The sequence below is a fragment of the Shinella sp. 20P9.1.1 genome (genome assembly GCF_057798995.1).
This window is the reverse complement of record NZ_JBYOLC010000022.1, coordinates 1-52111: the sequence shown is the minus strand read 5'-3', so window position 1 is coordinate 52111 and position 52111 is coordinate 1. Positions and strand designations below refer to the sequence as shown.

54 protein-coding genes are annotated in these 52111 nt (G+C 63.6%); 31 read left to right on the top strand and 23 right to left on the bottom strand.

The annotated features are described in order from the left end of the window. Positions 1-84 precede the first annotated feature (84 nt). The 4 genes from AC27VQ_RS24810 to AC27VQ_RS24795 form a co-directional block, all read right to left on the bottom strand. Positions 85-1044, bottom strand: a complete 960-nt coding sequence (locus AC27VQ_RS24810) for a hypothetical protein (protein ID WP_421591762.1) — start codon at positions 1042-1044, stop codon at positions 85-87. Between the two features lie 93 nt (positions 1045-1137). Then, positions 1138-2238 (bottom strand): 3,4-dihydroxy-2-butanone-4-phosphate synthase, encoded by a 1101-nt coding sequence (ribB, locus tag AC27VQ_RS24805; protein WP_488718430.1) that lies wholly within the window; start codon positions 2236-2238, stop codon positions 1138-1140. Between the two features lie 10 nt (positions 2239-2248). Beyond that, positions 2249-3346 carry a chorismate synthase gene (gene aroC, locus AC27VQ_RS24800; protein ID WP_488718429.1) on the bottom strand — a complete coding sequence of 366 codons (1098 nt, stop codon included), beginning with the start codon at positions 3344-3346 and terminating at the stop codon, positions 2249-2251. Between the two features lie 83 nt (positions 3347-3429). After that, positions 3430-6984, bottom strand: coding sequence for a bifunctional diguanylate cyclase/phosphodiesterase (locus tag AC27VQ_RS24795; protein ID WP_488718428.1), 3555 nt, complete (start codon positions 6982-6984; stop codon positions 3430-3432). Positions 6985-7282: 298 nt separating this feature from the next. Here AC27VQ_RS24795 and AC27VQ_RS24790 point away from each other — a divergent pair, with 298 nt between their 5' ends. Further along, positions 7283-7543 carry a DUF1344 domain-containing protein gene (locus AC27VQ_RS24790; RefSeq protein WP_298097000.1) on the top strand — a complete coding sequence of 87 codons (261 nt, stop codon included), beginning with the start codon at positions 7283-7285 and terminating at the stop codon, positions 7541-7543. Positions 7544-7561: 18 nt separating this feature from the next. Here AC27VQ_RS24790 and AC27VQ_RS24785 read toward each other — a convergent pair whose 3' ends face one another. The 4 genes from AC27VQ_RS24785 to AC27VQ_RS24770 all read right to left on the bottom strand — a co-directional run bounded on the left by AC27VQ_RS24785 (position 7562) and on the right by AC27VQ_RS24770 (position 10787). Next, a complete protein-coding gene (locus AC27VQ_RS24785) occupies positions 7562-8143 on the bottom strand; it encodes a histidine phosphatase family protein (protein ID WP_488718427.1) in 582 nt (193 codons plus the stop codon). Positions 8144-8159: 16 nt separating this feature from the next. Next, entirely contained in the window at positions 8160-8978 is an 819-nt protein-coding gene (gene fabI / locus AC27VQ_RS24780) for an enoyl-ACP reductase FabI (RefSeq protein WP_257947866.1), read from the bottom strand. A gap of 188 nt (positions 8979-9166) precedes the next feature. After that, positions 9167-10237, bottom strand: coding sequence for a DnaJ C-terminal domain-containing protein (locus AC27VQ_RS24775; RefSeq protein WP_488718426.1), 1071 nt, complete (start codon positions 10235-10237; stop codon positions 9167-9169). A 103-nt stretch (positions 10238-10340) separates the two neighbouring features. After that, positions 10341-10787, bottom strand: coding sequence for an RT0821/Lpp0805 family surface protein (locus AC27VQ_RS24770; RefSeq protein ID WP_488718425.1), 447 nt, complete (start codon positions 10785-10787; stop codon positions 10341-10343). Between the two features lie 67 nt (positions 10788-10854). On the opposite strand from AC27VQ_RS24770, the gene pdxH reads away from it, so the two are divergent. Then, complete coding sequence (pdxH, locus tag AC27VQ_RS24765; protein WP_488718424.1) at positions 10855-11475, top strand: pyridoxamine 5'-phosphate oxidase; 621 nt, start codon at positions 10855-10857, stop codon at positions 11473-11475. 10 nt (positions 11476-11485) lie between these two features. Here pdxH and AC27VQ_RS24760 read toward each other — a convergent pair whose 3' ends face one another. Then, positions 11486-12541, bottom strand: a complete 1056-nt coding sequence (locus AC27VQ_RS24760; RefSeq protein ID WP_313524831.1) for a polysaccharide deacetylase family protein — start codon at positions 12539-12541, stop codon at positions 11486-11488. 115 nt (positions 12542-12656) lie between these two features. After that, positions 12657-12890 (bottom strand): hypothetical protein, encoded by a 234-nt coding sequence (locus tag AC27VQ_RS24755; protein ID WP_488718423.1) that lies wholly within the window; start codon positions 12888-12890, stop codon positions 12657-12659. Between the two features lie 103 nt (positions 12891-12993). Between AC27VQ_RS24755 and AC27VQ_RS24750 the strand changes: the two genes are divergently transcribed. Beyond that, positions 12994-13899, top strand: a complete 906-nt coding sequence (locus AC27VQ_RS24750; RefSeq protein ID WP_488718422.1) for a LysR substrate-binding domain-containing protein — start codon at positions 12994-12996, stop codon at positions 13897-13899. On the opposite strand, the gene tldD is transcribed toward AC27VQ_RS24750, so the two are convergent. Beyond that, the gene (tldD, locus tag AC27VQ_RS24745) at positions 13896-15311 is read right to left on the bottom strand and encodes a metalloprotease TldD (protein ID WP_488718421.1); all 1416 of its coding nucleotides are present in this window, start codon (positions 15309-15311) and stop codon (positions 13896-13898) included. The genes AC27VQ_RS24750 and tldD overlap by 4 nt on opposite strands. A gap of 79 nt (positions 15312-15390) precedes the next feature. Then, positions 15391-15921, bottom strand: a complete 531-nt coding sequence (locus AC27VQ_RS24740) for an invasion associated locus B family protein (RefSeq protein WP_257947858.1) — start codon at positions 15919-15921, stop codon at positions 15391-15393. 539 nt (positions 15922-16460) lie between these two features. Here AC27VQ_RS24740 and coxB point away from each other — a divergent pair. From coxB to rnhA, 12 genes are all read left to right on the top strand, one after another. Beyond that, entirely contained in the window at positions 16461-17345 is an 885-nt protein-coding gene (gene coxB, locus AC27VQ_RS24735) for a cytochrome c oxidase subunit II (protein ID WP_313524814.1), read from the top strand. 19 nt (positions 17346-17364) lie between these two features. Continuing rightward, positions 17365-19032 carry a cytochrome c oxidase subunit I gene (gene ctaD / locus AC27VQ_RS24730; protein ID WP_313524811.1) on the top strand — a complete coding sequence of 556 codons (1668 nt, stop codon included), beginning with the start codon at positions 17365-17367 and terminating at the stop codon, positions 19030-19032. 84 nt (positions 19033-19116) lie between these two features. Next, on the top strand, positions 19117-20061 hold the full coding sequence (locus tag AC27VQ_RS24725) for a heme o synthase (RefSeq protein WP_488718420.1): 945 nt from the start codon (positions 19117-19119) through the stop codon (positions 20059-20061). Beyond that, positions 20061-20201: a hypothetical protein gene (locus AC27VQ_RS24720; protein WP_313524807.1), complete on the top strand. Its 141-nt coding sequence runs from the start codon at positions 20061-20063 to the stop codon at positions 20199-20201. The genes AC27VQ_RS24725 and AC27VQ_RS24720 overlap by 1 nt, the downstream gene beginning before the upstream one ends. 2 nt (positions 20202-20203) lie before the next feature. Then, positions 20204-20809, top strand: a complete 606-nt coding sequence (locus AC27VQ_RS24715) for a cytochrome c oxidase assembly protein (RefSeq protein ID WP_313524804.1) — start codon at positions 20204-20206, stop codon at positions 20807-20809. 58 nt (positions 20810-20867) lie between these two features. After that, positions 20868-21746 carry a cytochrome c oxidase subunit 3 gene (locus AC27VQ_RS24710; RefSeq protein WP_313524801.1) on the top strand — a complete coding sequence of 293 codons (879 nt, stop codon included), beginning with the start codon at positions 20868-20870 and terminating at the stop codon, positions 21744-21746. A gap of 165 nt (positions 21747-21911) precedes the next feature. Further along, a complete protein-coding gene (locus AC27VQ_RS24705) occupies positions 21912-22295 on the top strand; it encodes a DUF983 domain-containing protein (RefSeq protein ID WP_488718419.1) in 384 nt (127 codons plus the stop codon). Continuing rightward, complete coding sequence (locus AC27VQ_RS24700) at positions 22288-23058, top strand: SURF1 family protein (RefSeq protein ID WP_488718418.1); 771 nt, start codon at positions 22288-22290, stop codon at positions 23056-23058. Before AC27VQ_RS24705 ends, AC27VQ_RS24700 begins: the two co-directional genes overlap by 8 nt. A gap of 38 nt (positions 23059-23096) precedes the next feature. Further along, complete coding sequence (locus AC27VQ_RS24695; RefSeq protein ID WP_488718417.1) at positions 23097-23462, top strand: DUF1304 domain-containing protein; 366 nt, start codon at positions 23097-23099, stop codon at positions 23460-23462. Between the two features lie 9 nt (positions 23463-23471). After that, positions 23472-24473 carry a 4-hydroxy-3-methylbut-2-enyl diphosphate reductase gene (ispH, locus tag AC27VQ_RS24690; RefSeq protein ID WP_488718416.1) on the top strand — a complete coding sequence of 334 codons (1002 nt, stop codon included), beginning with the start codon at positions 23472-23474 and terminating at the stop codon, positions 24471-24473. A 51-nt stretch (positions 24474-24524) separates the two neighbouring features. Then, complete coding sequence (locus AC27VQ_RS24685) at positions 24525-25490, top strand: homoserine kinase (RefSeq protein ID WP_488718415.1); 966 nt, start codon at positions 24525-24527, stop codon at positions 25488-25490. Beyond that, on the top strand, positions 25487-25933 hold the full coding sequence (rnhA, locus tag AC27VQ_RS24680) for a ribonuclease HI (RefSeq protein ID WP_488718414.1): 447 nt from the start codon (positions 25487-25489) through the stop codon (positions 25931-25933). Before AC27VQ_RS24685 ends, rnhA begins: the two co-directional genes overlap by 4 nt. 57 nt (positions 25934-25990) lie before the next feature. Here rnhA and AC27VQ_RS24675 read toward each other — a convergent pair whose 3' ends face one another. Beyond that, the gene (locus AC27VQ_RS24675; protein ID WP_488718413.1) at positions 25991-26476 is read right to left on the bottom strand and encodes a peroxiredoxin; all 486 of its coding nucleotides are present in this window, start codon (positions 26474-26476) and stop codon (positions 25991-25993) included. Positions 26477-26551: 75 nt separating this feature from the next. Then, the gene (locus AC27VQ_RS24670) at positions 26552-27343 is read right to left on the bottom strand and encodes a protein-disulfide reductase DsbD domain-containing protein (protein ID WP_488718412.1); all 792 of its coding nucleotides are present in this window, start codon (positions 27341-27343) and stop codon (positions 26552-26554) included. A 175-nt stretch (positions 27344-27518) separates the two neighbouring features. Between AC27VQ_RS24670 and AC27VQ_RS24665 the strand changes: the two genes are divergently transcribed. From AC27VQ_RS24665 to AC27VQ_RS24645, 5 genes are all read left to right on the top strand, one after another. Next, entirely contained in the window at positions 27519-28124 is a 606-nt protein-coding gene (locus AC27VQ_RS24665) for a YqgE/AlgH family protein (protein ID WP_313524781.1), read from the top strand. Positions 28125-28220: 96 nt separating this feature from the next. Then, a complete protein-coding gene (locus tag AC27VQ_RS24660; protein ID WP_069059549.1) occupies positions 28221-28412 on the top strand; it encodes a CsbD family protein in 192 nt (63 codons plus the stop codon). A gap of 119 nt (positions 28413-28531) precedes the next feature. After that, positions 28532-29593, top strand: a complete 1062-nt coding sequence (locus AC27VQ_RS24655; RefSeq protein WP_488718411.1) for a zinc-binding metallopeptidase family protein — start codon at positions 28532-28534, stop codon at positions 29591-29593. Positions 29594-29630: 37 nt separating this feature from the next. Continuing rightward, the gene (locus AC27VQ_RS24650; RefSeq protein WP_488718410.1) at positions 29631-29966 is read left to right on the top strand and encodes a type II toxin-antitoxin system RelE/ParE family toxin; all 336 of its coding nucleotides are present in this window, start codon (positions 29631-29633) and stop codon (positions 29964-29966) included. 1 nt (position 29967) lies between these two features. Then, positions 29968-30276 carry a helix-turn-helix domain-containing protein gene (locus tag AC27VQ_RS24645; RefSeq protein ID WP_488718409.1) on the top strand — a complete coding sequence of 103 codons (309 nt, stop codon included), beginning with the start codon at positions 29968-29970 and terminating at the stop codon, positions 30274-30276. A gap of 6 nt (positions 30277-30282) precedes the next feature. Here the strand turns inward: AC27VQ_RS24645 and AC27VQ_RS24640 are convergent, their stop codons facing one another. Continuing rightward, complete coding sequence (locus AC27VQ_RS24640) at positions 30283-33126, bottom strand: EAL domain-containing protein (RefSeq protein WP_313524945.1); 2844 nt, start codon at positions 33124-33126, stop codon at positions 30283-30285. Positions 33127-33249: 123 nt separating this feature from the next. Beyond that, complete coding sequence (locus AC27VQ_RS24635) at positions 33250-33843, bottom strand: GNAT family N-acetyltransferase (RefSeq protein ID WP_313524774.1); 594 nt, start codon at positions 33841-33843, stop codon at positions 33250-33252. A 150-nt stretch (positions 33844-33993) separates the two neighbouring features. On the opposite strand from AC27VQ_RS24635, the gene AC27VQ_RS24630 reads away from it, so the two are divergent. From AC27VQ_RS24630 to AC27VQ_RS24620, 3 genes are all read left to right on the top strand, one after another. Then, entirely contained in the window at positions 33994-34347 is a 354-nt protein-coding gene (locus AC27VQ_RS24630) for a cupin domain-containing protein (RefSeq protein WP_488718408.1), read from the top strand. A gap of 161 nt (positions 34348-34508) precedes the next feature. After that, positions 34509-34658, top strand: coding sequence for a DUF1127 domain-containing protein (locus AC27VQ_RS24625; protein WP_313524768.1), 150 nt, complete (start codon positions 34509-34511; stop codon positions 34656-34658). 225 nt (positions 34659-34883) lie between these two features. Further along, entirely contained in the window at positions 34884-35204 is a 321-nt protein-coding gene (locus AC27VQ_RS24620; protein ID WP_313524765.1) for a low molecular weight protein tyrosine phosphatase family protein, read from the top strand. 41 nt (positions 35205-35245) lie between these two features. Here the strand turns inward: AC27VQ_RS24620 and AC27VQ_RS24615 are convergent, their stop codons facing one another. Next, the gene (locus AC27VQ_RS24615) at positions 35246-36541 is read right to left on the bottom strand and encodes a M16 family metallopeptidase (protein WP_313524762.1); all 1296 of its coding nucleotides are present in this window, start codon (positions 36539-36541) and stop codon (positions 35246-35248) included. Between the two features lie 102 nt (positions 36542-36643). Then, positions 36644-38041: a threonine synthase gene (gene thrC / locus AC27VQ_RS24610; protein WP_488718407.1), complete on the bottom strand. Its 1398-nt coding sequence runs from the start codon at positions 38039-38041 to the stop codon at positions 36644-36646. A gap of 336 nt (positions 38042-38377) precedes the next feature. On the opposite strand from thrC, the gene AC27VQ_RS24605 reads away from it, so the two are divergent. Next, the gene (locus AC27VQ_RS24605; RefSeq protein WP_421591735.1) at positions 38378-38950 is read left to right on the top strand and encodes a hypothetical protein; all 573 of its coding nucleotides are present in this window, start codon (positions 38378-38380) and stop codon (positions 38948-38950) included. A 76-nt stretch (positions 38951-39026) separates the two neighbouring features. On the opposite strand, the gene AC27VQ_RS24600 is transcribed toward AC27VQ_RS24605, so the two are convergent. After that, a complete protein-coding gene (locus AC27VQ_RS24600; RefSeq protein WP_488718406.1) occupies positions 39027-39716 on the bottom strand; it encodes an HAD family hydrolase in 690 nt (229 codons plus the stop codon). Between the two features lie 235 nt (positions 39717-39951). On the opposite strand from AC27VQ_RS24600, the gene AC27VQ_RS24595 reads away from it, so the two are divergent. Continuing rightward, positions 39952-41415 (top strand): calcium-binding protein, encoded by a 1464-nt coding sequence (locus AC27VQ_RS24595; RefSeq protein ID WP_488718405.1) that lies wholly within the window; start codon positions 39952-39954, stop codon positions 41413-41415. Between the two features lie 57 nt (positions 41416-41472). On the opposite strand, the gene AC27VQ_RS24590 is transcribed toward AC27VQ_RS24595, so the two are convergent. Then, positions 41473-42150: an ArsR/SmtB family transcription factor gene (locus tag AC27VQ_RS24590; RefSeq protein WP_488718404.1), complete on the bottom strand. Its 678-nt coding sequence runs from the start codon at positions 42148-42150 to the stop codon at positions 41473-41475. 74 nt (positions 42151-42224) lie between these two features. Here AC27VQ_RS24590 and AC27VQ_RS24585 point away from each other — a divergent pair, with 74 nt between their 5' ends. Both AC27VQ_RS24585 and AC27VQ_RS24580 read left to right on the top strand, forming a co-directional pair. Then, positions 42225-42554, top strand: coding sequence for an NIPSNAP family protein (locus AC27VQ_RS24585; RefSeq protein ID WP_488718403.1), 330 nt, complete (start codon positions 42225-42227; stop codon positions 42552-42554). After that, positions 42551-42898: an antibiotic biosynthesis monooxygenase family protein gene (locus AC27VQ_RS24580; protein ID WP_488718402.1), complete on the top strand. Its 348-nt coding sequence runs from the start codon at positions 42551-42553 to the stop codon at positions 42896-42898. Before AC27VQ_RS24585 ends, AC27VQ_RS24580 begins: the two co-directional genes overlap by 4 nt. A gap of 251 nt (positions 42899-43149) precedes the next feature. Here the strand turns inward: AC27VQ_RS24580 and AC27VQ_RS24575 are convergent, their stop codons facing one another. After that, positions 43150-44823: a vWA domain-containing protein gene (locus AC27VQ_RS24575; protein ID WP_488718401.1), complete on the bottom strand. Its 1674-nt coding sequence runs from the start codon at positions 44821-44823 to the stop codon at positions 43150-43152. Between the two features lie 239 nt (positions 44824-45062). Here AC27VQ_RS24575 and AC27VQ_RS24570 point away from each other — a divergent pair, with 239 nt between their 5' ends. After that, on the top strand, positions 45063-46193 hold the full coding sequence (locus tag AC27VQ_RS24570; RefSeq protein ID WP_488718400.1) for a site-specific DNA-methyltransferase: 1131 nt from the start codon (positions 45063-45065) through the stop codon (positions 46191-46193). 347 nt (positions 46194-46540) lie between these two features. On the opposite strand, the gene AC27VQ_RS24565 is transcribed toward AC27VQ_RS24570, so the two are convergent. Together AC27VQ_RS24565 and mutY are read right to left on the bottom strand one after the other, a co-directional pair. Beyond that, positions 46541-47158, bottom strand: a complete 618-nt coding sequence (locus tag AC27VQ_RS24565) for an HAD family hydrolase (RefSeq protein WP_313524740.1) — start codon at positions 47156-47158, stop codon at positions 46541-46543. 40 nt (positions 47159-47198) lie between these two features. Beyond that, positions 47199-48284, bottom strand: coding sequence for an A/G-specific adenine glycosylase (gene mutY / locus AC27VQ_RS24560; RefSeq protein WP_488718399.1), 1086 nt, complete (start codon positions 48282-48284; stop codon positions 47199-47201). A 157-nt stretch (positions 48285-48441) separates the two neighbouring features. Between mutY and AC27VQ_RS24555 the strand changes: the two genes are divergently transcribed. The 3 genes from AC27VQ_RS24555 to AC27VQ_RS24545 all read left to right on the top strand — a co-directional run. After that, the gene (locus tag AC27VQ_RS24555; protein WP_488718398.1) at positions 48442-48957 is read left to right on the top strand and encodes a DUF721 domain-containing protein; all 516 of its coding nucleotides are present in this window, start codon (positions 48442-48444) and stop codon (positions 48955-48957) included. 190 nt (positions 48958-49147) lie between these two features. Then, positions 49148-50044 (top strand): DsbA family protein, encoded by an 897-nt coding sequence (locus tag AC27VQ_RS24550; protein ID WP_488718397.1) that lies wholly within the window; start codon positions 49148-49150, stop codon positions 50042-50044. A 75-nt stretch (positions 50045-50119) separates the two neighbouring features. Beyond that, the coding region (locus AC27VQ_RS24545) for an AAA family ATPase (protein WP_488718396.1) at positions 50120-52111 on the top strand (1992 nt) is incomplete at its 3' end.

The following is a 52111-nucleotide window of genomic DNA, read 5'->3' as shown; positions in this document are numbered from 1 at the left end:
CTCGATGAATGCGAGAGAACATAAAGGTGAATTGCACAACTTCCGGTAACGGGTTCGATAAAATTTTCTGTGTCTCGCTTGGTTTCAGGCCGTCACCGGCCTCCCGCCGAACGTGCCCTTGGCCTGCTCCGTCAGCGCGCGGAACTTCTCCGAGGCACCCGTCAGCTTGGCGTCCCAGTCCGGGTCCGGCACCTGGCCGCGGATCGTGTCGAAATAGACGGCCATCAGGGCGGCGATCGCGAAGGGTTCGAGCACGGCAGCCTTAAAGGCCCAGGCGAAGACGATGGCGACGATGAAGGTGAGGGCGGTGAGATCGCCGGGGAAGAGGTACACCACTGCGGCGGCCGGTGCCAGCGCCAGGAGGAAGACGACGATGGAGAGGATCCACAGGAAAACAGAGAGCCAGACGGCGTTCTTCACCATCTTCAGGCCGTTCTGTGCATAGAGCACGAGGCCGCGGCGCGAGCTTTCCCAGGCATTGTCGCTGCCGGTGCGGATGTTGTAGCCGAGGATGATCTCATCGACATAGGTCAAGGACAGGCGAATGACGGTGTTGGCGAAGCGCACGATGCCGTCGAGGCCGGGAATGGGCAGAAAGGCCGCGATGCCGCCGAGAAGGCCGGTGATGGCGGCGATCACGCCCTTGATGAGCTGGTCGAGCGCGAAGAGCACGTTCGCCTCGCCGAAGCGGGCGGTGACGACCTCGCGGCCATAGGCGACCTGGCCCTTGCCGTCCGGCAGCGGCTCACCGTCGATCAGCTTGACCATGACGGCGATATGGGCGGCCTTGACCATGTAGAGCAGCCATTCGCGCGCCCAATAGACGGCGGTGCCGACCAGCCCCATGCCGAAGATGCCGCCCCAGACGGCGAAGGATTCCGGGCTGTCGGAGAGCGAGCCGACGCCGTAGCCGATGCCGGCCCCCGTGCCCGTCGCCAGGATGAAGGCGAGCGTGATGACGAAATAGATCACCATCCGCGTGATGATGAAGGGCATGGTCTTCAGCAGAATGCCGATGGTCTTGCCGATGCTGAAGTCCCACATGCCCCGATGTCCCCACAGAAAATCCCGCGATCCGAACCGCCGCGCCAAAGGCAAACGTTTCGGAGCCGCGGGATATTCGAAGCCTTGGCAGACTTAGCAGAGATCCGTCGAGCTGATCTGGATGCCGAAGCCTTCGAGGCCGACATAGTGGCGCTCGCGCGAGGCCATCAGGCGGATCGAGGTGATGCCGAGATCCTTCAGGATCTGTGCGCCGAGGCCGATTTCCAGCCATTCGCTCTCGCGCGCCTGCGCTTCGTCATGGCCTTCGCGGTCATGTTTGCCCTTGCGGGCGGTCGAAGACTGGCCGACGCCGACGGAGCCTTCGCGCAAATAGACGATGACGCCGCGGCCCTCATCGGCGATGCGTTTCATGATGCCGTCGATCTGGCGTCCCGCGCCAAAAACGTCGTCGCCGACATTTTCGAGATGCAGGCGCACCGGAATGTCGACGCCGTCCCTGATGTCGCCGAAGACCACGGCGAGGTGCTGCATCGGATCCCAGGGCAGGGTGTAGGTCGAGGCCTTCGCCTTGCCGTAGGGCGTCTCGATATCGAAGCTGCCGACCTGCTCGATCAGGGTTTCCTTGCGCTGGCGGTAGGCGATAAGATCGGCGACGGAGACCTGCTTCAAACCGTTCTTTTCCGCGAAGGCCGCGACCTGCGGGCCGCGCATCACCGTGCCGTCGTCGTTGACGAGCTCGCTGATCACGCCGATCGGCGGGAGGCTGGCGAGCTTGCAGAGATCGACGGCGGCTTCGGTATGGCCCGAGCGCATCAGGACGCCGCCTTCGCGCGACACGAGCGGGAAGATATGGCCGGGACGCACGAAATCCGTAGCACCTACATTCGGATTGGCGAGATTGCGCACCGTCAGCGTGCGGTCGTCGGCGGAAATGCCCGTCGTCGTGCCGTGCTTGAAATCGACGGAGACGGTGAAGGCGGTGGTGTGGGCCGAATCGTTCTCCGCCACCATCGCGTTAAGGTTCAGCCGCTTGGCCTCCTCGCGCGGCATGGGCGTGCAGACGATGCCGGAGGTGTGGCGCACGATGAAGGCCATCTTTTCCGGCGTGCAATGCACGGCGGCGACGATGAGGTCGCCCTCGTTCTCGCGGCCATCGTCATCCATCACGACGACGATTTCGCCGGCCTCGAAGGCGCGGATGGCATCGACGACACGCTTCTGGTCGTAGCTCATGGCAAAAATCCTATTTCAGGCGGCCGGTCTGGCCGCGATCGCGGAGATAGTGGTCGGCAACGGCGCAGGCGACCATGGCCTCGCCGATCGGCACGGCGCGGATGCCGACGCAGGGGTCATGGCGGCCCTTGGTGCGCACATCGACATTGTTGCCGTCGGCATCGATCGAGCGGCGCTCGGTCAGGATGGACGAGGTCGGCTTGATGGCAAAGCGCGCGACGACCGGCTGGCCGGTGGAAATGCCGCCGAGAATACCGCCGGCATGGTTGGACAGGAATATCGGATTGCCGTCATTGCCCATGCGCATTTCGTCGGCATTGTCCTCGCCGGTGAGCTCGGCCGAGGCAAAGCCTTCGCCGATCTCCACGCCCTTCACGGCGTTGATCGACATAAGCAGCGAGGCGATGTCCTGGTCGAGCTTGCCGTAGATCGGTGCGCCGATGCCGGCCGGAACGCCCTCGGCGACCACTTCCACGACGGCGCCGATCGAGGAGCCGGCCTTGCGGATGCCGTCGAGATACGCTTCCCAGACGGGCACGATGGCGGGATCGGGGGCGAAGAACGGGTTGTTGTTGACCTCTGCCCAATCCCAGTTGCGGCGGTCGATCTTGTGCTTGCCGATCTGCACGAGAGCGGCGCGCACGGAAAGCCCCGGCACGACCTTGCGGGCCAAGCCGCCGGCGGCGACGCGCGCCGCGGTCTCGCGGGCCGACGAGCGGCCGCCGCCGCGATAGTCGCGGATGCCGTATTTCACGTCATAGGTATAGTCGGCGTGTCCCGGGCGGTAGCGCTTGGCGATCTCGCCGTAATCCTTCGAGCGCTGGTCGGTGTTCTCGATCATCATCGAAACGGGTGTGCCCGTCGTGATCATCGTCTCGCCGTCCTCGTCCAGCATCACGCCGGAGAGCACTTTCACCAGATCGTCCTCGCGGCGCTGCGTCACGAAACGCGACTGGCCGGGTTTGCGCTTGTCGAGCCAGGCCTGGATTTCGGCAAGCGTGAAGCGGATGCCGGGCGGGCAGCCATCCACCACACAGCCGAGCGCGACCCCATGGCTTTCGCCCCAGGTGGTGACACGGAAAAGATGACCGAAACTGTTATGCGACATGAGCGGACCCGGACCCGATAAACCTTTGCCCCCTCCTTAGTGGAAAAGGCGGGGGCGGGACAAGGGTTTCGCGTCAAGTCGGGTCAGGAAGCGAGCTTCCAGCGCATCTCGCTGCCGAAGGCCAGGAAGTCGTCGCGGGAAAGCGGCTTGGCAAAGGCGTAGCCTTGCAAGAGGTCGCAGCCGAGCAGGCCGAGCATTTCGGCGTGGTCCATGGTCTCGACGCCTTCGGCGACGATCTCGATATTGAGCGAGCGGCCGATCTCGATGATCGAGCGCACAAGCGCCTGCTCGTTGTGCGAATTGAGGATGGGGGCGACGAGCTGGCGGTCGATCTTCAGGCGCTTGGGCTTCAGCTTGAGCAGGCTGACGATCGAGGTGTGGCCGGTGCCGAAATCGTCGATCTCGATATCGATGCCGAGCGCCTTGATGCGTTCGAGATTGGAGAGAACGATGTCGTCGCTCTCGTCGAGGAAAATCGATTCCACCAGTTCGAAGGAAATCTGGCCGGGCTGGATTGCAAGGCCGGTCAGGCTGTCGATCAGGCTCTCGTCGCGCAGGCGGCGCGCCGAGACGTTGACCGAGATCTTCGGCATGATCAGGCCGCGGGCGGCCCAGCGGGCGCAGTCGATGAGCGCCTTTTCGAGCACGATCCGATCGAGCGTCGCCATGACGTTGAGGTCTTCGGCGATCTTGAGGAAGCGGTCGGGCGTCAGGAGCCCGTCGCGCGGATGGTTCCAGCGGATCAGTGCCTCGGCGCCGGCGAGCTTTAGCGTGCCGGCCTCGATCTGCGGCTGGTAATAGGGCACGAACTCGTTGTTTTCGATGCCGGCCAGGATGTCGTCGGCGATGCGCTTGTTCGAGATGATCTCGGCCTGCAGCACCTCGGTGAAGAATTCGTGGCGGTTGCGGCCCATGGCTTTCGCCCGGTAGAGCGCGATATCGGCGTTGACGAGCAGCTTTGCCGTATTGATCGCGTGCCCTTCGGCAAGTGCCACGCCGATGCTGACGCCGAAGCGGCACAGATGCCCCTCATAGTCCACCGGCTGCTGCATCAGCGTGATGATGCGGCGCGCCAGCGTGCTGAGATAGGCCTGGTCGGTGGTGTTGGTGACGACCACGACGAATTCGTCGCCGCCGATGCGCGCGACGAGATCGCCCTTGCGGGTGGAAGCGCGCAGCACTTCCGAGGCATGCACGAGCAGCGCATCGCCGGCTGCATGGCCGAGCGTGTCGTTGATCTGCTTGAAGCGGTCGAGGTCGATATGGAGGATGGCGACGCGCACGTCCATCGTCTCGCTGAGCTCGGCGATGCCGGTCAGTTCGTCGTCGAGCATGCGCCGGTTGCCGAGCCCCGTCAGCGGGTCGTGCAGGGCATTGTGCTCGATGCGGTCCTTCGCCTGTTCCAGCTCGACGTTCTTGGCGTCGGCCTGTTCCTTGGCGGCCTTGAGGTTCTGCTTGAGGATGACGTCCTCGGTCACGTCGAAGGCAAGGCCGACGAGCTTTCGCGTGCCGCCGTGGCCGTAGTGGATCTTGCCGACGGAGCGGACATAGCGGATGGCCCCGCCCTGCAGGGCGACACGCGCCTCGTGCACATAGGGCAAGTCCTGTTCGATGCAGCGGGCAACATTTTCGACGATCGCATCGCGGTCGTCGGCATGCATGGCGGCTAGCCATGCCTCGTGGGTGACGATGCCGTCGGTGAATGTCAGCCCGTAAAGCTGGTGCATGCGCGGATCCCAGAAGGTCCGGCCGAGATCGAGATCAGCCTCCCAGAGGCCGCACTGGTAGGAATCGAGCGCGAGGTCAAGACGGCGGGTCGTCTGTTCCAGTTCGCTGTTCTGGAGTTCGGAGCGTTCCTTCGCCTCCTTGAGGCGCGCGGTGATAAGCACGTCCTCGGTAACGTCGAAGGCGAGGCCCACCAGCTTGCGCCGTCCGTCCTGCTCGACATGCAGCTTGCCGACGGACTGGACGTGGCGGATCGTACCGTCAGGGTGCACGACGCGAGAGGTGCGCATATAGGGCACGCCTTCCTCGATGGTCGTATCGGCCTTGCGCTGGGCTTCCTCGCGGTCGTCGGGGTGGATCGCATTGACCCAGGTCTCGTTGGTGATGCGCTTGCCGGTGTTCGTCACGCCATAGAGCTGGTGCATGCGGTCGTCCCACAGCGTCAGCCCGTCTTCGAGATCGGCCTCCCAGAGACCGCACTGATAGGCGTCGAGCGCGAGGTCGAGACGCCGGGTCAGCTTGGCAAGCTCGGCATTCTGGACTTCGGCATGCTCCTTGGCGGTCTTCAGCGCCTCGTTGAGCAGCACGTCCTCGGTCACGTCCCAGCTGATGCCGGTCAGCTTCTCCTCACCGTTCGGGCCGATCAGGCGCGAGCCGACATTGCGGATATGGTGCCAGCTGCCATCGGGCATGCGGACGCGGTATTGCGACTTGTAGTCGTTGCCGCCGGCGCGGATGAGGTCCATCTCGGCCTTGGCGGTGGCAATGTCATCGGGGTGAAGCGCCTCGCGCCAGAGGTCGTCGTTCGGCGTCTCGTCTTCCGGGAAACCGTGCAGCCGGTGCATCTGGGCATCCCAGTTGCGCCCGCCGGTCGAAAGCTCGACTTCCCAGATGCCGATCTTGGAGGCGTCGAGCGCGATATCGAGGCGTTGCGAGAGGGACTGCACCTGCCGCTCGCGCGCCCGCAGCCGCGCAATGTTGCGCTGGCGCTCGCTGACGAGGCCGCCGGTCAGCAGAATCGGAACGATGATCACGAGTGCGGCGGCGAGGATGAACATCCTAACCTGTGTCAGGTTCGCCGGCGGGTGATGCCAGCCCTTCTTGGGAACGGCGGCGAGCTCCCAGCGGCCGCCCGGAAAATCGAGCACCTGCACGACGGGATCGTTCTCGAAGATCTCGGCCGCACCGAAGAATGGATCGATAACGTTGTCCGCCACGCTGACATCGCGGATGGCAAGCTCGATATCGGTCTCGTGCTGGCGCATGTCGCGCAGGGCATGGATATCGGGGCCGATCAGCCCGGCATCGCTAAGCAGCCTGCGCTCGTCGACCAGCCCGTCGATATAGCCCCAGAAATAGTGCCGCGCATCGACGGTTCCAAACACCGGCATGAAGAGGTGGAAGCCGCGCCCGCCCTTGGCGAATTCGACCGGGCCGAGCATGAGCGGGCGCCCGCGCGAGCGGTCTGCCTGGGCGGCATGGCGGAAGGAGGGGAAGCGGTTGAAATCGGTGCCGAGATAATGCTGGTTGCCGTCGAGCGGGAAGGCCTGGGTGACCTTGGCACCCGGTGCCACGCCGACGCGGCGGAAGTGGCTGTTCTGCAAAAGCAGCTTGCGGGCGAAGACGTTGAACTGCAGCGATGCCTGTTGTGGCGCGACGGCGAACATGTTGGCGACGCTGCGCAAGGCCGCGACATCGCTGTTGACCTCGCTTTGCAGTCGTGCGCCGACGAGTGCGAGATCGCCGGATACATGGGCCTGAAGCTCGTTGCGATAGATCCGCTCGTTCTGCTGTTCGTAGAACACGCCTGCCGTCAGGATCACGACGCCGGCGATCGCGGCCGGCAGGAGCGAGGGGCGCGCCCATTCTGCGATGGACGCCATATGGCGGCGGATGGCGGCAGGCAAAGACAAGACGGCGGTCCCCGATGACGGCAAAACGGTAAGGGGGGCTTCCTTAAGATTGCATTTATAAGCGACTGAAATACTTGTATTTCCGCCTCGAAAGCGGTCGGCATTTCCCGTTTTGGCGCAACCCTACAACCGGATTTGTCAGACAATCCGGGGGATGACGTTGCGCCCCGCCTTGATTCGTATGATCTTTCCGGCCATCCATTTCGACATTGTGGGCGACGAGGGCGAATTTCGCCATATTTCGGGGGCATCTGACGTGACCAGCAAAAAGACTGATTCATTTCCAGGGGTTCGTACGATGCGGTTGTTGATCGCAGCTTTGATGGCCACGGCCGTCTTCCTTTCGCCACTCGTCGCCTCGGCCGAAAGCGCCGACGTGGAAGCGACGATCACCAATGTGGACACGGGCAATCTCTCGCTGTCGCTCGACGACGGCAAGAAGTACCAGGCGCCGGAGGAGTTCAACTTCGAAGGCCTGGAGCCGGGCGTGAAGGTTCTGGTGTTCTATACCGAAGTCGACGGCAAGCGCGTCATCAACGACCTCGAGATTATTCAGTAAATCAGGGGCTTCGGCCCGTCAGAGCCAGCGCATTCCCGTCCCGTCCAGCCTGAGCACACGGTCCTGGAAGATGGGGATGTTGGCCGCTTCCTCCTCCGCCATGCCGTTGAGCCGGAACGCCGCGCGAAAAACGCCGCCATGGCTAACGCAGACGGTCGGCCGGTCGATCTCGGCAAGAAACGAGCCGATGCGCCAGCAGAGGATTTCGTAGCTTTCGGCCGTCTCGCCCGGCGGAATGAAGTTCCATTTCGAGCGCCGGCGCTCATCGACACGGTCGGGCGTCGTCGCCTCCAGCTCTTCCAGCGTATGGCCTTCCCAGTCGCCGAAGGAGACTTCAACGAGGCGCTTGTCGGTGCGATAGGTGAGGGGATTAAGACCCATGGCGCGGCGCAGGATTTCCATGGTCTCGCGCGTGCGCCCGAGCGGGCTTGCCACGAAATCGAAATCCGAAACGGCCGCGCCGAGAAGCGCCTTGAGAGTGCGGCCGTTGCCGGCCGCTTGCGCGCGGCCAGTATCGTTGAGCGGAATGTCCTTCTGTCCCTGCAGCCTGCCCTCAGCATTCCACGCGGTCTGGCCGTGGCGGATCATGTAGATGAGCAAGATGCGAGGCTCCGGGTCAGTCCTTGATGACGGAGATGTCGGGCGCGTCGACCGCCTTCATGCCAACGACATGGTAGCCGCTGTCGGCGTGATGCGTCTCGCCGGTCACCGAGCGCGACAGGTCCGACAGCATGTAGAGGCCGACATCGCCCACTTCCTCGATGGTGACGGTGCGGCGCAGCGGCGCATTGTACTCGTTCCACTTGAGGATGTAGCGGAAGTCGCCGATGCCGGAGGCGGCCAGCGTCTTGATCGGGCCGGCCGAGATGGCGTTGACGCGGATGTTCTTCGGGCCGAGATCGACGGCGAGATACTTCACGCTCGCCTCAAGTGCGGCCTTGGCAACGCCCATGACGTTGTAGTTCGGCATGACCTTTTCCGCGCCGTAATAAGTCAGCGTCAGCATGGAGCCGCCATCGGTCATCAGCTTTTCCGCACGGCGCGCGACCGACGTGAAGGAATAGACCGAGATCTGCATCGTCTTGGCGAAGTTGCCCGGCGTCGTGTCGACGTAGCGGCCGGTCAGTTCGTCCTTGTCGGAGAAGCCGATGGCGTGCACGAGGAAGTCGATCTTGCCCCAGGTCTTCTCGATATTGTCGAAGACGGCATCGATCGAGGCTTCGTCCGAGACGTCGCAGTCACCGGCCAGCACGGCGCCGATTTCGGCGGCCAGCGGCTCGACGCGCTTCTTGAGCGCATCGCCCTGATAGGTGAGGGCGATCTCGCCGCCCTGTGCGTGGATGGCTTTGGCGATGCCCCAGGCGATGGAACGGTTGTTGGCGACGCCCATGATGACGCCGCGCTTGCCCTTCATCAGACCAGATGCCTGAACCATGGTTTGCCCCTTTGAAATCTAGAGCAACCCCCGCAAATACGCGAAAAGGCTTTGCGTTCTTGGAGTTGCGTGAATAAGTCGAAATTGCCTATGGCATAGGCGGCAATGCGGTTCAAGCGCGCGCCAGTTCAGGAACTGTTAGCATCCGTAACAATGGGTGCATCTTTCACTGAAAGTTCATAAATCGATTAAAGGTAAAGGCCTTCGCGCAGCGACCGCATCAGGTCGATCATCTTGGCGTCCGGTTTTTCCCAGAGCAGCAGCCTGACTTCGGCGATGAGATCGCCGCGCGCGCCGTCTTCCTTGACGAGGCCCTCGTCCGGGATGCGGATCGTCTGGTCGGATCCCGACCAGGCCGGGACGGTGACGGTCAGAGGCCCGGTTGGGCCGTCGATGGTCGTCTCGCAGCCGAGAACGGCGTTCTCGATCGTCACCGGCAGGTCGACCCTGAGGTCGAAGCCGTCGGTGCGGAAGCGGCCGGGCGCCACGCGCACGGTGATGACGGCATCGCCGCGCCTGAGGTTTTCGATGCGGTGGCCGGCCTCCTTGAGACGGATCACCTGTCCATCTGTGGTGCCGGCGCCGACGGGCACGCGGATGGTCTGCCCCTCCGGCGTCTCGATGGTCGGACGCACCCGGTTGAGGATGTCTTCCACGCTCACGGTGACGTCGGCGACGAGATCCGGCGCCTTCTCGACCGGAGCGCGCGTGCCGCGGATGCGGCGGATGATGGCGGAGATGATGGCGGCACCTGGTGCTGTACCGCGGGCGGGCATCGGCTGCTGCTCGGCGGCGGGCTCATCGGCGACCTTGCGGGCTTCCTGAGCGGGCGCGGCTGCATTTGCTTGCGCCTGGGGTTGCGGCTGGGGCTGCGGGCGCGGCTTCGCCTCGGCCTGCTGGCCACGGGAATCGACGCCGAAGATGCGGGCGATCATGTCTTCGGCGGCCTCGCCGGAGACGCGCGGACCATCCTGCTGGCGGGGGCTCTCGGCCTTCGCCTTGCGGTCGGCCTGCTGCTGGCGCATCTGCTCCATGCGGCGAAGCTCGGCCTCGCGCTGTTGGCGATCGTAACGGGAACGCTTGTCGGGATCGCGCAGCAGATCATAGGCGCGGCCGGCCTCGGTGAAGCGCACCGTCGCATTCGGGTCGTCGTGGTTCTGGTCGGGATGCACGGCTTTCGCCACCGACCGCCACGCCGCCTTGATTTCGTCCTGGCCGGCATTCCGCTTCACGCCGAGAACCGAATAGGGATCACGCATACCTAACCACCCGTTTCGTTTTACCGCTCATGGTAGCGGGCGACGTTCTAACCGCCGGTTACGCGTTAGGGTTTACAGATTGCTAAGATGCGGGTGGGTGGGTTCAACCCTGACGGTCGAAGGCCAAGAGCAGCCATTCGCCGGAATTGCCCAGGCACGTGCGGCCCGAATAGTTGGCGATGCCCTGATAGGAGTGTTTCGTCGTCACGAAATCGCGGCAGGTGCGCCCTGCGGCGTCCTGGTTTTCCGCAATCGTGCTGATGACGCCGGCACTTCCCGAAGCGGAGTTCGCCCAGGGAATGGGCTGGCCCGCGGCCTGCGCCAGATCGGCGGAGGAGACGGCATTGCGCACGGTCGTCTCGTCGGAGAGACGCTCGCCGCTCGCCACGGTGCTGGTGCGGATGGTGCTGTCGACCTTGCTGTCTTCGAAGAGATCGAGGCCGCTCATGCAGCCCGACAGGAACGCGGCCGACGTCGTGACTGCTGCGAGGACGATGCAGCGCGTCCAGTATGGCTTTGTCTCCGGTCGCGACTTTGCTATGACGTTCACCCCAGCTGCCTCATGCAGTCGAAAGAGCGGCCAAAATCGGCCCAAAAAGATCGGCTTTGAATCGAATATGAGCGAAAATGCGTTAACAAGCGGTGACTTCACCGAGGAAAACGAACCCTATGCCCTGTTCGGACGCTGGCTGGCGGACGCCGGCAAGAGCGAGCCGAACGACGCCAACGCGCTGGCGCTCGCCACCGTCGACGAGACGGGCCTGCCCAATGTGCGCATGGTTCTCCTGAAGGGTTTCGATGAGCGGGGCTTCGTGTTCTACACGAATTTCGAAAGCCGCAAGGGCCAGGAAATCCTCTCAGCAGGCAAGGCGGCGATGTGTTTCCACTGGAAATCGCTGCGCCGCCAGATCCGCATCCGCGGCGAGATCGAGGTCGTCAGCAATGCCGAGGCCGACGAATATTACGCCTCGCGCCCGCGCGGCAGCCGCATCGGCGCCTGGGCTTCGAAGCAGTCGCGTCCGCTCGAAAGCCGCTTTGCGCTGGAAAAGGCCGTCGCCGAATACACCGCCCGCTACGCGATCGGCGAAATCCCCCGCCCGCCGCACTGGTCCGGCTTCCGCCTGAAGCCCGTCTCGATCGAGTTCTGGCACGACCGCCCCTTCCGCCTGCACGACCGCGTGGAATTCCGCCGCGTGGACGACGGCAAGGGCTGGACGAAGGTCAGGATGTATCCGTGAAAATTTCGGTCTAGCGCCGCATCAGCCGGAAGGGGATGCCGGAAGCGAGCGCCCCGACATATTTCGGTTTCTGGTACAGCCCGTTCAGCGAAATGCGGGGCAGCGCCGTCGGCGTGTCGAAGGAGCGGGCCGAGAGCGTGCCGGGATCCGTGAGGACGGCCACGCGGAAGCCGAGGTCCTTGGCAAGCTGGTGCTCGCGCGGCGAGACGGCGGCGCGGTCGCCGTAGGGATAGGCGAAGGTGTCGGGACGGCGGCCGGTGATCGCGGCGATGCGTTCGGCCGACTGGTCCATTTCGCTGCGCGCTTCCGCATCCGAAAGCCGGGCCAGCGCCCGGTGGCTCAGCGTATGCGCGCCGATCGTCGCGAGCGGATTGAGCACGAGACTCTTCAATTCCGGCTCGCGCATGACCAGCCGCTCGGTGATCATCAGCGGATCGATGCCATGGGCGCGGGCGACGGCGTCGAGCGCCTCGATGGCCGCGCTTTCCTCGGCATGCGTGTGAATGAACTGGGCAAAGCGTTCGTAGGCCGCCTGTTTCTGGAAGGGTGTGGCGAGCGGCAGGGTGACGGTGCCGGAGCCGAAATCGAAGTCGAGATGCGGCGCGACACGCAGAAGCTCCGTCAGCGTTTCCCACCAGATGCCATGGGTCTTGCAGGCAAAGCCGGGGGCGACGAACACCGTGAACGGCACCTTGTGGCGCGTGAAGACGGGCTGGGCATGCACCGCATTGTTGCGATAGCCATCGTCGAGCGTGAAGGCGGCGAAGCGTTCGCCGGGCCGGGCGATTGCCAGGCGCGCCGGCATGTCGGCCAGCGCCACGAACTGGTAGCCTTCTTCTGTCAGGTGCCCAAGAGCGGCATCGAGGAATTCCGGCGTGATTTCCAGATGGGCGTTCGGATCGAAGACCTGCGGTGTCTTCGGCCGCACATGATGCAGCGTGAAGATCGCACCCATGCCGCGCGCCGAGGCCATGAGGCCGGCGCGTTCCGCCAGATGCGCGACTTCGAGCCCGCCGGTGATGACGGCACGTTTAAGCCCCTGTCGCATGACGCTGCGGATCGGCATTCCCGCCTCCAGATGGTTGAACCAGCCGCCTTTATGGGGCTTGCATGGTATCCGAGGCGTTAACGCGGTCGATCCGCAGTGCATTCTGGCGCTAAGGGAGCGGTTTCTCCGCTTGTCAGCATCTTTGAGCCTGTGGACGAAGCCGCGATCTCGCCGCCGTTTCGTTTCGCAGATCGGACCGCCGCGCCGCAGCGGGAGACAAAACCGGCGCGGTGCGTTCGACAGGCGGAAGATCGTGTTCCGCCTCGGGGCAGGGGCGCCGGAACGGGGCGTTTCCTTCGGCCCGCGGCGGCTGGAAGGTGAAGAGACGGATGACGTCTGAGAAAACGGTGATGATCGGGATGAACATGTCATCTCCTCCGGGCAAACTTGAATTGCCCTTATTGTCCACCCGCTTGCCTCCTTCACTCAAACGAGTTTATCGTCGATTTCAGATGACTTGAGGTTATGCGATGAAGCGTGGACGGTTGCCCCTGACGGCATTGCGGAGTTTCGAGGCGGCGGGCCGGCTCGGCAGTTTTACGCTCGCGGCCGATGAGCTTGCGGTCTCGCAGGCTGCCGTGAGCCGGCAGGTGAAGGAACTGGAGGCCGAGCTTGGCAAGCCGCTCTTCGAACGACGCCACCGGGCCGTGCGCCTCACGCCGTCTGGCCATGCGCTGCTTGGCGTGCTCTCGCGTAGCTTCGATGCGATGGATGCGAGCCTGTCGGAAATCCGCGGCCGGCGCGGTGGTGGTCTGCTGGAAATCAGCGCCGAACCGTCCTTCGCCGCCGGCTGGCTCGTCTCGCATCTCGACGATTTCCGCAGCGGGCATCCCGAGGTGGACGTGGCCGTCGATTCGGACATGCGGCTCATCGAATTCCGCACCCACGAGGCCGAGATTGCCATTCGCCACGGCATGGATGCCAAGGCCTGGCCGCGCACGGAGGTCGATCATCTGGTAGACGTGGACATGGTGCCGGTCATCGCGCCCGGCCTGCTCGCAAACAGCACGCCGCTCGAAACGCCCGCCGATCTTCTGACGCATACGCTGCTGCACGAGGAAACTCGCAGCGTCTGGGAACGCTGGTTCACGGCCGCCGGCCTGCCGGATACTCCGCTCGGCCGCGCGCAGATTTTTGCCGAGGGTAATCTGGTGCTGCAGGCGGTGCTGCGCGGCCACGGCGTGGCATTGGTCGATCGTTTCCTGGCCGCCGAGGACATCGCCGCCGGCCGCCTCGTCCAGCCCTTCGATCTCTCGATCCGCCACGGCGCCTATTGGCTGGTGGCGCGCAGCTTCAAGCGCCTTTCGCCGGAAGCGCAAGCGTTCCGCCAATGGCTGTTGCAGCGTCTGGATGTAGGGGCAGGGGGCGGCGATTAGGTCTTCGTGCCGCCGACCGTGATCTGGTCCATGCGCAGATGCGGCTGGCCGACCCCGACCGGCACCCATTGGCCGGCCTTGCCGCAATTGCCGATGCCGGTGTCGAGCTTGGTGTCGTTGCCGACCATCGAGACGCGGCGCATGGCGTCCGGGCCGTTGCCGATCAGCATGGCGCCCTTGACGGGGGCCGTCACCTTGCCGTTCTCGATGAGATAGGCTTCCGTGCAGCCGAAGACGAATTTGCCGGAGGTGATGTCCACCTGCCCGCCGCCGAAGGAGACGGCATAGATGCCGTTCTTGACGGAGGCGATGATCTCGTCCGGCGTCTTGTCGCCCGAGAGCATGTAGGTGTTGGTCATGCGCGGCATCGGGCGGTAGGCATAGCCCTGGCGGCGGCCGTTGCCGGTCGCCTTCATGCCCATCAGCCGGGCATTCTGCCGGTCCTGCATATAGCCGACCAGCTTGCCGTCCTCGATCAGCACATTGTAGGCCGAGGGCGTGCCCTCGTCGTCCACGGTGATCGAGCCGCGGCGGTTGTCGATCGTGCCGTCATCGACGACGGTGACGCCCTTGGCCGCCACCTGCTCGCCCAGCAGGCCGGCGAAGGCCGAGGTCTTCTTGCGGTTGAAATCGCCTTCCAGCCCGTGGCCGACGGCCTCGTGCAGCATCACGCCCGGCCAGCCGTTGGAGAGCACGACATCCATGGTCCCCGCCGGGGCCTCGATTGCTTCGAGATTGACCAGCGCCTGACGCAGCGCCTCGTTTGCGCCGGCATGCCAGCTTTCTTCGGTCAGGAAGGCATCGAAGGTCGTGCGCCCGCCGATGCCGTAGCTGCCGGTCTCCTGCCGGTCGCCCTGGCCGACGACGACGGAAATGTTGATACGGGTCATCGGCCTGATGTCGGTGACGCGGTGGCCATCCGCGCGCAGGATGTTGACGACCTGCCAGCTGGCGGCAACCGAGGCCGTGACCTGCCGCACCTTTGGATCTTTTGCGCGCAGATAGGCGTCGATCTCGGTCAGGAGCGCCACCTTCTGCTCGAAGGTCGGCGAGCCGATCGGATTGTCCGGGCTGTAGAGCTGGCGGTTGGTGCCCTGGGGCGCGGCGGAATAATCGCCGGAATAGCCGCGCGTGACGGCGCCTGCCGAATCGGCCGCGCGCTTCAGCGCCGACAGCGTAATCTCGCCGGAATGCGCATAGCCGACAGCCTCGCCCGCCACCGCACGCAGGCCAAAACCCTGGTCGGTGTTGAAGCTGCCGCCCTTGAGGCGGCCGTTGTCGAAGGACAGCGATTCCGCCTGTGCATGTTCGAGAAAGAGTTCGCCATCGTCGGCGCTCTTCAAGGTCTCCCGAAGCACCGCCTGCACGGATGCCTCGTCGGCATCGAAAAGGGAGAGGAGGTCGGTGTTCATGGCAGGCTCCGCAGCATTTAAATCACCGGGTTCATGTAAGTCCCCCGATGGCGGGCGGCAAGCCCACCGGGCGCCAAGCTTACGGCAGCGCGTCGTAACCTTCGCCGAAGCCCTTGAGATCGACGGGAATGCCGATGCCTTCTTCCGGCGACTGGAAGACGATGAAGGTGGCGGTCGCGCCGGAGCGGAAGGTCTTCAGCAGTTCGTCCTCAAGCACGACTTCGGCATAGCAGCCATCGGCAAAGCAGCGCACGAAATAGGCGCGGCCGATATCCTTGCCGTCGACATTGAGGCCGAGGCCGTTGGGCAGCAGCACGCCGAGCGGCGCGAGCACCCGGAGGATCTTGGCCTTGCGGTCGGCGGTCTTCAGCACGACGACGGACAGGCCGAGTTCCGGGCGGTCTTCGGCCAGCACGTTCTGCATCAGCGCACATTGTTCGCCCGAGGCGCCGGCCGGCTGGTCGCAGACAATGGACCAGGCGCCATGGTTCGATTTCACGGTGCCGGGCTGCTGGGCCGCTGCGAGCGACGGAAGCGCCATGGCGCCGAGCGAGAAGACGGCAAGGCCGAATGCCGCCCGGGACAGCCGGGAAAGGGAAGCAAAACCCATGAAAACCTCGGAATCTCGAATCAGTCGGGGTATCTTTGAAGGGACGGCATGGAAATGAAAAGCCCCGAGCGCTCCTTTCCGATTGATTGAAGGCGGAAATTGGACGCTCGGGGCGGCACTTTATAATAGGGGGCGGTTTGTGCGTCGCGGGCAGTCGGCACGGTGAGGCCGGAGGCAGCCTTGCCCGTTCGGACGTGCAGGCGGTTTTGGGTGGCGGTTATGGAATACGTCAGGGGAGGGCTGCCGGCAGGGTTCAGGCGGTTCGCGCCCATGCCGGCCCGCCATGCGCGAAATGAGTCGCGCCGCCGGCAGGCGGGTGCGCCGAGAGAGGGTCGCGGCGGCCAAACCTTTCATGCTATAGGGAATTGTGTGGAAACTGTGGGGATAGGCGGGAGGCTTTTGCTTTTGCGCAAAAATGCCGCACAGACGCAGCCCCATGGCTGTTGCGGCGAGCATGAAACTGTGGTTTTAAGCACTCAGTATAGCAGGGATTCTGCGCGTCTGTTTGATCCCAATCAAACGCCTTGGGGAGATACGTTGTGAAAAACAAAGCTTTTGCAGTTCTGGCCGCGATCGGCTGTCTGCTCTTTGCTTCGACCGCTTTCGCTGATCAGCCGTTTCCGTGGCAGAAGGGCCTCCAGCCCGCCGCGACCTCGATCATGGAAGAGATCAGCTGGTTCGAGCATTACACACTCTGGTTCATCGTCCCGGTCACGCTGTTCGTCCTCCTCCTGCTTATCATCGTCGTCGTGAAGTTCCGCGAAAGCGCGAACCCGGTTCCGTCGAAGACCAGCCACAACACGCTGATCGAAGTCGTCTGGACGCTCGGCCCGGTCGTTATCCTGCTGTTCCTGGCCGTTCCCTCCTTCCAGCTTCTCACCAAGCAGCTCGCGCCGACGGAAGAGCCGGAACTGACGATCAAGGCCACCGGCTACCAGTGGTACTGGGGCTACGAATACCAGGTCGGCGACAAGCCGGTTTCCTTCGACAGCCTTCTTTTGGCTGATGCCGATCGCGCCGCTGCCGGCAAGGAAGACAAGGCCGTCTATCCGCGCCTGCTCGCCGTCGACAACGAAATTGTCATCCCGGTCGGCAAGCATGTTCGCCTGCTCGTCACGGGTGCAGACGTGATCCACGCCTTCGCGATGCCCTCCTTCGGCGTGAAGATCGACGCCGTGCCGGGCCGTCTCAACGAAACCTGGTTCAAGGCAGACCGTGAAGGCCTGTTCTACGGTCAGTGTTCCGAGCTCTGCGGCAAGGACCATGCGTTCATGCCGATCGCCGTCCGCGTCGTCTCGCAAGAGAAGTACGATACCTGGCTTGCTGCCGCCGCGACTAATGTCGGCGAGGCAAACAAGGCCCTGATGGCGTCTGTCGACGGTGCGGCGAAGGCCGTAGACGTCGCCCAGAACGCCGCGCAGTAATACCTAGGGAGTCTGATCCATGGCCGGAACATCCGCTGCCCACGGCGATCACCACGATCACCACGAACACAAGCCGCTTACCTTCTTCCAGCGTTGGTTTCTTTCGACCAACCACAAGGACATCGGCACGCTTTACCTGATCTTCGCGATCTGTGCGGGCATCATCGGGGGTACGCTCTCGGTGGTGATGCGCATGGAGCTGCAGGAGCCGGGCATCCAGATCTTCCACGGCCTGGCCGCGATGGTCTACGGCTTCGAAGGTGACGCCGCCATCGACGGCGGCAAGCACATGTTCAACGTCTTCACGACGGCGCATGCGCTCATCATGATCTTCTTCATGGTCATGCCCGCCCTCATCGGCGGCTTCGCCAACTGGATGGTTCCGATCATGATCGGCGCGCCTGACATGGCGTTCCCGCGCATGAACAACATCTCGTTCTGGCTGATCATCCCGGCCTTCCTGCTCGTGCTGCTGTCGATGTTCGTCGAAGGCCCGGCAGGCGCATATGGCGCGGGTGGCGGCTGGACGATCTATCCGCCGTTCTCCACCTCGGGCCAGCCCGGTCCGGCGATGGATTTCGTGATCCTCGGCCTCCACATTGCCGGTGCATCCTCGATCCTCGGTGCGATCAACTTCATCACCACGATCCTGAACATGCGCGCTCCGGGCATGACGCTGCACAAGATGCCGCTGTTTGCCTGGTCGGTTCTGATCACCGCCTTCCTGCTTCTGCTCTCGCTGCCGGTTCTGGCGGGCGGCATCACCATGCTGCTCACCGACCGTAACTTCGGCACGGCCTTCTTCGCGCCGGAAAACGGCGGTGACCCGATCCTCTTCCAACACCTGTTCTGGTTCTTCGGTCACCCGGAAGTGTACATCCTAATCCTGCCCGGCTTCGGCATCGTCAGCCACATCGTGTCGACCTTCTCGCGCAAGCCGATCTTCGGCTATCTCGGCATGGCCTATGCCATGGTCGCCATCGGCGCCGTCGGCTTCATCGTGTGGGCCCACCACATGTACACGGTCGGCATGTCGCTCGACACGCAGCGCTACTTCGTCTTCGCCACGATGGTCATCGCGGTTCCGACGGGCGTGAAGATCTTCTCCTGGATCGCGACGATGTGGGGTGGTTCCATTCGCTTCACGACCCCGATGGTCTGGGCGATCGGCTTCATCTTCCTGTTCACCGTCGGCGGCGTTACGGGCGTGCAGCTCGCAAACGCCGGCCTCGACCGCGCCCTGCACGACACCTACTACGTGGTTGCCCACTTCCACTACGTTCTGTCGCTCGGCGCCGTTTTCGCCATCTTCGCGGCCTGGTACTACTGGTTCCCGAAGATGACCGGCTACATGTATTCCGAGTTCATCGGCAAGCTGCACTTCTGGGTCATGTTCATCGGCGTGAACCTGATCTTCTTCCCGCAGCACTTCCTCGGCCTTGCCGGCATGCCGCGCCGTTACATCGACTATCCGGATGCTTTCGCAGGCTGGAACGCGGTGTCGTCCTACGGCTCGTATATCTCGGCCTTCGCGGTCCTGATCTTCCTCTTCGGCGTCTTCGAAGCCTTCGCCAAGAAGCGCGTCGCCGGCGACAACCCGTGGGGTGAAGGTGCAAACACCCTGGAATGGCAGCTTTCTTCGCCGCCGCCGTTCCACCAGTGGGAACAGCTCCCGAAGATCAAGTAAGATCTCTGTAAACACGAGGCCGCCGGTTACGGCGGCCTCATAGATCAAAGACCGGATGAACCGGTCGAACGCGACGGAAAGAACATGGCGATCATCGAGCATCACGAAACGGTTCCGGGCGGCGGCGAGGTTTACCTCTCCGAAGCGTCGCCGCGTGATTTCTTCGAGCTCCTGAAGCCGCGCGTCATGTCGCTCGTCGTCTTCACGGCCTTTGCCGGCCTGGTGGTCGCGCCCGGCACGATCAACCCGTTCATCGGCGCCATCGCCATTCTCTGTATCGCCGTGGGCGCCGGAGCCTCCGGGGCGCTCAACATGTGGTACGACGCCGATATCGATGCGGTCATGACCCGCACGGCCAAGCGTCCGATCCCCTCGGGCCGCATCCGGCCGGAAGAAGCGCTCGCCTTCGGCCTGACGCTCTCGGCCTTCTCGGTCTGTATCCTCGGCCTTGCGGTCAACTGGCTGTCGGCTGGCCTGCTCGCCTTTACCATCTTCTTTTACGCCGTCGTCTATACGATGTGGCTCAAGCGCTCGACGCCGCAGAACATCGTCATCGGCGGTGCCGCCGGCGCCTTCCCGCCGATGATCGGCTGGGCCTGCGTAACGGGCGGCGTCTCCATCGAGAGCGTCGTGCTCTTCCTCATCACCTTCCTTTGGACCCCGGCGCATTTCTGGGCGCTGGCGCTGTTCAAGATGCGCGATTACGAGGCCGTCGGCGTGCCGATGCTGCCGAACGTTTCGGGCGAAGCCACCACGAAGGTGCAGATCGTCATCTATGCGGTCCTGACCGCCGTCATCGCCGTCGTGCCGACCTGGCTCGGCCTTGCCAGCATCGGTTATGGTCTCTTTGCCGCAGCGCTTGGCCTTGGCTTCGTGTGGTATTCCATCGGCGTGTTGCGCATGCCGGAAGGCGACCGCGCGATGGTGCCGGCCAAGAAGCTCTTTGCCTTCTCCATCGTCTATCTGTTCGCGATCTTCTCCGGCCTGATGTTCGACCGCCTGATCGCGTCTTTCGGATGGGTACTGTAATGGAAACCGTAAATCTCACTGAAAACCAGAAGAAGGCCCGCCGCGGCCGCAACATCGCGCTCGGTGCGGTGCTTCTGGGTCTCGTCGTCGTGTTCTATGTCGTGACGCTGATCAAGTTCGGCGGCGGAATGGCGGGCTGATGATGAGCGACAAGACTAAGACCGAACAGAAGAAGACGGGCAACGGCGCCGTCGTCGCCATGTGCTGTTCCTTCGTCATCGGCATGGGCGCGATGGCCTATGCCGCCGTGCCGCTCTACGAGATGTTCTGCAAGGCGACGGGCTACGGCGGCACGACGCAGCGCGTCGAGCAGGCCTCCGACGTCATTCTCGACCAGACGATCAAGGTGCGCTTCGACGCCAATACCGGCCCGGGCCTGCCCTGGACCTTCGAGCCGGTGCAGCGCGAAGTCGAGCTGAAGATCGGCGAGACCGTGCAGATCCTCTACAAGGCGCGCAACAATTCGTCCAAGGCGACGACCGGACAGGCGACGTTCAACGTCACCCCGGAACAGACCGGCGCCTATTTCAACAAGGTCCAGTGCTTCTGCTTCACCGAAACGACGCTGAAGCCCGGCGAAGAACTGGAAATGCCCGTCGTCTTCTTCGTCGATCCGGAGATCGTCAAGGCGGTCGAGACGAAGGGCATCCACACGATCACGCTGTCCTACACCTTCTATCCGCATGAGGCGTCGAAGCCGGTGGCTTCGGCTGCGGATAACAAGGCGGGCGACGTAAACAAGCTTTGAAAGACATGCGTTTCCGGCTATGCCGGAGACAGAACGCGATACATTCGGGGACAATCACATGGCCGATGCGCACCAGAAGAAACACGACTACCACATCATCGACCCCAGCCCGTGGCCGCTTCTCGCCTCCATCGGCGCGTTCGTCATGGCGCTCGGCGGCATCGGCTACATGCGTTACATCTCGGGCGGCGCGTTCCACCTGTTCGGCGTCAACCTCGCCACGCCGTGGATCTTCTTCATCGGCCTCTTGATCGTGCTCTACACGATGTATGCCTGGTGGGCAGATACGGTGAAGGAGGCCCATGAGGGCCACCACACCCGCGTCGTCTCGCTGCACCTGCGCTACGGCATGATCATGTTCATCGCTTCGGAAGTGATGTTCTTCGTCGCCTGGTTCTGGGCCTTCTTCGATGCCAGCCTGTTTGCCGCCGAACCCATCCAGGCCGCGCGCGCCGCCTATACCGGCGGTGTCTGGCCGCCGAAGGGCATCGAGGTTCTCGATCCTTGGCACCTGCCGCTCTACAACACCGTCATCCTGCTGCTTTCGGGCACCTGCGTGACCTGGGCGCACCACGCGCTGCTGCACAACGACCGCAAGGGCCTCATCAACGGCCTGACGCTGACTGTACTGCTCGGCCTGCTGTTCTCCTTCGTACAGGGGTATGAATACGCGCACGCTCCGTTCGCCTTCAAGGACTCGATCTACGGCGCGACCTTCTTCATGGCGACCGGTTTCCACGGCTTCCACGTTCTGGTCGGCACGATCTTCCTGATCGTCTGCCTGGTGCGCGCACTGCGTGGCGATTTCACCCCCAAGCAGCACTTCGGTTTCGAAGCCGCCGCTTGGTACTGGCACTTCGTCGACGTCGTCTGGCTCTTCCTCTTCTTCTCCATCTACATCTGGGGTGGCTGGGGCGCGCCGATCGCGCACATGTAAGCCGCTACGGCAAAACTGTTTCGAACGGCCGCAGCGATGCGGCCGTTTGCGTTTGAGGCGACCGGCCGCTTTGTCGCAGCTTTTGCGTTGGACGCGCGGGCAGGGCGGCGTTACCTATCGACATCGGCCCCAAGGGCCAGCGACCTCTTTGACTGGAATGGCATAATGGACGAGGACAAGGCACTCTACCCCCCGGTCGATCCCATCAGCGCGGGGCTGCGCGCCTGCTGCCCGCGCTGCGGTCAGGGCAAGCTGTTCGATGGGCTCCTGAAGGTGAAGCCGGCCTGCGCCAATTGCGGCCTCGACTATTCCTTCGCCGATTCCGGTGATGGCCCGGTCGTCTTCGTGATTCTGATCGTCGGCTTCATCGTCGTCGGCGCGGCGCTGTGGATGGAGGTGAACTACAATCCGCCGCTCTGGGTGCATTTCATGCTGTGGATACCCCTGGTCATCGTGCTCGGCCTTGCGCTGACGCGCGTCCTCAAGGGCCTGCTGATCACCCTGCAATACCGCAATAACGCCCGCCCCGGCGAGATCGACCGTGGCTGAGGTTCCGGCAAGCCATCGTCCGCGTCCAAGCGCAGGCCGGGGAAAGCTGGTCCTGACCGGGATCGCCTTCTTCATCGCGCTCGCCATCCTGCTGTCGCTCGGCACCTGGCAGGTCCAGCGTCTGCACTGGAAGGAGAAGCTGCTCGCCGACATAGCCGAGCGCCGGGTCGCCGCACCCGTGCGCCTTGCCGATATCGAGGCGATGGCCGCGAAGGACGAGGATATCGAGTATCGCCCGGTCACCGTCACGGGCGTCTTCGCCAACAACCGTGAGCGTCACTTCTTCGCCACCTGGAACGGCCAGACAGGTTATTACATCTATACGCCACTCCAGCTCGCCGATGGCCGCTTCCTCTTCATCAACCGCGGCTTCGTGCCCTTCGAGGCGAAGGAGCCGGAAATGCGCAAGCAGGGCCAGCTCACCGGTGAGCAGACCGTGACCGGCCTTGCCCGCGCCCGCCTTGCCGAGAAGCCGTCCCCCATCGTGCCGGACAACGATATCGCCAAGAACATCTTCTACTGGAAGGACCTCGACGTGATGGCTTCCAGCACCGGCATTGCCGCCGACAAGCTGGTGCCGTTCTTCGTCGATGCCGGCGATGCCCTAAACCCTAAGGGCCTGCCGATCGGCGGCGTCACGCAGTTCGACCTGCCGAACAACCACCTGCAATATGCCGTCACCTGGTATGGCCTCGCGGCCGCCCTCGTCGGCGTCGGCCTCTATGCGCTGTTCCGGGCAAAAGGCGATCGCCCGGCGCCCTGAAATGCCGTAGGAAGAACGGAGGCAAACGGGAGACGGACATGCAGGCAATCGCAACCATCCTCGTCGCGATCATCGCGCTCGAACATGTCTATATCCTCATCCTTGAAATGTTTCTCTGGACGACACCGCGCGGCCAAAAAGCTTTCGGCATGACACCGGCACAGGCGCAAGCCACGAAGGTGCTCGCCGCCAACCAGGGCCTCTATAACGGCTTCCTCGCCGCCGGCCTCTCCTGGTCGCTCGTCCATCCCGATCCGGCCTTCGCCTTCCAGATCAAATTGTTTTTCCTTGGCGCAGTCGTGCTCGCCGGCCTATATGGGGGCGCAACGGCCGCGCGGAAAATTTTCGTCATTCAGGCGCTTCCCGCGGCCATCGCCCTTGTTGCCGTCCTCATTGCCGGATAACCGAGACGCATGAACGAGAACCGACCGGATTTGACCATCAGGCTGTGCGGCCCGCGCGGCTTCTGCGCCGGCGTCGACCGCGCCATCCAGATCGTCGTGCTGGCGCTGAAGGCCTATGGCGCGCCCGTCTATGTGCGCCACGAGATCGTGCACAACCGCTATGTCGTGGAAGGACTGGAGGCCAAGGGCGCGATCTTCGTCGAGGAGCTCGACGAGATCCCCGAGGAGCACCGCAAGCAGCCCGTCGTCTTCTCCGCCCATGGCGTGCCGAAGTCGGTTCCGGCCGATGCGGAGAGCCGCAACCTCTTCTATCTCGACGCGACCTGCCCGCTGGTCTCCAAGGTGCACAAGCAGGCGATGCGCCACCAGCGCCTCGGCCGCCATGTCGTGCTGATCGGCCATGCCGGCCACCCGGAAGTCATCGGCACGATGGGCCAGCTGCCGGAGGGTTCCGTCTCGCTGATCGAGACCGTCGAGGACGCCGACAAGTATACGCCACCGGATCCGGACAATCTCGGCTTCGTGACGCAGACGACGCTCTCGGTGGACGATACGGCCGGCGTCATCAAGCGCCTGCATGAGCGTTTCCCGAACCTCACCGCACCCGCCGCCGATTCCATCTGCTATGCCACGACCAACCGCCAGGAGGCCGTCAAGCAGGCGGCACCCGGCTGCGATCTCTTCCTCATCGTCGGCGCGCCGAACTCGTCGAACTCCAAGCGCCTCGTCGAGGTGGCGCTGCGCGCCGGCGCCACCAGGTCGGTGCTCGTGCAGCGCGCCTCGGAAATCGACTGGGAGACGATCGGCGATATCAGGACCGTCGGCCTGTCGGCTGGCGCATCCGCGCCCGAGGTCATCGTCAACGAGATCATCGAGGCCTTCCGCATGCGCTACAATGCGGTCGTGGAACTGGCCGATACGGTGGAGGAAAACGAACATTTCCTCGTCAATCGCGAGCTGCGCGCCATCGAGCTCACCTCCGCCGACATGGCCTTCGTCAATGGAGAGTGAGGCCGCGAGCCACCGCTCTCCCTTATCCAACCCGCAAGCCTGAGACCCGCCGTGGCCGTCTATACCGATATCACCGAAGACGATCTTTCCCGCTTCCTGACCGCCTATGACGCGGGCACGCTGCTCTCTTATAAGGGCATCGCCGAGGGCGTGGAGAATTCCAACTTCCTGCTGCACACCACCAAGGGCGCCTTCATCCTGACGCTCTATGAAAAGCGCGTGGATCGCAACGACCTGCCGTTCTTCCTCGGCCTGATGCACCATCTGGCCGAAAACGGCCTGTCCTGCCCGCTGCCGCTGTCGCGCAACGACGGCGCGCTGCTCGGCGAACTCTCCGGCCGCCCCGCCGCCATGATCTCGTTCCTCGAAGGCATGTGGCTGCGCAAGCCGGCGGCGAAACATTGCCGCGAGGTCGGCCGTGCGCTCGCCACGATGCATGTGGCCGGCAACGGTTTTGCAATCACCCGCGAAAACGCGCTTTCCGTCGGCGGCTGGCGGCCGCTGTGGGAGAAGTCGGTGGATCGCGTCGATGAGGTCGAGAAAGGTCTTCAGGACGAAATTGCCGATGAACTTGCAAGCCTGGAAGCCAACTGGCCCAACGGTCTGCCATCGGGCGTCATCCATGCCGATCTCTTCCCCGACAACGTCTTCTTCCTGGGCGACGATCTCTCCGGCCTCATCGATTTCTATTTCGCCTGCAACGACCTGCTCGCCTATGACGTCGCCATTTGCCTGAATGCCTGGTGCTTCGAGAAGGACGGCGCGTTCAATCTGACCAAGGGCATGGCGCTGCTGGACGGCTATGAAAGCGTGCGCCCGCTTTCCGAGGAAGAGGCTGCCGCCCTGCCGCTGCTCGCGCGCGGCTCGGCGCTGCGCTTCTTCCTGACGCGCCTCTACGACTGGCTGATGACCCCGCCCGGCGCGCTGGTCGTCAAGAAGGATCCGCTGGAATATCTGCGCAAGCTGCGCTTCCACCGGCAGGTTCAAAACCCCGCGGAATACGGTCTCTCCCGATGAAGCATGTCGATATTTTCACGGACGGCGCCTGCTCGGGCAATCCCGGTCCCGGCGGCTGGGGCGCGGTGCTGCGCTATGGCGATGTCGAGAAGGAACTCTCCGGCGGCGAGGCCGACACCACCAACAACCGCATGGAGCTGACGGCGGCGATGACCGCACTCACCGCGCTGAAGACGCCCTGCGAGGTCGATCTCTACACGGACTCGAAATACGTCATGGACGGCATTTCGAAATGGATATTCGGCTGGAAGAAAAACGGCTGGAAGACCGCCGACAAGAAGCCGGTGAAGAACGGCGATCTCTGGCAGGCGCTCGATGCGGCGCGCATGCAGCACAAGGTCGAATGGCACTGGGTCAAAGGCCACGCCGGCCATCCGGAAAACGAACGGGCCGACGAACTCGCTCGCAAGGGCATGGCACCGTTTAAAGGCGGTAGGAGTTAGGCAGTAGGAATTAGTGAAAAGGGATATTCTCCCTACTGCCTACTGCCTACTGCCTCTTCAAAGCTGCTCAATCATCGCGGCGGCACCCGAGACGGTCGCCTGTCCCGGGCTTTCCTCGACATTGAGCGTCTTCACCACGCCGTCCTCGACGAGCATGGAATAACGCTTGGAGCGCACACCGAGCGTGCCGGCGGAGAGATCGACATCCATGCCGAGCGCCTTGGTGAAGGCGGCGTCCCAGTCGGCGAGGAAGCGCAGCTTGCCGGCACCACCGGTGGAATTGGCCCAGGCGCCCATGACGTGATGGTCGTTGACGGCGACGACGGCGATGTCGTCCACGCCCTTGCCGAGAATGGCATCGCGGTTTTCCAGGTAGCCCGGCAGATGGTTCAGCGAGCAGGTGGGCGTAAACGCGCCCGGCACGGCGAAGAGCACGACGCGCTTGCCCGCAAAGAGGTCTTCGGTCGAAACCTCGGCGGGACCATCCGGCGTGCGTTCCTTGAGCTTGAGGTCGGGCAGCTTGTCTCCAACGGCAATGGTCACGGCGTGTCTCCTGTCAGGTCGATATCATCTCGGGCGGCGGCCGAAAAAGGCCGGGGAGGGGACTATAGGCGACGATCAATCGATGGCAAGCGGGCTTTCCATCGTCTTTTCGCCGGCCCTGACCGTGAGCTTGATCGGGTTTTTGGCGAGATCGAAGACCTTCGGCTTGTGCAGCACGGGCACGTCAGCGACGAAGACACCGCCATCGCGGCGCACGGGGCCGGCCGCGCCGAATTCGAAGGTCGAGGTGCCCGACAGGAAAACATCCGGCAGCGCGCCTTCCGCAGGCGCCTCGAAGCGCACGGAAATGCTCTTGCCGTCGGCGGCCCATCGCCCCGACAACGGCTTGAAGCCGTAGCCCGCGCCATGCGGCAGCGTGGCGTCGGCATCCGAGATCGCCATCGCCTCCAGCGGATTGGCGAAGGTTTCCGCACTCGCATCCGCCGTCAGTTCCGCCTGCACGGGAATGCAGATGTCCTTGCAGACGCCGAGGAAGACCGTGGCGGTGATCGCACCGCCCTCGGGCTTGGCGAGCGTCAGCGGCAGGCGCACGGGCGCGTCATAGCCGATATAGTGGTTGGTCTGGTCGCCGAGGCGTTTTGGCGCGGGGAAACCGACGGCGGTCAGTTCCGCGCCGCTGATGGCGACCGAAGGCGGAATACCGCTGCCGCCGGGATCGCGCCAATAGGTCTTCCAGCCGTCATGCAGCCGGATGTCGAGCATGGCGCGGACCGTGCCGTCGGCATTGGCCGGCAGCGCGACAAGGCGCACGTCGCCGCCCGGCGTCTCGACCCACGACGAGGTCGCGGCGACGGCGGGGGAACAGGCGAAAAGCAGCGCGAAAGCAGCGGTTTCCAAGCGTTTCATGGACAAATATCTAGCGCCGCCGGCGCCCGCTTTCCAGCGGCAAACGCTGAGGACGTCATCATAAATGCTTGATCGGGCGTGAACGAGCCATAGCTTGTTTGTGAGGGCTGGCATGCCGCGCCAGTCAAAAAGAATGCTTTTCATTTGGCGGCGAATTGATAGGCTATCCCGCATCATGGCTATCTCGGTTCTGAAAAACAAACGAGAACGTGGCTTCCTTGACGGTCAGTTCCTGATCGCCATGCCGGGGATGGCCGATGCCAATTTTGCCCGCACCGTCGTCTATATCTGCGCGCATTCCGAAGACGGCGCCATGGGTTTCGTCATCAACCGGCCGCAGCAGCTGAGCTTTTCCGATGTGCTGCTGCACCTTGATCTCGTGGGCGAGGACGAGGTGATCCGCCTGCCGGGCTCGACGCTGAATTTCCCCATCCGCTGCGGCGGCCCGGTCGAAAGCGGCCGCGGCTTCGTGCTGCATTCGGACGACTATCTGTCGGAATCCTCCATTCCCGTCAGCGACGACATCTGCATGACGGCGACGCTCGATATCGTGCGCGCCATTTCGCGCGGGCGCGGCCCGCAGCGTGGCCTGATGATGCTCGGCTATGCCGGCTGGGGGGCGGGGCAGATCGAAAACGAGATCGGCAACAATGGCTGGCTGAGTTGCCCGGCGCAGGAAGAGCTGATCTTCGACACCAATCTCGACAGCAAATATGAGCGGGCACTGGGCCTTATGGGCATCTCGCCGGCCATGCTGTCGGCACAAGCCGGCCACGCCTGAGATCGGTGGCAATTCATTTTTCGTCGGAACTTGTGCGGCTCTGCGCCGTTGTGTCGCCGCGTGAAGAAACACGCCTCGAACAACAGGAGTACGACGGTGGGTAGCACGAGCGACAAGATCAAGGGTACGGCAAACGAACTGGCCGGCAAGGCCAAGCAGGCCGCCGGCAAGGCGACCGACAATCCCAAGCTGCGCGCCGAAGGTGCGGGCCAGGAAGCGAAGGGCAAGACCCAGAAGGCTGTCGGCAAGGCCAAGGATGCCGTCAAGGGCGCGGTCGACCGCCTCTGATAAGCGAGGGATGGCCGAACGGTTTTCCGCCATCCCGCTATACTGACTGAACAATACCCGTATCGTCCTTGGACGGTGCGGGTATTTTGCACGAGGCATCCTGCCTGAACGGGGGCGTCATGAAATTGTTTACCTGCCACAGCTGCGGCCAGACTATCCATTTCGATAACAGCCTCTGCGTGCGCTGCGGCTCCGCGCTTGGCTTCCTCGCCGAGGACGTAACGCTGCATGCACTGGTGCCGGAAGGTGAGGGGTTGTGGAAGATCGCGCCGAACGAAGGCCTCTACCGCTACTGCGACAACGCGGCGCTTGATGTCTGCAACTGGCTGCTGCCGTCCGATAGCCCGCACGCCTTCTGCCCGGCCTGCCGGCACAACCGCATCGTGCCGACGACGGATCCGCACGGGCTGGAGCGCTGGCGGCGCATCGGCCTGGCGCAGCGCCATCTCTTTTACTCCATCCTGCGCTGGCGCCTGCCGCATCCGACCCGCGGGGAGGACCCCGTTAGCGGCCTCGTCTTCGATTTCCTGGCGGACGAGCTGGATGCCAACGGCAATGTCGTCAATGCCGCGATGACCGGCCACGAAGCAGGCCTCATCAGCCTTCGCGCCGCGGAGGCCGACGACGAGGTGCGCGAAAGCGTACGCGTCGCGATGGGCGAGCCCTATCGCTCGCTGCTCGGCCACTTCCGCCACGAGATCGGCCATTTCTACTGGTCGCAGCTGGTGCGCGACGACGCGACGCTGGAAGAGGCGCGCCGCCTCTTCGGCGACGAGCGGGAGGACTATGCTGCCGCCCTCCAGCGCAATTACGAGCAGGGACCGCCCGCCGACTGGTCGCTCAATTTCATCAGCACCTATGCCAGCGCCCATCCGGCGGAGGATTTCGCCGAGTGCTGGGCGCATTTCCTCCACATCGTCGATACGCTGGAAACGGCGCGCGCCTTCGGCCTCAACACCGATCCGAAGGGCCACGAGGAGCTGGAAGCCGAAATCACCTTCGACCCTTACCGTGCCCCGAATGCCGGCCGTTTGGTCGAAAGCTGGATCCCGCTCTCCGTCGCGCTGAACGCCATCCAGCGCTCCATGGGCCAGCCCGACAGCTACCCCTTCGTGCTGCCGCCACCGGTCGTGGAAAAGCTGGAGTTCATCAACCGGCTGATGCGAAAATCTGACGGGTAATGGGTTGAAAATATAACCCATTGGGTTATATTGGGCTATGCAGACAGTCGTCGAGCTTCCCACATTCATTCGGCAGACTGAAGCGATCTTCTCGCCGGAGGAACGGGCCGCGCTCATCGACTATCTCGCCGTCAATCCTATGCTCGGCGATGAAATTCCCGGAGCCGGGGGCGTGCGAAAACTTCGTTTCGCGGCGAGCGGTAGGGGCAAGCGCGGTGGCGCGCGGGTGATCTACTACTGGTACAGCGAAGACGCGCCGATCTATGCGCTGCTCGTCTATGCAAAGAACGTTCGGACGAATCTTTCGCCGGCAGAAAAGAAGACCGTCGCTGCAATCGCCAAGGCGATCAAGCAGCACCAAAGGAGCAAGTGAGATGGCGAAGACGACGGTATTTGGAGACGATCTTTCCCAAGCCCTATCGGAGGCGCTGGCCTATGCGGCAGGAGCGCCCGTGGAAGGCACGCGCGTTCACGCCGTTGATACGGACAATATCGATCCGAAGTCCATCCGGCTGCACCTCAAGCTCACACAAGAACAGATGGCGCGGTTTCTCGGCACCAGCGTTTCCGGTTACCGGAAATGGGAGCAGGGGCAGCGGCAGCCGAGTGGTGCAGCCCGCACGCTCCTGCGCGTCATGGAAAGGGAGCCGGAGGCGATTTTGCGCGTCCTCGCCGCTGCCTGATTTCCCTCACGCCCGCTTCATCAGCGGAAACCGCTCCTTCAGCAGCCGCTGCACCGAATCGTAGCCGATCGGCGGGCCGAAGAGGTAGCTTTGGCCGAACTCGCAGCCCATATTGCCGAGTTCGATCGCGTCCTCCTCGGACTCGATGCCCTCCGCCACCACCTGCATCTCCAGTTCCCGCGCCATCGAGATGACGGAGCGCAACAGCACCCCGCGCTTGTCCGAGCCGTCGCGCACCAGCGCCTTGTCGATCTTGATCGTGTCGAAGGGGAAGCGGGTGAGGTAGGAGAGCGAGGAATGGCCCGTGCCGAAATCGTCGAGCGCAAGGCCAATCCCGATATCCTTCAGCTTGGCGAGGATGAGGCGGGCCTGTTCCGGGTTTTCCATGACGATGGATTCGGTGAGTTCCAGCTTCAGTTTCTGCGGCTCGCAACGGGTCTTGGCGAGTGCGGCGCGCACGTCGTTGTAGAGTTCGTTGTTGAGGAGCTGGGCGCTCGACAGGTTGACCGAGACGAAGATCGGCAGGTCGCCGGTCTGGAGTTGCCAGTCCATCAGGTCGCTCGCCGCCTTGTCGAAGGCGAAGAGGCCGAGCTGGTTGATCAGGTCCGACGTTTCCGCGATCGGGATGAATTCGGCCGGCGAGATATTGCCGCGCTTGGGGTGATCCCAGCGCATCAGCGCCTCGAAGCCGGCGATCTCGGCGTCCTTGAGACGCACGATGGGCTGATAGACGAGCGACAGTTCCTTGCGCTCGATGGCGCGGCGCAGGTCCGTCTCGATCTGCAGGCGATCGGCGCCGAAGGTGCGGAAGGCGGGGCGGAACGGCTCGACGCGGTTGCCGCCGGCCTTTTTCGCCCGGTACATGGCCAGTTCCGCATCGTTGAGCAGGCCGGCTGCATCCTCCTGCTGGTCGACCCAGGAGACGAGGCCGATGGAGGCCGTCAGGATGATCTCGCGGCCGCCGAAATTGATCGGCACCATGATCGCCTTGCTGACGGCATCGGCGAAATCGGCGACCTTGGCCGGATCGCGCTCCGACATCAGGATGAGGCCGAACTGGTCGCCCGAAAGGCGCGCCAGCGTGTCCTGCGGCTTCAGCAGGCGACGCAGGCGGCGGGTCAGCGCGATCAGGATATTGTCGCCGGCAGCGATACCCAGCGCATCGTTGACCTGCTTGTAGCGGTCGATGTCGATGGTCAGCACGGTCGGGCGCACATTGTCGGAACTGCCGGTCAGCGACAGGATCGACTGGAGGCGATCGAGGAAGACCTGGCGGTTCGGCAGGCCCGTCAGGTTGTCGTGCAGGGCGTCCTGCAAGAGGCGGTCGACGGAATTGCGCTGCTCGGTGATGTCGATGATCGTGCCGACGCAGCGGATGATCTCGCCATTGGCGCCGAGCACGGGACGGGCGCGGATGGAAAGCCAGTGATAATGGCCGTCCTCGGCGCGCACGCGGAACTGATGGTTGAGGCGGCCCTTGCGGTGTTCCAGAAGCACGTCGAGCGTCGCGCGGAACCGGTCGCGGTCGTCGGGGTGCAGGCGCGGCAGCCAGTTGCGCGCGGGGCCATGCATGACGCCGGGCGCGAGGCCGAGCTGGATGGAGATATCGGGAATGGTGACGACGCGGTCGCGCGCCACGTCCCAGTCCCAGACCGTATCGCCCGAGCCGGTCAGCGCCAGCGACTGGCGCTCCAGGTCGGAGAACAGGCCCTGGCTATAGGCGCCGCCGGCAAAGGCGTGCTGCATCACCGTGAAGCCGATGAGCAGCACGATCAGCACGAGGCCGCCGCCGAGTGCCGGCTGGATGATATCGTTGTTGAGCTGGCCCGTCACCGTCAGCCAGGCGCCGAACAGCCAGACGAGGATCAGCGCCCAGGCAGGCACCAGCAGGATGGCGCGGTCGTAGCGGTTGAAGCCGAGATAGGCGATCAGGATGATGCCGACGGTGCCGGTCAGCGCGAAGGAGAGACGGGCGATGCCCGCCGCGATCGGCGGATCGTAGATCGCGACGCCGAAGAGCAGGCCCAGGCCGAGGATCCAGGCGAGCGTCGCATAGGAGAGATGCGCATGCCAGCGGTTGAGGTTGAGATAGGTGAAGAGGAAGACCACGAGGCCCGCCGCCAGGAACACTTCCGTTCCCGCGCGCCATATTCGCTCGTCGCCCGCCGTGATGCTGATGAGCTTCGAGAGGAAGCCGAAATCCACACAGATATAGCCGAGCACCGCCCAGGCGAGGGCCGCCGTCGCCGGCAGCATGGAGGTGCCCTTCACCACGAAGAGGATGGTGAGGAACACCGCAAGCAGGCCGGCAATGCCGAGCACGATGCCGCGATAGAGCGTGAAGGCGTTGACCGTGTCCTTGTAGGCGTCCGGTTCCCAGAGATAGATCTGCGGCAGGTCGGGCGTTGCGAGTTCCGCCACGAAGGTCACGACCGTGCCGGGGTTGAGCGTGATGCGGAAGACGTCGGCTTCTTCGCTCTGCTGGCGGTCGAGCGCAAAGCCTTCGCTCGGGGTGATCGAGATGATGCGCTTGGCGCCAAGATCCGGCCAGAACAGTTTCGACTGGACGAGGCGGAAATGCGGCGCGACGATCAGGCGGTCGATCTGCTCTTCGGAGACATTGGCAAGCGCGAAGACGGCCCAGTCGCCCTGGTGTTCGTCGGAGGTGGCGCGCACCTCGATGCGGCGCACGATGCCGTCGGTGCCGGGCGCGGTCGAGACCTGGAAGGCCTCGCCGCGGCCGGTATAGATCTCGGTGGTGGCCGTCAGGTCCAGCGCCGTGTCGTCACGGGAAATTTTTACGGGCTCGACGGCGAAGGCGCGGCCGGTCAGCATGCCGGCGAAGAGCATTGTTGTCAGAAGGATGAGGGCGAGCAACCGGCTGGCACGCAGCGTTTGCGGCACGGAGGAAGATGTCATTGAAAGCGCATTGTCCTTAGGTAACTGCCCAGTGCTGCCGCGCCCTCATGTCGCTCACGACGGCCTGTCGGCCGCCAGAAGCGAAAACATCACGTGGTCGCGCCACTCCCCGTTTATCTTCAGATACTCCCGAAGGTAGCCTTCCTGCTGAAAGCCGGCCTTTTCAAGGAGACGGATGCTTCTTGTATTGTCTGGAATACAGGCTGCCTCGATACGGTGCAACTGAAGGCTGGAAAAGATATAGGGTATGACCAGTTTCAGGGCACCGAACATGTGCCCCTGGCCGGCATGGCGTTCGCCCATCCAGTAGCCGATCATGCAGCATTGCGCAGCACCCCGCCTGATATAGCCGACGGTGAGGCCGCCCAGCAGCGTCTTTTCCGCCCGCGTAAAGACGAAGAGCGGCACGGCCTGGCCGGATGAAAATTCCTGTTCATTTCTGAGAACGCGCGCCCGAAAAGAACTTTCCGTCAGCTCGTCGCCACGCCAGGTCGGCTCCCAGGGCTCGAGAAAGCGCCGGCTTTCGGAGCGAAGCTGGTACCATTGCCGGTAATCATGGAAGCGCGGGAGACGAAGCAGATGCCGGTCATCGGCCAGTTCCACGGTGTCGGACTGCCGGGACAGAAACCGAAAAACCGATCGTGTCATGCAGCCCACTCCGCGCGCCGCCCCAGTGGCAAGCCTTTCAAAGGCAAGATTATGCCGAGAGGCTTGCTGCCGTCAAATGGCCGGCATGGCTTGCGCGGTAAAGCCTGCCGCTTATGTTGTGAGATACAAGAGAAATCGAAAGGAACCGCCGTGCAGAAAACCGTCACCGTGCTCGACCGGGCGCAATGGGAAAAACGGCCCGACGTCTGGCATGGCGAATTCGAGGGCAGGCTCTTCGGCACCAACGCCTCCGTGATGTTCTACACGACGGACGAGATCGGCCGCGGGCCGCCGCTGCACCGGCACCCCTATGACGAGGTCTTCATCGTCCGACAGGGGCGGGCGCTCTTCACGGTGGGCGAGACGCAGCTGGAGGCCGCGGCGGGGCAGGTCGTGTTCGGGCCGGCCAATGTGCCGCATAAATTCGTCAATCTCGGTCCCGGCCGGCTGGAAACGACGGACATCCATCTCACGGAGGTCTTCGTGCAGGAGGATCTGGAATAGGCCGGCCGCGGCCACCATCGCGGGAAAATGGTCTTGTTTTGGTGCTATGCAAAAGCCGCATGCCTGCGGTGTAAGCATATGCATTTTCTCTAAGCAGGGGATCGACTATCTATTGATCAACGCAAGAGAAACACACGAAACAAACCCAAAGGAACTGACCCATGAACATCTTCGCAAAGCTCAAGAAGAATGTCGCCGAACGCCGCGCCGTCCGTGAACTCGGCGCCCTCGATGACCGCGCCCTGCAGGATCTCGGCATCACCCGCTCGAACATCCAGGCTGCCGTCAAGGGCATGGTCGTTTTCGGCTGATACGGCTCCGGGGCAGATGCTCCGCGCTACGAGGGATGACATCGGCGCGCCCGATGCGGCAGCGCCAGCCCGGTCATCCCTGATACCCGATCGGGATTTCTCCTCCCAGGTCCCGACCAAGCAACCCGCCGCAAGGCGGGTTTTGTTTTTTGGGCGTCTGCCCTTGTCGACGCTCTCCTGTCCCGCTGCTATCACCGCAGGCATGTACATCGAAAAAGCGGCCCCGTGAAAAACGTTCTCTTCATCTGCAGCCAGAACAAGCTCCGCAGCCCGACCGCCGAACAGGTGTTTGCCAACTGGCCGGGGATCGAGACCTCGTCGGCCGGCACCAACAATGACGCGGACAATCCGCTCTCAGCGGAAGAGATAGAATGGGCAGATATCATCTTCGTGATGGAGCGGACTCACCGCAACAAGGTACAGCGGAAGTACTGGGCCGCTTTGAAGGGGAAGCGGCTGATCTGCCTTCATATTCCCGATGACTATGCGTTCATGGACCCGGCATTGATCGAGCTGCTGAAACGGAAAGTGCCGCCGCTTCTTTAGGCTGCCTTGGCGACCAGTGTTCGCCAAGGCAGGTTGTTGTCTCAGCTCGCCGCGCGGTCGATCGTCCCACGCGACAGCGAGCGGGTGATGTCGCCGGTCGGGACGAGGTGTTCGAGCGGGCCGATGGCCGAGATCGTCGGGACCGTGTCGAAGAACAGGCGGCCGGCGAGGTCGGTCAGGCGCTCGACGGTGATGCCCTCGAGGCGTTCCATCAGCTCTTCGTTCGGGATCGGGCGGCCGTAGAGCATCATCTGGCGGGCGATCTGGCCGGCGCGGGCGGCCGGGCTTTCCTGGCCCATCAGAAGCTGGGCGCGGATCTGGGCGCGCGCGCGCTCGATTTCCTGCTGGTGGATCGTTTCCGACGACTTCTTCAGTTCGTCGAAGATGACCGGCATCAGCTCGGGCAGGTTCTCGCCGCCGGTCGCAGCATGGATGCCGAAGATGCCGGTATCGGAAAAGCCCCAATGGAAGGCGTAGATCGAGTAGCAGAGGCCGCGATGCTCGCGCACTTCCTGGAAGAGGCGCGAGGACATGCCGCCGCCGAGGATGTTGGCGAGGATTTGCGAACAGTAGAAATCGCGGGCGTGATAGGCCTTGCCCTCGAAGCCGAGCAGCACCTGCGCATCCATCAGGTCGCGCGTCTCGCGCACGTCGCCGCCGGTATAACGGGCGGGCTCGAAGACCGGCGAGATTTTCGGCGCGGTCGGCAGGCTGGAGAAGCGCTCCTCGACCTGGCGGACGAATTCGTCATGCTTCACCGCACCGGCCGCGACGACGAACATGCGGTCCGTCGTGTAGTTGCGGTCGAGGTAGCTGCGGATTTCGCCGGGCGAAAAGGAAAGAACGGTGTCCGGCGTGCCGAGAATGGCGCGGCCGATGATCTGGTCGCGATAGGCGACCTCGGAGAACTTGTCGAAGACGACGTCGTCGGGCGTATCGTTGGCCGCGCCGATCTCCTGCAGGATGACGTGCTTTTCGCGCCTAAGCTCTTCCTCGTCGAAGACGGACTCCGTCAGGATGTCGGCGAGGATATCGACGGCCAGCGGCACGTGGTCCTTCAAGACGCGGGCATAGTAGGAGGTGGTTTCCGTCGAGGTGGCGGCGTTGACTTCGCCGCCGACATTTTCGATTTCCTCGGCGATCTGGCGGGCGGAGCGGCGCTCGGTGCCCTTGAAGGCCATGTGTTCGAGAAGGTGGGCGATGCCGTGCTCGTCCGCGGTTTCGTTTCGCGACCCCGACTTGATCCATACGCCGAGAGCGACGCTCTCGAGATGGGGCATGTTTTCGGTCACCACGGTCAACCCGGATTGAAGCCGGGTGCACTCAACTTTCATCATGCGCACTTTCTGCGTTTTCAGCCTTTCCGCCGCCCGCGGGAAACCGGAAAGGCCCTCCCTATAAAACACGTAATGCCGGGTGCAGCCGCTCCCGTCCTCGCCCTAGCCCCGGATTCGCGAATGGTTGCCGATGAAGGCTTCCACGACGTCGAGCTCAGCGCTCACGACGTCAAAACGCTCCTCCCTTTGCATCAAATCAGCAAGCCACGATGGAAGCGCCGGGTCAATACCGCAGGCCGATTTTACTGCGGCGGGGAATTTTGCCGGATGCGCGGTGGCGAGCGTCACCATGGGAGCGCCCGGCTTCTCGTGTTTTGCGGCGACGAAGACGCCGATCGCCGAATGCGGATCGAGCAGGTAACCGGTCTCGGCAAGCGTCGTCTTGATGGTCTTGGCGACGTCTTTCTCCGAGGCGCGGCCGGCGCGGAACTCCTTGCGGATCGCCTTCAGCGCTTTCTCCTCGATCTCGAAGGCGCCTGATTGCTTGAGGCTTTCCATCGCGCGGCGCACCGCACCCGCATCGCGGCCATGGGCCTCGAACAGCAGGCGTTCGAAATTGGAGGAGATCTGGATGTCCATCGAGGGCGAGGTCGTTGCCTTGACGCCCTTCATCTCGTAGCGGCCCGTCTTCATCGTGCGGGCGAGAATGTCGTTCTCGTTGGTGGCGATGACCAGCTTGTCGATCGGCAGGCCCATGCGCTTGGCGCCGTAGCCGGCAAAGATATCGCCGAAATTGCCCGTCGGCACGGTGAAGGAAACTTTGCGGTCCGGTGCGCCGAGAGCCACCGCGGTCGTGAAGTAATAGACGATCTGGGCCATGATGCGCGCCCAGTTGATCGAGTTGACGCCCGAGAGCTTCATGCCGTCGCGGAATTTCGTATCGTTGAACATCGCCTTCACGAGGTTCTGGCAGTCGTCGAAATTGCCCTTGATGGCGAGCGCGTGGACGTTCTTCTCCTTGGACGTGGTCATCTGGCGCTGCTGCACCGGCGAGACCTTGCCCTCGGGGAAGAGGATGAAGATATCGGTGCGCTCGCGGCCGGCAAAGGCGTCGATGGCCGCACCGCCCGTATCACCGGAGGTCGCGCCGACGATGGTGGCGCGTTCGCCGCGCACGGCAAGCGCATGGTCCATCAGGCGGGCGAGCAGCTGCATCGCCACGTCCTTGAAGGCGAGCGTCGTGCCGTGGAACAGTTCCATGACGAAGGAATTCGGGCCGGTCTGCACGAGCGGCGCAATGGCCGGATGGCGGAACGTGGCATAGGCCTCGTCGATCATCGCGCGGAACTTGTCGGCGGGAATATCGCCTTCGACGAAGGGCGAGAGAACCGTGAAGGCGATCTCCTCATAGAATTTGCCGCGCAGCGCCCGGATTTCCTTTTTCGAGAAGGTCGGCCATTCGCGCGGCACATAGAGGCCGCCGTCGCGGGCAAGCCCGGCGAGAAGCGCATCGGAGAAGCCGAGGGAAGGGGCCTCGCCCCGCGTCGAAACATAATCCACGTTCACAGGTCCTTGGAATGGTTGGGGGGCGCGGACGGGATCGTCCACCGGTCGTTCGGTCGCTGTGCTGCCATCGTCCTTCCGACCTTACCCGAAAGGCCACGTTTGCCGCAGGTCTCTTTGCGGCAGATCGTGGCAATGCCGTTGCGTGCTACCCGTCCGAAAACGGGCCTTTCCGAAATTCTGCGGGCGGTTTCATTCGAGCAATCGATTTTTCGCCGCGTCGCTGCTATAGACCATCGCCTAGGGTCGTGAAAAGGCCCGTGAAACGAGTTCCGAAAGGCTTGGTCGCCGGGGGCGGGGCCTGATTGCAGGGGTAAAAGTAACGTGTTTGCAATGACGATCCGCCGCTTTCTCGGCATCTCCCTTCTCGCCATAGTGGCCGGCTGCAACCAGACCGACAAGCCCGCCGACCTCGGCGTTTCCAGCGATACGGCGGGTGCCGGCACGCAAGCCACCGCCAATGCGCAGCAGACGCAGGGCGCTGCCGTGATCCAGGGCGCCTGCCCGCAGGTCTATCTGCGCGACGGCACATCCGTGCTGCGCCGCTATGCCAAGGGCGCCAAGGACGATCCGTCGAAGCTGCTCTATCAGGTCACGCTCGCCGAAACGACGCGCCGTTGCGTGATCAACGAGAGCCAGCTCGTCATGACGGTCATGGTCCAGGGCCGCATCGTCACCGGCCCGGCAGGCAGCGCCGGCACTTCCGTCAATGTGCCGATCCGCGTGGCCGCCGCCGATGGCGACAACACGCTCTATTCCGATCTCGTGCAGTTCCCGGTCAACATTCCGGCCGAAGGCACGGCGCAGTTCGTCTTCACGAAGGATAACGTCACCGTTCCCGGCGGCTCGGGCGGTTTTGTGCGCGCTTTCGTCGGCTTCGACGAAGGCCCGTACAACACGAAATAACGGCCTGAAGGCCATCCAGCAAAAAGGCGGAGGAAGATGCTTCTGCGGCCTTTTCGTTTTCAGCGCTTGAAAAAGATCAGATCGCGTCCTGCCATTCCGCAAGCGCGGCGATGACGTCCGGCAGGTCGGTCATGCGCGAGATCACGGTCTCGGCGCCGGCCTCCGTCAGCCGGTCGGCGTGCGAGGGATAGGTGTGCGAGGCGCCGGTGAAGCCGACGACGCGCATGCCGGCAGCGCGGGCACCGGCAATGCCGTGCACCGAATCCTCGACGACCAGCGTGCGGGCCGGATCCGCCTTGAACTGCTTTGCACCATGCAAGAAGATATCCGGCTTCGGCTTGACGCGATCCGGGCCGAGATCCTTGGCGGAATAGATATGCGGGGCGAAGACCTGCTTGAGGCCGACCTTCGAGAGCATCATGTCGAGACGGTGCGAGGCCGAGTTCGAGCAGATGCAATAGGGCTTGCGGATGCGCGACAGCATCGACTTGACGCCGTCGATGACCTTCACGTCGGCGGCGAGGCGCGCATCGAGCAGCTTTTCGGACTTGTCGAGCAGCGAGGCGGAAAGCGGGATGGCGGCTTCGCGCTCGATCGTCAGCAGGATGTTCTGCCAGGTCATGCCGGCAAAGCGTTCGCCCATTTCTTCGGCGCCGATCGGATAGCCGGCCTCCGTCAGAAGCCGGGATTCGACCTCCGCCGCGATGATTTCCGAATCGACCAGAACACCGTCGCAGTCGAAAATGATGAGGTCGAAACCGTCCATGTCGTCGTCTTTCCTTTGGGAGCACCGATACGCCCGGCAAGCGCGGCTTCCCTACACCAAAGGGCCGGAGGCGACAATTGCCAGATTGGCAGGGCTGTTGTGCTTCGGCCCTATGTCGGGGTTTTGCGAGGGAGCGCTGTTTTCTTCTCGCGCGCTGTTCCCAGGGGAACACGGATGTCGTGGGCGCGCCCTATAGTGCAGCCATTGTCAGCACCAGTTCTACCAGGAGATCGAAATGGCAAGAGATCCGAATGGCAAGATCACAGGCACCAGCGGTAATGACCTCCTTTGGGGCACGGCGCGTGTTCTGGGCGACGGGACTTACGACAACTACTCGGACGCCGACAGCGCCTTCGTCAAAGGGGCGATCCGCGGTTACGGCGGCAACGACACCATCTTCGGCGACATCTATCAGAATCCCCTTGAGAATACCGAGGGCGACGTCGCCTATGGCGGTGATGGCGATGACCGCATTTTCGGCGATACCGGCACCGACGAGCCCGATTGGCAATACAACGCCCGCGGCGGCTCAGACACGCTTTACGGTGACGCCGGCAATGACAGGATCTACGGACAGGGCGGCCATGACCAGCTTTATGGCGGCACGGGCAACGATCTGCTGGTCGGCGGCATCGGCGGCGATTCCCTGCATGGCGATGCGGGCGACGACATCCTCTGGGCCGATATCGAGGGCAAGACCTACAGCGCGCAGTCGATGAACCGCCTGTTCGGCGGCACCGGCAACGATACGCTGCACGGCGGGTCCGGTGTCGATGAACTCTACGGCGAAGCCGGAACCGATACGCTCCGTGGCGGTGCCGGCGACGACGACATGGAAGGCGGCGACGGCAACGACATTCTCTATGGCGGCGCCGGCAACGACATGATGAACGGCGCCGATCTCGACGCCAAGGCCGACGGTGCCGACCGCCTCTATGGCGAGGCCGGCAATGACGACATGAAGGGCGGTGCCGGCAACGACACTCTCTCCGGCGGCTCGGGCAACGACTATATGGACGGCGGCGTCGGCAATGACTATCTCGATGGCGGCACCGGTGCCGATACCTTCGTGTGCGGATCCGGCAATGACACCTATGTCATCGACAACAGGAGCGATGCCTTCCGTTTCGACTATGCCGATTCCGGCATCGATACGATCCGATCTTCGGTCAGCTGGACACTCGGCCAGTATCAGGAAAACCTGACGCTGACCGGTACCGGCGCGATCTCCGGCGTCGGGAACGACACGCGCAATATCATGCGTGGCAACGATGCCGCCAATGTGCTGAGCGGCAAGGGCGGCAACGACGCCATTGCCGGCGGTGCGGGCCAGGACAAGATCTATGGCGGGATGGGCGCGGATAGCCTCACCGGCGGGACGGGCAACGATACCTTCGTCTTCAAGTCGATCAAGGAGACGACCGTTGCCTCCACGGGGCGCGACGCGATCTTCGATTTCGTGAAGGGCGATCGCATCGATCTCTCCGTCATCGATGCCAATTCAAAATCCGACGGCAACCAGGCTTTCAGCTTCGTCGCCAACGAGGGCGGTTTCACCGGAAAGGCCGGGCAGCTGATCTACGACAAGACGGCCTCGGATACCTTTATCTACGGCGATGTGAATGGCGACAGGACGGCGGATTTCGCCATCCGCCTCGACGACGCCGTGACCCTGCTGAAGGGCGATTTCATCCTGTAGCCAGGTCTCGCGTTACAGGAGGATTTCAGGGGCGGCTTTCGGGCCGCCCTTCGTCTTTTATGGAAACAGCGCCGTGAACCGCCGCTCGCCCTCGGGCGTAAAGCGGATGGCGCGGCTATCCGTCTCGCGCCTCGCCCAGCCGTCTGTGATGAAACGGGACAGCAGCGCCTCGCCGAGCGAGCCGGCAAGATGCGAGCGCCGCTCGCTCCAGTCGAGGCAGGTGCGGCAGACCGGGCGGCGCTGGGCTTTGAGCGACGGCACGTCGATGCCAAGCGCCGCGATGCGGGCCTCGCCGCTTTGCGTCAGGTCCGCCTCGTCGCCGTCGAGCACCACGTCGCCTTCGGCCACCAGCCGGTCCAGCATGCGCACGCCGAAATCGCCGGCGAGGTGGTTGTAGCAGATGCGCGCCTTGCGCAGCGCCGGGTCCTTCGGGCCGGGGCGGGTGCGCATGAGGCCGCGATTGGCGGCAAAGCCCATGATGTTTTCGAGAAGCAGGCCCACCTCGTCATCGGCCAGCGCGAAATAGCGGTGCCGCCCCTGCTTGCGCTGGGCGACGAGGCCGCCGGTCTCAAGCTTCGACAGGTGGGAACTGGCCGTCTGCAGCGTGATGCCAGCCGCGCCCGCAAGCTCGGTCGCCGTCAACGCCTGGCCGCCCATCAGCGCGGTCAGCATGTTGGCGCGGGCGGGATCGCCGATCAGCGCGCCGATCTGGGAAATGTCAGGTCCTTCTTTCATAGTTCGATGGTAGCCGAAGCATTCGCGCATGGCAATGTGGGAGAAGGGTGTATCGTGAAAACAAGGAGACGACGATGATCACCTGCTTCATCCGCTACGAAATCGACCCTTTCCGCAAGGAAGCGTTTGCCACCTATGCGCAGAACTGGGGCCAGGCGATCCCGCGCTGCGGCGCCGATCTCATCGGCTATTTCGGTCCGCACGAGGGCTCGTCCACCACGGCCTACGGCATCTATAACATCGAAAGCCTCGCCGCCTACGAGGCCTATCGCGCCCGGCTCACCGCCGATCCGCTCGGGCGGGAAAACTACGACTTCGCCCGCAAGGAGCGTTTCATCCTGAAGGAGGACCGCATCTTCCTGAAGAACGTCTCGCTGCCGCACGCGCCGAGGATCGCGCCATGATCGCCGTCATCTTCGAAGTGGTGCCGGCACCGGGCCGCATGGATCTGTATCTCGACACCGCCTGCGACCTGCGCCCGCTTATCGACGGTATCGACGGTTTCCTCTCCATCGAGCGTTTCCGCAGTCTCACCGATCCGACGCGCCTGCTCTCGCTCTCCTTCTGGCGCGACGAGACGGCGGTGAAGGCATGGCGCACGACCGAGGAGCACCGCGCCGCCCAGGCCCTCGGCCGTGGCGGCGTGTTCGACACCTACCGGCTGCGCATCGCGAGCGTGGTGAGGGATTACGGGCTGAACGACCGGGATGAGGCGCCGGAGGATAGCCGGAGCTTTCATGCGGCGTAGTATGGCTTGCTTAGACGATAGCTGCGCACTGCGGAGTTTGGCACCGTCTCGTAAACGGCCATACGTATCTGATTTCCTCGCCCTGTATGTGCGCGAAAAGCGATTGCAAAAGGAGGCGCCATCCTCTCTTTCGTCATCCTCGGCCTTGAGCCGAGGATCCACACATCCGCACCATCCTGCCTGTGGCATGGATCCTCGGCTCAAGGCCGAGGATCACGTTGGAGGGGAGGGGCTTCTCGCTTTCTATTGCATTACTGCACCGTGATCTCGGCCCGCTCCCCGGCCTTGACCGTCGCCTTGCCTTCCTTCGGCGCCGTGTCGCCTTCATACTTCACGCGGACCACGTAGTCGCCCGGCGGCAGCGTATCCTGCCATTCGGTGCCGTAGTTGTAGGACATGGATTTCTGGTTGCCCTGGATGTCCTTCGTCGCGCTGAGGACCTCGATGAAGTTGCCGCCCGGTGCGCTGATGGCCAGAACGCCGGCATTGAGATTGACGACGACCTCCTTCATCTCGCCGGCCTTGAGGCTGATTGGAACCTCGCCCGTCGCCGAGCCGAGCTTGGCGGTGAGCACGAGATCGCCGGTCGGTACATCGATCTTCGTGCCGGTGCCGTAGTTGTAGGCGACGCTCTTGCGGGTGCCGTCGATGGCCTTTTTGGCTTCCACCACCTCGAAGAACACCTCGCCGGAATCGACCGCCGGCCCGCCCTCGGCATAGACGGCCTTGTTGAGCACAGTACCGGAGCCGATGACGAGGTCGTGCTGAAGCGTTTCGCCGGCCTTGACGGCAACGGTTTCGGAGACCTTGGTCGGGCCGATCGTGCCGTTCACCGTCACCTCGCCGGCGGGAACATATTGTTTCGTCGTGCCGTAGCCTGTCGTGGAATCGCCGCCGAATACGATCTGGACCGCCGCCTCACCGTCACCTTCCGCATCCTGCGGCGTGCGCTTCGGCGTGACGACGAGGAGGCCGGCATCGAAATTGACGAAGGGTTTCGCGACCGCGCCGTCCTTCACCTCGAAGGGGATTTCGCGCTTGCTCGCACCCTGCAGCGCGACCACGGCGACATATTTGCCCGGCGGGTAATTGCCGGAATACTGGCCCTTGTACTGGGTCTCGACGGTATCGCCCGTTGGCTTGCCGTCCGCACCCGCCTTGTAGATCTGCCAGGCAACCTCGTTGTTGTCGCCGAGCGACGGTCCGCCTTCGTAAAGCACGCTGTCGAACTCCGCGTTGAATTCGACGGCCGGTGCTGGCTCCGGCTCGGCGACCGCCACCTCTTCCTGCTTGGGTTTGGCCATCGGCGCTTCCGCAACAGTCTCGGTCAGCGCGGCGACGAGCTGGGCGGCATCGGAGGCCTGGAAATATTTGCCGCCGGTATTTTCGGCAAGGCAGGCGACCTGTTTGCCTTCCTCTTCCGTCAGGCCGAAGCCGACGACATGGGTGGTGAAATCCACGCCCTTCTTCTCAAGCGCCGAGGCGAGCGCGCAAGGGTCGGCCTCGCAGGTCTCCAGCCCATCCGTCACCAGCACGACCGTCGCCTTTTCCTCGGTATATTTGAGGATATCGGCCGCCTGCTCGACGGACTGACTGAGCGGCGTCTTGCCTTTCGGGTTGATGCCGTTGACGAAGCTGGTGATCGCACCTTCCGTGCCCGCACCCGGCGGCACGGCCAGCTCGATATCGCTGCACGAGCCCTTTTCCCGGTGGCCATAAACCATCAGGCCAAGCTCGGTGCCGACGGGCACGGATTTCAGCACCGTGCCGAGCGTCTCGCGGGCGATGTCGATCTTGGCTCGACCATCGATCTGGCCCCACATGGAGCCGGAGGCATCGAGCACGATCATCGTCTTGTCGGCGGCAATGGTCTGGGTGGCGGCAAGAAGCCCCGCCAGAAGCATCAGGGCGGCTTTCAGTCGCAAGGCTCATCCTCCACGTTTTTACAGAAATTCCGGTCATTGGCGCCGGCAAGGCTCAGCTCTCTCCCTTCAGAAACGTGCAGGGCAGGGCGGATATTCGCAAGGGCTTGAATTCATCCGGAAAGTGCCGTGACGACACGGTTTTCGCTTTTTCTCCAAAGCCTTCAGCCTTTGGTAACCATCTTCGGTAACCATAAGCACCATCAAGTTTCGTTCCGAGTCAGCGTATCAGCGAGTATCATATGCCATCTGTTCTTTCGCTTGCAGACGTCTCCCGTTCGCCCCGCAAGAGCGGCTGGCTCGACTCCATTATCAAGGGCGATTGCGTCGCAGCGCTCGAAGCGCTGCCCGACCAGTCCGTCGACGTCATCTTCGCCGATCCGCCGTACAATCTTCAGCTCGGCGGTGCACTGCACCGTCCCGACCAGAGCCTGGTCGATGCCTGCGACGACGAGTGGGACCAGTTCGCGTCCTTCCAGGCCTATGATGCCTTCACCCGCGCCTGGCTGCTCGCCTGCCGCCGCGTGCTGAAGCCGAGCGGCACCATCTGGGTCATCGGCTCCTACCACAACATTTTCCGCGTTGGCGCGACCTTGCAGGATCTCAATTTTTGGATCCTCAACGACATCGTCTGGCGCAAGACCAACCCGATGCCGAACTTCAAGGGCCGCCGGTTCCAGAACGCGCACGAGACGATGATCTGGGCGACGCGCGACCCGAAGGCCAAGGGCTATACGTTCAACTACGATGCGATGAAGGCCGCCAATGACGACGTGCAGATGCGCTCGGACTGGCTGTTCCCGATTTGCAGCGGCGGCGAGCGCCTGAAGGGCGACGACGGCAAGAAGGTGCATCCGACGCAGAAGCCGGAAGCGCTGCTCGCCCGCATCCTGATGGCGTCCTCCAAGCCCGGCGATGTGGTGCTCGACCCGTTCTTCGGCTCCGGCACGACGGGAGCGGTCGCCAAGCGCCTCGGCCGTCATTTCGTCGGCATCGAGCGCGAGCAGGCCTATATCGATGCGGCCCGCGAGCGCATCGATGCGGTCGAACCGCTCGGCAGCGGGACGCTTTCGGTGATGACCGGCAAGAAGGCGGAACCGCGCGTCGCCTTCAACACGTTGATCGAAAGCGGCCTGATCGCACCCGGCACGGTGCTTACGGACGCCCGCCGCCGCCACAGCGCCATCGTGCGCGCCGACGGCACGCTCGCCTCGGGCGCCGACGCCGGCTCGATCCACCGCGTCGGGGCCAAGGTGCAGGGGCTCGACGCCTGCAACGGCTGGACCTTCTGGCACTATGCCGACGGTGCCCAGTTGAAGCCGATCGACGACCTGCGCGCCGTCGTGCGTGCCGGAATGGCCGGCATCGAATAGGCCGGCCAGGCCCGAAATATACGTTTCTCCAGCTGCGGCCTCCGGTGTTCCCTGCATCGGGGGCTGTGGCTGTTTTAGGGGCGCGCGGGCAGCTCTATCTTTTGAGACGTCTCCCAAACTTCCACGCCGCCGATTCAGGTGATGTTAACCATCAAGCGCTTACTGTGATCCAGCAAATACATCAGGCCAAGCAACGGAAATCGTTGTGAAAAGCCACAGCCGATCAACCGGCTCGGCAGGCAGGATATCGCTTTTCCGGTTTTTGTACCTTCAGTCCCGGAAATGCGAAAACGCCCGGAGCCCACAAGGCTCCGGGCGTTTCGGTTTTGGGGTCATCGTCCTCAGGATCAGAGGGCGATGCCGTGGGCGGCAAGATCGCTCTTCAGCTTTTCCGGGTCGGTGAACAGCACAGCATTCCAGCCGGCCAGCCGTGCGCCCTCGACATTTGCCGGCGCGTCGTCGATGAACAGCGTGTGGGCCGGCGAGAGGCCGAAATCGCGGCTGTGCTTCTCGTAGATCGCGAGATCCGGCTTGATCAGGCCGATCTCACCCGAGACGGTCACGCCGCGCGGCATGTCGAGGAAGGGAAACAGCTTGCGGGCCTCCTTGAACGTATCGGCCGCGAAGTTCGTCAGCATAGTGACGTCGCGGCCCTCCTGGATCAGCGCCTCCATGATCGCGACGCTCTCGACATAGGCATGCGAGACCATTTCGTGCCAATATTTGCGGAAGGCGCGGATGTGCTCGACCCGGTCGGGATGCGCCTCGATCAACAGCGCCTCGGCATCCTCCCATTTGCGGCCGCGATCCTGCTCCAGGTTCCAGTCGTGCGTGCAGACATTGGTGAAGAACCAGTTGCGCTGGGCATCGTCAGGGATAAGGCGGGCGAACGGGATATGCGGATCGTAGTGGATCAGCACCTTGCCGATGTCGAAAACGATGTGGCGGATTTCGATGCTGGTCATGCGGTCCTCGTTTTTTCCTAGGAAATAGGCAGTTTACTGCCTAATTCCTCTCGAATGCGTCGGGTATGGCCTGTTTTATTGCCTTCTTCATGACGGTCGGCAGTGCCTCGCCATCGAGCGTCGCCTTCGGCTGCCACCATCCGCCGTCCTTTGCCGCGCCGCGCGGCACGCGAGAGCGATAGACGGTGAGGCGCAGCTCGAAATGCGTGAAGACATGGGTGACGGTGCCGGTGGCGTGCCAGTCGGCCGGAAAAGGCGCGGCGGTGGTTGCGGTGTCGCCATCGACGCGCGCCGTCCAGGCGCTGCCCGGCACTTCCGTCATGCCGCCGAGCAGGCCGCTCTCGATGCGCTTGCGCAGAAACACAGCGCCGTCCTCGTCTTGCGCCACGAAGGCAGCCCCCAACCGCACCGGCTTCTCCTTCTTCGCCGCCTTGCGCGGAAAAAGTTCGGGATCGTCGCGGCCAAGCACACGACAATCCACATTGAGCGGACAGAGTGCGCAGGCCGGCCGGCGCGGCGTGCAGATCGTGGCGCCGAGATCCATCATCGCCTGGGCGAAATCGCCCGGCCGGTCCTCCGGCGTCATGGCGGCGACCAGTGCCCGCATTTCCGGCTTTGCCGCAGGAAGCGGCGTCTCGATGGCATGGAGGCGCGAAATGACGCGCTCGACATTGCCGTCGAGCACGGCGCTTTTGCGGTTGAAGGCGATGGCGGCGATGGCGGCGGCGGTATAGTCGCCGATGCCGGGCAGGGCCTTCAGCCCGTCCTCCGTATCGGGAAAGACGCCGCCATGCTCGAAGGCGACCGCCTCGGCGCATTTCTTCAGATTGCGCGCACGGGCATAATAGCCGAGACCCGCCCAGGACTTCATCACATCCTCGTTGTCGGCTTCGGCAAGGTCTGACACCGTCGGCCAGCGCGACGTGAACAGCAAGAAATAGGATTTCACCGCCTGTACCGTCGTCTGCTGCAGCATGACCTCCGACAGCCAGATGCGATAGGGATCGGGTCTCACCCCGGCCGCCGCCATCGGCGGGCTGACGCGCCAAGGCAGGTCGCGGTGGTGCTTGTCGTACCAGGCGAGGATAAGGTCGGCGGGCGCCATGGTCCGATGAGCTTGGGTCATGATTTGCCTGAACGGGATCGAAGGGCCTATAACTGGCGGACTGATCCGCGATCTTCAAGTGCTTCGCGGCAGAAACAGGAATATTTTCCCTGAGCAGTTCCGCAAAAGTGTGAAGCGGTTTTGCGATCGGAACTGCGTCTGAAAAGACAGGTAAAGCGTGAACAAAAACGTCCAGCAAAAGCCGCGCCGCGGCATTGTGCAGATCAGCGAAGTGGCCAATTGCCTCATCGATCCGGTGCTCGCCAAGCGCGCCGGCATCAACACGATGCTGCTGGGCTCATGGGACGAGATCGCCGGTGCGGAATTCGCCGAATGCACCCGGCCGGAGCGCATCGCCTGGCCGCGCCGCGCCTCCGAAATGGCGGGCGAGGGCGGCGGCTACCAGGCGGGCGTGCTGACGATCGCCTGCGAGGGCGCGCGGGCACTCTTCCTCAGCCACCAGCAGGGCGAGATCATCCAGCGCATCAACGGCTTCTTCGGTTTTCCGGCGGTCAACCAGATCAAGATCGTGCAGAAGCCGGTCAGCATCCAGAGCAACCGCCGTCCCAAGCCGCGCCCGCTGACGGGGGCGGCCGCCCAGCATCTCGATCATCTCGTCGAAGGCATCGAGGGAGACGCGCTGAAGGCGGCGCTGAAGCGGCTCGGAACGGCGGTGCTCGGCCGGCGCAAATGAAGTGCGAAAGCCCGCCTTCACAACCATCGAACGGTCACAATTCTTTGAAGTTACTAGCCTTAACTCCGCTTGTTCCCGCCCCAAAGCAGGTATAACGGGAGAGCCGAGAGCAAATCCGGGTGCGTGTCAGCATTTTAGCCTGGGTTGCGTCAAGAGATTTCAATTCCTATCCCTTCCCACAGGAGAGACCATGTCCCTTTCCGAAATGAGCCTGATGAAGCGCCTCTTCTCCGGCGTTGCCGTCGCCGCACTTGCCGTGACGCTGGCCGCATGCAGCGACGAGAAGAAGGAGACCGCCAAGGCTCCTGAAACCAGCCAGACGACGACGGAAAGCGCAAGCTCGACGCCGGCCACCTCGACGGAAACGAAGACCGAGACCGCCACGACGCCGACGACCACGACGACGGAATCGAGCACGGCGACCGGCACGGCTGCGACCACCACCACGACGACGACCGAAACCGCCCAGAAGCCTGCCGCCGAAGCCAAGAATGTCGAGGTTCCCTCGTCCGAAGGCGATGTCGACATGGCGGAAGTGCTCAAGCCCGGCGCGCTGCCCGACATGGCGCTCGGCGAGGCGAATGCTCCCGTGACGATCGTCGAATACATGTCGACGACCTGCCCGCATTGCGCGGCGTTCCACAACAACACCTTCGACGCGATCAAGGCGAAGTATGTCGATGGCGGCAAGGTCCGCTTCATCGTGCGCGAATTCCCCTTCGATCCGCGCGCTGCCGCCGCCTTCATGCTGGCGCGCTGCAACCCGCAGGACACGACGAAGCTGACGGAAGCCGGCCAGTATTTCCCCATGCTTTCCATGCTGATGAAGCAGCAGGAAACCTGGGCTGCCGCGCAGGATGGCCGCGAAGCGCTGCTGCAGATGTCCAAACTCGCCGGTTTTACACAGGAGAGCTTCCAGGCCTGCTTGACGAACCAGAAGCTTCTGGATGATGTGAACGCGGTACGCGAGCGCGGTGCCAAGGACTTCGGCGTCGCGGCGACCCCGACCTTCCTGATCAACGGCAAGCGCTATTCGGGGGACATGTCGGTTGACACCATGTCGGCCCTCATCGACAGCATGCTCTGATCCTTCGACCGGTTTTGAAGCGGGCGACGGCGGAAGCCGTGCGCCCGCTTTTTACTTTAAGGGGCAGGTGACCGCATGAAGTTCACCAAGCTCCGCCTGCTCGGCTTCAAGTCCTTCGTCGAACCGTCCGAATTCGTCATCGAACGCGGCCTCACCGGCGTCGTCGGGCCGAATGGTTGCGGCAAGTCGAACCTCGTCGAGGCACTGCGCTGGGTGATGGGGGAAAACTCCTACAAGAACATGCGCGCGTCCGGCATGGACGACGTCATCTTTTCCGGCTCAGGCAACCGCCCCGCCAGAAACACCGCCGAAGTCGGCCTCTATCTGGACAATTCCGACCGCACGGCGCCCGCCGCCTTCAACGATCAGGACGAAATCCAGGTCACGCGCCGCATCGAGCGCGAAAACGGCTCGGTCTATCGCATCAACGGCAAGGAGGCGCGCGCCAAGGATGTGCAGCTGCTTTTCGCCGATGCCTCCACCGGCGCCCGCTCGCCCTCCATGGTGGGGCAGGGCCGCATCGGCGAACTCATCCAGGCGAAACCCCAGGCGCGCCGCCAGTTGCTCGAAGAGGCGGCCGGCATTTCCGGCCTGCATTCCCGCCGTCACGAGGCGGAGCTGCGCATGCGCGCCGCCGAAACCAATCTCGAGCGGCTGGAAGACGTCACCTCGCAGCTCGAAAGCCAGATCGAAAGCCTGAAGCGTCAGTCGCGCCAGGCGAACCGCTTCAAGATGCTCTCCGCCGATATCCGCCGGCACGAGGCGATGCTGCTGCATATCCGCTGGGTGCAGGCGAAGGAGGCCGAGGGCGAGGCGGAAAGCCAGCTCAACCAGGCGACTTCCATCGTTGCCGAGCGGGCGAATGCCCAGATGCAGGCGGCCAAGGAGCAGGCCGTCGCCAGCCTGAAGCTGCCGGAACTGCGCGAGAACGAGGCGAAACTCGCCGCCGTGCTGCAGCGCCTGCAAATCGCCCGCGCGCAGCTGGAGGAAGATTCCGCCCGCCTGCTGCGCCGCCGCGATGAGCTTGGCCGCCGCATGGCCCAGCTTGGCGAGGACATCGTGCGCGAGGAACGTATGGTGGCCGACAATGCCGCCGTGCTGGATCGGCTGACGGCGGAAGAGGAAGAAATCGGCGAGATCCTCGCCGAGGCCGACGAACGCGCCGAGGCCGCCCGCGAGACGATGGACGAGGCCGCCGCAAAGCTCGCGACAAGCGAAAAGGCGCTCGCCGCCGTCACCGCCGAGCGGGCGGAGGCCGCTGCCGTGCGCAACCAGCTGGAAAAGGCGATCCGCGATCTCTCGGAGCGCCATTTCCGCCTCGGCCAGCAATTGGATGCACAGGCGCGCGAACTGGGCGAGATGGATACGCGGATCAATGCGCTGCCCGATCCGGAAGAGCGCCGCGCCGCCGTGCAGTTTGCCGAAGAGGCTTTGGAAGCGGCCGGCGAGATGCTGGTCGCCGTGGAGGAGGCGCTGGAGGAGGCGCGTTTTGCCGAGAGCGCCTTGCGTGGCCCGGTCGATACCGCCCGCGCCCGCTTCGCCGGCATCGAGACGGAAGCGCGCACGATCCGGCGCATGCTGGAGGCCGGCGCTGCCGGCGGCTCCTTCGCGCCTGTCGTCGAGGATGTCGATGTCGACCGCGGTTATGAAACCGCGCTCGGTGCCGCCCTCGGTGACGATCTCGATTCCCCCGCCGACAGCGATGCGCCCGTGCACTGGCGCCTTTCCGGGGATGCGTCCGGCGATCCCGCCTTGCCCTCCGGCGTCTCCGCCCTGATCACCCACGTCCGTGCGCCAAAAGTCCTGCATCGGCGGCTGGCGCAGATCGGCATTGCCGGCAGCGTCGATGCGGCGCTGACCCTGCTGCCGCAGCTGAAACCCGGCCAGCGGTTGGTCACCCGTGATGGCGCCGTCTTCCGCTGGGATGGCCATGTCACCGGTGCCGATGCGCCCAGTGCGGCGGCGCTGCGCCTCGAACAGAAGAACCGCCTCGCCGAACTCGAAACGGAACTGGAAGACGCCCGCGCGGCGCTCGCTGATGCCGAAGCCGATCTCGCCCGCGCCGGC

Bases quoted from the DNA above. Each gene is read 5' to 3' on its own strand.
- AC27VQ_RS24625 (WP_313524768.1), top strand. From the start codon at position 34,509: ATGAACATCTTCGCAAAGCTCAAGAAGAATGTCGCCGAACGCCGCGCC.
- tldD (WP_488718421.1), bottom strand. From the start codon at position 15,311: ATGAACACCGACCTCCTCTCCCTTTTCGATGCCGACGAGGCATCCGTG.
- aroC (WP_488718429.1), bottom strand. From the start codon at position 3,346: ATGTCGCATAACAGTTTCGGTCATCTTTTCCGTGTCACCACCTGGGGC.
- AC27VQ_RS24595 (WP_488718405.1), top strand. From the start codon at position 39,952: ATGGCAAGAGATCCGAATGGCAAGATCACAGGCACCAGCGGTAATGAC.
- AC27VQ_RS24775 (WP_488718426.1), bottom strand. From the start codon at position 10,237: ATGCGTGATCCCTATTCGGTTCTCGGCGTGAAGCGGAATGCCGGCCAG.
- AC27VQ_RS24645 (WP_488718409.1), top strand. From the start codon at position 29,968: ATGGCGAAGACGACGGTATTTGGAGACGATCTTTCCCAAGCCCTATCG.
- AC27VQ_RS24655 (WP_488718411.1), top strand. From the start codon at position 28,532: ATGAAATTGTTTACCTGCCACAGCTGCGGCCAGACTATCCATTTCGAT.
- AC27VQ_RS24635 (WP_313524774.1), bottom strand. From the start codon at position 33,843: ATGACACGATCGGTTTTTCGGTTTCTGTCCCGGCAGTCCGACACCGTG.
- AC27VQ_RS24550 (WP_488718397.1), top strand. From the start codon at position 49,148: ATGTCCCTTTCCGAAATGAGCCTGATGAAGCGCCTCTTCTCCGGCGTT.
- AC27VQ_RS24705 (WP_488718419.1), top strand. From the start codon at position 21,912: ATGGACGAGGACAAGGCACTCTACCCCCCGGTCGATCCCATCAGCGCG.
- AC27VQ_RS24615 (WP_313524762.1), bottom strand. From the start codon at position 36,541: ATGATGAAAGTTGAGTGCACCCGGCTTCAATCCGGGTTGACCGTGGTG.
- AC27VQ_RS24590 (WP_488718404.1), bottom strand. From the start codon at position 42,150: ATGAAAGAAGGACCTGACATTTCCCAGATCGGCGCGCTGATCGGCGAT.
- AC27VQ_RS24570 (WP_488718400.1), top strand. From the start codon at position 45,063: ATGCCATCTGTTCTTTCGCTTGCAGACGTCTCCCGTTCGCCCCGCAAG.
- AC27VQ_RS24810 (WP_421591762.1), bottom strand. From the start codon at position 1,044: ATGTGGGACTTCAGCATCGGCAAGACCATCGGCATTCTGCTGAAGACC.
- AC27VQ_RS24640 (WP_313524945.1), bottom strand. From the start codon at position 33,126: ATGCTCTTCGCCGGCATGCTGACCGGCCGCGCCTTCGCCGTCGAGCCC.
- AC27VQ_RS24605 (WP_421591735.1), top strand. From the start codon at position 38,378: ATGACGATCCGCCGCTTTCTCGGCATCTCCCTTCTCGCCATAGTGGCC.
- AC27VQ_RS24600 (WP_488718406.1), bottom strand. From the start codon at position 39,716: ATGGACGGTTTCGACCTCATCATTTTCGACTGCGACGGTGTTCTGGTC.
- AC27VQ_RS24790 (WP_298097000.1), top strand. From the start codon at position 7,283: ATGCGGTTGTTGATCGCAGCTTTGATGGCCACGGCCGTCTTCCTTTCG.
- AC27VQ_RS24755 (WP_488718423.1), bottom strand. From the start codon at position 12,890: ATGTTCATCCCGATCATCACCGTTTTCTCAGACGTCATCCGTCTCTTC.
- AC27VQ_RS24715 (WP_313524804.1), top strand. From the start codon at position 20,204: ATGAGCGACAAGACTAAGACCGAACAGAAGAAGACGGGCAACGGCGCC.
- AC27VQ_RS24740 (WP_257947858.1), bottom strand. From the start codon at position 15,921: ATGGGTTTTGCTTCCCTTTCCCGGCTGTCCCGGGCGGCATTCGGCCTT.
- ispH (WP_488718416.1), top strand. From the start codon at position 23,472: ATGAACGAGAACCGACCGGATTTGACCATCAGGCTGTGCGGCCCGCGC.
- ctaD (WP_313524811.1), top strand. From the start codon at position 17,365: ATGGCCGGAACATCCGCTGCCCACGGCGATCACCACGATCACCACGAA.
- fabI (WP_257947866.1), bottom strand. From the start codon at position 8,978: ATGGTTCAGGCATCTGGTCTGATGAAGGGCAAGCGCGGCGTCATCATG.
- AC27VQ_RS24565 (WP_313524740.1), bottom strand. From the start codon at position 47,158: ATGACCAGCATCGAAATCCGCCACATCGTTTTCGACATCGGCAAGGTG.
- pdxH (WP_488718424.1), top strand. From the start codon at position 10,855: ATGAGCGAAAATGCGTTAACAAGCGGTGACTTCACCGAGGAAAACGAA.
- ribB (WP_488718430.1), bottom strand. From the start codon at position 2,238: ATGAGCTACGACCAGAAGCGTGTCGTCGATGCCATCCGCGCCTTCGAG.
- AC27VQ_RS24580 (WP_488718402.1), top strand. From the start codon at position 42,551: ATGATCGCCGTCATCTTCGAAGTGGTGCCGGCACCGGGCCGCATGGAT.
- AC27VQ_RS24585 (WP_488718403.1), top strand. From the start codon at position 42,225: ATGATCACCTGCTTCATCCGCTACGAAATCGACCCTTTCCGCAAGGAA.
- AC27VQ_RS24750 (WP_488718422.1), top strand. From the start codon at position 12,994: ATGAAGCGTGGACGGTTGCCCCTGACGGCATTGCGGAGTTTCGAGGCG.
- AC27VQ_RS24650 (WP_488718410.1), top strand. From the start codon at position 29,631: ATGCAGACAGTCGTCGAGCTTCCCACATTCATTCGGCAGACTGAAGCG.
- AC27VQ_RS24760 (WP_313524831.1), bottom strand. From the start codon at position 12,541: ATGCCGATCCGCAGCGTCATGCGACAGGGGCTTAAACGTGCCGTCATC.
- mutY (WP_488718399.1), bottom strand. From the start codon at position 48,284: ATGACCCAAGCTCATCGGACCATGGCGCCCGCCGACCTTATCCTCGCC.
- AC27VQ_RS24710 (WP_313524801.1), top strand. From the start codon at position 20,868: ATGGCCGATGCGCACCAGAAGAAACACGACTACCACATCATCGACCCC.
- AC27VQ_RS24725 (WP_488718420.1), top strand. From the start codon at position 19,117: ATGGCGATCATCGAGCATCACGAAACGGTTCCGGGCGGCGGCGAGGTT.
- AC27VQ_RS24695 (WP_488718417.1), top strand. From the start codon at position 23,097: ATGCAGGCAATCGCAACCATCCTCGTCGCGATCATCGCGCTCGAACAT.
- AC27VQ_RS24670 (WP_488718412.1), bottom strand. From the start codon at position 27,343: ATGAAACGCTTGGAAACCGCTGCTTTCGCGCTGCTTTTCGCCTGTTCC.
- AC27VQ_RS24720 (WP_313524807.1), top strand. From the start codon at position 20,061: ATGGAAACCGTAAATCTCACTGAAAACCAGAAGAAGGCCCGCCGCGGC.
- AC27VQ_RS24665 (WP_313524781.1), top strand. From the start codon at position 27,519: ATGGCTATCTCGGTTCTGAAAAACAAACGAGAACGTGGCTTCCTTGAC.
- rnhA (WP_488718414.1), top strand. From the start codon at position 25,487: ATGAAGCATGTCGATATTTTCACGGACGGCGCCTGCTCGGGCAATCCC.